We start from the raw sequence: 57,671 nt of genomic DNA, 5'->3' as shown, positions 1-57,671 counted from the left end.
AGAACGGCTGGAGAAACGTTTTCGGGCCCTGCAGCGCAGTGTTCGCCGGGAATCGTTGCCCGACCTGGCCCAGCAGGTCGCCGAGACCTTGCAGTCCGAGCACGGCCGGGCCCAATCTGCCTCCAGCCACGCGGCGCAATCGGTGACACGACTGGCCGTCGAGTTCAAGGCCACCTGGGCCTCCGTGGCCTCCGAACTCACTGCCGGTGTCGAGGACCGCGGCGAATATCTGCGCATCCTGGATGAGATCCAAGCGCATGGCCTTCCTGAGCACGAAGAGCGGTTCAAGGAACTCTTGCAGCAGCGCTCCCGAGATCTCATCGGCGAGCTGCTGAACGAAATCCTGGCCACGCCTCGAGAAGTGGAAGACCGTGTCGCCCCGATCAATGCCTCACTGCAGCGCTCGCAGTTCGACCAGGATCGATACTTGCGTCTCAAGGTCAAGACGCGGCGCAGCGAAACGGTCAACGCATTCATGGCGAATCTGCGAGACATCGCCAGCGGAAACTGGGGTGATGAGGACCTGGAGACCTCGGAGCAGAAGTACCGGATTCTGGCCGAGGTGATGCGACGGTTCGCCTCCTCCGAACACGTTGACCGCGTGTGGAAGAACCAGTGTCTGGACACCCGACTGCACGTGAGCTTCCTGGCCGAGGAAATCGACGACAACGGCCGCGCGCACGCCACTTATGATTCGGGCGCCGCCATGTCGGGAGGTCAGCAACAGAAACTGGTGATCTTCTGCCTAGCCGCCGCACTGAGGTACCAGCTGGCCGACCCGGATGAGGCGATCTCCCGCTACGGGACCATCATTTTGGATGAGGCCTTCGACAAGGCCGACACCCGCTACACCCGGATGGCGCTGGACATCTTCGTCGAGTTCGGTTTCCACATGGTGCTGGCCACTCCGCAGAAGCTGTTGCAAACGATCGAACCCTATGTGGGTGGGGCGACGTCGATTGAGAACCCTAGCCGCCAAAAGTCCTTGTCGTCCACGATCATGTGGGCGGACCGCGGCGACGATGACTCTTCGGACGAAAATCAGGAGCGTGCGGAGTGATCACGGTCGAGGCCGCGCGTGACCGCGCACGAACCAAACTCGGCAGGTCGATGCCGGAGTGGGTGGCGGAGCCGCAGATGGAGCCGGTGCTGACGATCGCGCTCAAACCGCCAACCGAGCGGCAGGTGCTGCTCGATCAAAATGTGTCGGTCGAATGGGCGACCGGGTGGCGCTTGCTGGAGCAGAAGGATCAGGTTAGCGGTATCCACGTCGAATGGGAATCTCGCTCGTGGTCTCGGGTGGGACAACAGCGAGTGCCGGTGCGCGTTCATTTTCGTGCTCCGGATGACGTTGCTCAGTTCGTAGGCGGCGAGGCGGCACATCGCTGGCGCCGGATGAGTGATCGGGCTCAGAAAATCCGCATTGCCTTAGATATTGGAACGGTACTGAGGCCTCTCCTAAGTCAGCGGGGCAATCGTATCTTGGCGCTAAGCGACGCTGCGTTCACGCAGGTGTTGGGCGCAACAATGTGGCTGCGCGACCACCCACAGAACTTGATGAGGCCGCGGCAGCTTCCCATTCGTGGAGTCGACTCGAAATGGTTCACGGAACACCGCGTTCTAGTGCAATCGTTGCTGAATGCCGCCGGATTCTCTGAAGCGATCACGGTTCTTGACGCCGAGACGAGGATCCGGTTCAGAATCCTCGATCCGAGCCTGAGACCGGGTGGTCTGGGAGACGTGACGGCACCGGCCTCGGAAGTCAGGGGATTCACGGTGAGCCCGAGCGTGGTCTTCGTAGTGGAGAACCTGGAGACATTGCTGTCGCTGCCGGATTTTCCGGGTGCGGTGGCGATCCATGGTTCGGGATACGCCGTCGACCTTGTTTCGCACATCACCTGGGTGAAACAAGCGCGTGTGATCTATTGGGGCGACTTGGATTCGCACGGTTTCGCGATCCTGTCGAAGTTGCGATCTCACTTGTTCGATGTCACGTCCGTCTTGATGGATGAGAAAACATTGCTGGATCACCGCGACATGTGGGTCGGTGAACCGAAGCCCCACCGAGGCAGATTTTCGAAGCTCACCCTCCCGGAGGAAACAACGTTGGCGCGAATTCGCGACGAAGGCGACGTGCGCCTGGAGCAAGAGCGCATTCCGTGGGAGGCCGCGCTCACCCAACTAATGCGCAGTTATGACCATGCAATGGAACACAGCTCGGTTCGTGACCGGCCTCGTGAAGGGCGGGAGGCCTGACACGCGATGACGCCGACCGACCGGTCGACGTCATCTGAAGAAGTGGTGCGGCGTTGAACCTGGGTGGCGGGGCCGTGCGGTCAACTGTGCCCCTTGCCATCGTGGTAAGTGATGTAGGACGAGTACTTGTAGTAATGTCCGCCGCCCGACAGCGGCATCTTGACCTTCTTGCACCAGTACTTCACATCGACGACCTGCCTCTGCCATGTGAGCTGGGCGACCTTCGCGGTCGTTGCGGCGTAGCAGGTGTCGGGACCTGTGACCGTGACGAAGGTCGACTTGATGGGGCCTGCTTGGGCGGGCGCGGCCACGGCCACCCCTCCGGCAACGAGTGCGACGGATGCGGCGGCGCCGGCCAGAGTTTTCTTCAGTGCTGAGGTCGTGCGTGACATGGAGTATGCCTCTCGGGCGAGAGGGCGCCGGTGCGGCACCCTCGGAAGAGGCCCCCAGGGTAAGCAGATCGCAACGTTGTCTGACCAGAGTCTGAACGACGGATGGGCACGATTGCCAGCGAGTTTTGCCCTCGTGTTCAGGCGGTGTTGAGGTGCAGATCGACGAGACGACGTCGGGGTGCGTCAGTGATTGAGTTCGGGCTCGTGGCCCTGATGCTCCGGGGGTTCGAGCTGAATGGTGGCGTGGTCCACCGGGATACCCCAGTGCTCGGTGAGGCACTCTTGCAGATCGTCGAGAATCTGCGGGGCAGTGCCGTCGTGGAAGCGCTGCGGCTCGACCACCACATGGGCGGTGACCACCACGGTGCGCGTGTCGATGCGGGTGGCATGCAGGTCGTGCACGTCGAGGACACCGTCCTTGCGCTCCATGTGCCCGCGCACCGCCTCGACGTCGAGCCCCTTCGGCGCGGTTTCCAGCAGTACGGAGCCAGCTTCTTTCAGGATGACGAAGGCGCGCGGGATGATCAGCAGGGCGATCACGATGCCCGCTACGGCGTCGGCCCGCATCCAGTCGGTGGTGGTGATGACGACGGCGGAGACGATCACCGCCACGGATCCCAGGGCATCGTTGAGCACCTCGAGAAAAGCCGCGCGCATGTTCAGTGAGGCGTTGCGCCCGGAGAGCAAGACCAGGAGCGAGACCAGGTTGCCGGCCAGGCCAATGGCGCCGAAAATCAGCAGCTCCGGGCCCGCGATCTCGGGCGGATCCTGCCAACGGCGCACACCCTCCACCAGGGCGAAGCCGCCGACCCCGAGCAACACCGTGGCCTGGGCGCCCGCGGCCAGCACCTCGGCGCGCAGCCAGCCCCAGGTGCGCTGGCCCGAGGCCGGGCGCAGGGTGAGGGTGGCGGCGATCAGCGCGACGAGCAACCCACTGGCGTCCGTGAGCATGTGGGCGGCATCGACGAGCAGGGCCAGCGAACCGGTGATCCAGGCACCGATCACCCCGATGATCAGCACCACGGTGGTCACGACAAAGGCGATGGCGAGGCGGCCGCGTGTGCTCCCGGCGCTATGTGAGTGCCCGTGGCCGTGGCTGTGGCTCATCGTCTCGCCTCCTGAATCATAGGTACCCCCATGGGGTATCGTGCCGGGCGGGGGAGGGAAAATCAAGGATTCTGCGCGCAAAGCCAAGTCCCTGTGAGGCAGCTCACTCTACAGTGGAGGCACGTCAACTGACCGATCGGTCACCTCTCGGGAAACAGGAGTGCTGCCATGTCGACTACGGACTATCTGCTCATCGGTGCCGGATCCGCTGGCTGCGTGCTCGCGCGGCGGCTGGTGGACGCCGGACACCGGGTCACCCTGGTGGAAGCCGGAGGCGCGGACACCAACCCGGACATCGACGATGTCTCCCGGCTGGGCTTCTTGTGGGGCGCTGCCGAGGATTGGAACTACTTCACCACCGAGCAGACCGAACTCAACGGCCGGAGCATCCACCTGCCACGCGGCAAGGTGATGGGCGGATCCCACGCGCTGAACGCCACCATCTGGGTGCGCGGCGACCGTTGGGACTACGACACCTGGGCGGAGCAGGGCTGCACCGGTTGGGGCTGGGACGACGTCCTGCCCTACTTCGAGACGGCCGAATCCCACCTGGACATCACTGAGGACGGCTACCCGCACCATGCGATCCAGCAAAGCCTCTACGATGCCGTGGTGGCTGAGGGGGTACCCGAAAACCCGAACTACAACTCCGGCGATGTCGAAGGCGTGGGCTGGATGCAACTCACCATGCGCGACCAGAAGCGGCTCAACACCTGGCGTGCATATCTCAAGCCGCTGGCCGACCACGAGAACCTGACCCTGGTGACGGGTGCGACGGCGCGGCGGCTGCTGCTCGATGGCGACACCGTGACCGGAGCGGAATTTACTGACGCCGACGGCGAGACCCTCACAGTCACCGCGGACGAGGTGGTGCTCACCGCGGGGGCGCTGGGGTCCCCGGAGATCCTGTTGCGCTCCGGGATTGGCCCGAGTGCGCATCTGAACGAGGTCGGCGTCGAGGTGACTCACGATCTGCCCGGAGTCGGCCAGAACCTGCATGATCACCTGCTGGTGCCCGTGATCTGCACCACCGAAAAGCCCCAAGGGCCACCCGAGGTGGCGGCCGCGCAGGTGCACTTCTGGTCGAAATCGGACCCCGAGCTGCCCGTGCCCGACACCCAGCCGATCCTGTTCTCGGTGCCGATGTACACCAACACAGCGGGCATGCTGATGGAAGGACCGGAGGAAGGGTTCTCGCTGCTGGCCGGGATCGTGCGTCCGGATTCGCGCGGCTCACTGACGCTGTCCGGGCCCGCTCCAGAGGACCCGGTGCGCGTGGATCTCAACGCCTACGCCGAGCGTACCGACCTGGACTCCATGCTGTTCTCGTTGCGCCAATGCCGCTCCATCGCCGCACAGGCTCCGCTGACCGAGGAATGGGGTGCCACCGAACTGTTCCCCGGCCCCGAGGTGGGCGACGACGAGGAATCGCTCGTCGAGTACATTCGCAACACCACGACGACGTACCACCACCAGGTGGGCACCTGTCGGATGGGGCGCGACGCCGACGCCGTGGTGGATCCCGAGAGTTTCCGGGTGCATGGGCTGGCGGGGCTGCGGGTGGCCGATGCCTCGATCATGCCGCAGGTGATCACCGGCAACACCAACGCCCCCTCGGTGCTGATCGGCGAAAAAGCTGCCGCCGCCATGACCGGCGTCACCCCGTTCTGAGCCGAACATCCCACCTACAGGCGTCAGTAGTGTTCGCGGCCGGTGGCCAGGCGCCAAATGCGCCGGCTGACATCGATGAGCAACGCCGCGCCGATGACGAGGATGATGATTCCGAGCACGGTGGACTGATCAGGAGCCATCACGGTGAGCACGCCGGCGCTGGTCGCGGCCACCACGCCGAGTAATTCGACCGGCACGGCGAAAAAGCCTAAGCGGCCGGGAGTCTCTTCGGGTTCTTCTGGCGAACTCTGCGGTGCCATGACAGTCACTCCTTTGGTTGCCGTTTCCGATGCGAGACGCAATGCGGGCATCAAGTGCTGTCCCTTCCACGGTAGGCGCCTGACGCTCACAACTCCATACCTGACCCTGCCGTCGGCGAATTTGCGCGGCTGTGGGACAATGGAGGGGCCATGTCTGAGCACCGCATCCCTGAGAATTCTGCTCCGTCGAAGGTCATCGCCCGGGACACCCCCGAGCACGACGTCGACGTCGAAGCCCGCCCCCTGACCGAACTGGCCGAAGACCGCGACCGGTTGAAGAAGCACGGCTACGGTTCGCCCGCCGAATCCCGGAACATGACCGGCTCGGCGGCTTCCGCGCGCCCGCAGGTGCGCCCCAAGGCCGAAGGCTGGACCCAGCGCACCAACTCCGAGGGCCGGCCCCTGCTGCAGTTCAAGCAGCCCCGCGTGAAGCAGCCGCCGACGCACCTGGCCGACCTCACCCTCGCCGAACGTCAGGAGAAGGTGAAAGAGCTGGGCCTGCCCGGCTTCCGTGCCAAGCAGCTCTCCACGCACTACTTCGTGCACCACACCTCCGATCCGGAGCAGATGACGGATCTGCCGCAGTCGGGTCGCGCCGAGCTGGTCGAGCAGATGCTGCCGCCGCTGCTCACCGAGGTGCGCCGATTCTCCACCGATTCCGGTGACACCATCAAATTCCTGTGGCGGCTCTTTGACGGCGCGCTCGTTGAGTCCGTGCTGATGCGCTACCCCGGCCGCATCACCCTGTGCGTGTCCTCGCAGGCCGGCTGCGGCATGAACTGCCCCTTCTGCGCCACCGGCCAGAACGGGCTCACCCGCAATATGTCGACAGCGGAGATCGTCGAGCAGATGGTCCGCGCCAATCAGGCCATCGCCGACGGCGAGCTGGGCGGTCGCCGCGGTGACCGCGATCCGAGTGCCCCGGCCGAACGTGTCTCCAACATCGTGTTCATGGGGATGGGTGAACCGCTGGCCAACTACAAGCGGGTCATCTCCTCGGTGCGCCGCATGGTGGATCCGGCGCCCGAGGGCCTGGGCATGTCGGCCCGCAACATCACCGTCTCCACGGTGGGACTGGTGCCGGCCATCAACAAGCTGGCCGATGAGGGCATCCCGGTGACGTTCGCTCTCTCGCTGCACGCCCCGGACGACGAACTGCGCGACGAGCTGATCCCGGTGAACTCCCGCTGGAAAGCAGACGAAGCTATCGACGCGGCGTACAACTACTACCGCACCACCGGGCGCCGGGTGTCCATCGAGTACGCGCTCATCAAGGACATGAACGACCACGCCTGGCGTGCCGACCTGCTGGCGAAGAAGCTCAACGCCCGCGGCCGCGGCTGGGTGCACGTCAACCCGATTCCGCTGAACCCGACGCCCGGCTCCATCTGGACGTCTTCGGAGCCGGACGTCACCGCAGAATTCGTGCGCAGACTCAACGACGCCGGAGTGCCTACCACCCTGCGCGACACTCGCGGCAAGGAGATCGACGGCGCCTGCGGTCAGCTCGCCGCCGAAGAGGTCTGATCCTCCCCGAGCCGGAGTTTGTCTCTCCGAGGGCAGTTGTACCCTCGCCTGCTGAACTCCATGCGGCGAGGACCCCGCAAGAGGGCCGCACGGAGCGCGGGAACTCGATGTTGTGTTTCGTGAAAATAGTGCATTGAATGGTAACTCAGGACGCTCAAGTAACGCATGAAGTTCGCGGCTCATCTTGAGTCTTATGAGTTTTTCGTGGCGACAGAAGGTTGTTTTCACCGTCATGCGCACCTAGCGTGATCCGGACAGCTTGTCTCGTGGGATCGAGACAACGCATTGTGAAGGAGAGCGCCATGCCGAAAACCACCTCGACTGGGCATGCCAAGAAATCCGAGCTGCCCTCGACCCTCAAGAAATCCAGCCAGAAGGCGCAACGCACCTTCGCCAAAGCCTACGACTCCGCCATGGACGAGTATGACGACGAAGAGCGAGCACATCGAGTCGCCTATGCGGCGCTGAAGCACACACATGAGAAAGTCGGTGACCGCTGGCAGGCGAAAAAGCAAGCGGGCCCCTCGGACTCGCGTAGCGAGAGCGGCTCGTCAGCGGCGGATAGCGAGACCGCCGGAGGTGTGAATGCTCGCGCGTCTAAAGCCCACCTCTACAAACAAGCCCAGAAGCTGGATATCAAAGGGCGCTCGTCGATGACGAAAGCCGAACTGGTTGATGCTCTCGACAAGGAGAGCCAGCGCCAATCGAAGAAGAAATCGTAACGTGCCGACCTCTGAGCGCTCGCTCTATCCCGCAGGTAAGGAAAGGACAGTACCGCCATGACTCAGCAGAATCAATTGACCTTCCAGGACCCAGTCCATCGCTTCCCGAAGATTAGCCCACCTAAACAGGACCAGCCTGAGCCCGGGCTGGATGCCGATCTCGAGCCGACACCGGACCGCGGGGAGGAATCGTATGTTGGCACGGGGAGGCTAGTGGGTCGTCACGCGCTGATCACGGGCGCTGATTCCGGTATTGGGGCTGCGGTCGCGATCGCCTTTGCGCGTGAAGGTGCGGACGTTGCGCTGAACTATCTGCCCTCAGAGGAAGAGGACGCTGAGCACGTCTGCGCTGTCATTCGTGACGCGGGTCAGAGGGCAGTTCTCCTACCCGGTGACCTGTCGGATCCGTCCTTTTGTCGACAGCTTGTCCACGATGCCGTTGCAGAATTGGGGCAGTTGGATATTCTCGTCAATAACGCGGGCCGACAGATTGCCGTCGAAAATTTCGAAGACCTTTCTGATGACCAGTGGTCATCAACATTCGAAACGAATATTCACGGAATCTATCGTGTGACGCGAGCGGCTGTGCCTCACCTTCCGCCAGGTTCATCTATTATCAACTCCACCTCGATTCAGGCCTACGACCCTTCACCTGTGCTCCTCGACTACGCTGCGACCAAAGGTGCTATCAACAACTTCACCAAGGGTCTTGGGCAGCACCTGGCTCCGCGTGGCATTCGCGTCAACGCGGTAGCACCGGGACCGATCTGGACCGTTCTCCAGGTGTCCGACGGCCAACCCAAGGAGAAGCTGCCTGTTTTCGGACATGACACGCCCCTGGGCCGCGCGGGACAGCCGACCGAAATAGCACCAGCATTTGTGTTCCTCGCCTCCTCCGAATCAAGCTACGTGATCGGAGAGACACTCAACGTCAACGGCGGTCGTCCCACGCCTTGACCGCCCCTGCGTAGGAGGACCTCAGTCCTCGTAGGGGAGTAGTAGACCCTTCACGGCCGGATCCTCGGCGAGGAACTCCTGGACGCGCGGATCCTGGAATGCTTTGACCAGGTTCTGGATGTTCTCGGTGTCCTTGTAGTCGGATCCGATGGTGAGCTGGCCGGCAAACTCATCCGGGGTCGGCGCGGCGAAGTCCAGCAGCAGGAACTCCAGGTTCTTCGGGTTGGCGACGATATCGTCCTGGGTGGCCTGCCATGTGTTGATGCTGTCGTCCAACTCGATCAGCCCGGCCTCCTCCAGCAGCCACAGCCCCTGAGCCTCGTTCGCCGGATCGTTGTAGAGCGAGATGGTGGCGCCGTCGGGAATCTCCTCGATGGACCCGTACTTTTCGGAGTAGACGCCGAAGCCCCAGCGGAACACGGGAGTAGCCGCTTCGAGGCTGAAGTCCGGGTTGGCTTCGAGCACCTGGGCCAGCCACAGCTCGTGCTGGTAGACCGTGGCTGCGACCTCGCCGGTGGAAACCGCGCGTCCAGCGACGCTGTCTGCGGCGCCTGTTCGGCCTGCACCTCTGCTGAGCGCTCGACGGCGCGCTGAGCTGCTGCAGCCAATCGCCACGCACGTTCGAGGCGGCGAAGATGACCTTCCAGACCTGTTCGTCCGTCGTCGTCGACGTGGCCGGAAGGTGCGGCTGGAGGGCACGGCCGAGGGTGGATGACGGGTCGCGGAGCAAGTCCACCAGCCGACCCTGTTCGGCGATGCGGCCATGGTTGAGCAGCGCGGCGCTGTCGGCGGCGTGCAACACCGTGTCCATCTCGTGAGTGACGAAGACGATCGCCAGCCCCAGATCGTCGCGCAGCTCACGCAGCAGTTCCACCACCGAACGGGTGGTCTGCGGGTCGAGACCGCTGGCCGCCGGAGAGCTGCTCGCCGTTCACCGTGATGGTGCCAGACGTGGGTCGCTCCAGCAGGCTGATGCAGTGGGCCAACGTGGTCTTCCCAGATCCGGAGGGGCCGACGATCGCGCGGATCTCGCCGCTGGCGACCTTCACGTTCAGCCGGTCCAAGACGGTGACGGCGTCGGGGCCGTCACCGTAGACCTTCGTCAGGTTCTCGAGTGTGATCATGGTGCAACAGCAGGCGCCAACCCCGGCCTGGTGAACTCCGTCGTCACGCTTGGTCGCCCCGCGACAGCGCGCCCCGAATACCCGAATTCGGGCCTATTCGCCCGATTTATGACCCTGCGCGACAAATGTACGTGCCGATGTTGCGCCGGTGGGCACGAATCTTCGTGAGAAACCACGGGGCGGTGCGTCATAGAGGGGTGCAAGGGTGGGGGCGTAGCATGATCTGCAGACCTCTCACCGATTCCCGTCTTGAGGAGCATTCATGTCTTTACGCCGTCGTGCCGAATCTTCTGGCCCTGTGAAGGGGACCGGCGCCGTCGTCGCGTCGTCGGAGACGAAGACGGAGCGGCCCAGCTTCACGGTCAGCGGCCTCTGGACCGACACCATGGGACGCATGGGCATCCGCGCCCTGCAGCTGCTCATCATCGGCACCGTGGTCGGGATGATGGTGATCGCGGCCCTGCGGCTGACGGTGATCGTGATCCCTACGCTGATCGCCCTGATTCTGGCCTGTGCCCTGTGGCCGCTGGTGATGCAGGCGCGGAAGGTCATGTCGCCGATGCTGGCGGCGTGGAGCGTGTTCCTGGGCTCGCTGCTGGTGCTCGGAGGTATCGGCACCGGGCTCGTGTTCTCGGTGATCCGCGAATGGTCCACGCTGGTGGAACAGGCGGTGGAAGGCTTCAATGAGCTGCGTGAACTGGTCGAGGGTCTGGTGGGTGATCTGGGCATCACCATCGATCAGTCACAGATCGACTCGGCCATTGATACGGTGACCTCGTTTGCGACCAGTTCCCAGTTCGGCACTGGCGCGCTCAATACGATCAGCGCGGCCGGCAGCTTTGTGACGGGCCTGGTGCTGCTGCTGGTGATCCTGTTCTTCATGCTCAAAGACGGCGACCGGATCTGGGCGTTCTTCGTCTCCTGGACCCCGCTGCACTTCCGCGACAAGTGGATCATGTCCGGTGACCGCGCCCTGCACACCTTCGGCGGATACATCCGCGGCACCGCCATCATTGCGGCGGTGGACGCCATCGGCATCACCGTGGCGCTGTTCATCCTGCAGGTGCCGCTCGCGCTGCCGTTGGGCGTCGTCGTCTTCCTGGGGTCGTTCATTCCGCTGGTGGGTGCGACCATCGCCGGTATTCTCGCCACGCTGATTGCCCTGGTGGCCAACGGGCCGATTGTGGCGCTGATCGTGCTGGGCGCGGTGATTCTGGTGAACCAGCTCGAGGGCAACTTCCTGCAGCCGGTGGTGATGGCACAGACCCTGAACCTGCACGCCCTGGTGATCTTGATGGCCCTAACCGGCGGCACCGTGCTCGGCGGCATCGTGGGTGCGGTGCTGGCGGTCCCGCTGGCCGCGGTGGCCTGGAGCGTGGTCAAGGTGTGGACCGACCGCGAGGGTGCCGAAGAACTGGAGCACGCGCGAGAAGACATCGACGAGGAGATGGCCCGGTACGAAGCCGAGCAGGAGGACTCTGACGGCGAGGATGAATCCGATGAGGATGCGGGCCGCAACGACCTAGATGAGGAGTCCTCGCGGCGCGAAGGCGTCTAGGATCGGGGCATGACTGGTTCATCGTTTCGACCCTCGCGGCGCTCGCAGGTGCCCCCGTTTCAGGTGATGGATATTCTCGGACGGGTGGCCGAGCTGCGAGCGGAGGGCCACGACTTGGTCTCGCTGTGTGCGGGTGAGCCGGGCGGTGGCGCGCCGACCCCGGTAAACGAACGCGCTGCGGCTGTGCACGGTGCCGGAGGGGCGCTGAACTACACCCCGGTGCTGGGCGTGCAGGGTCTGCGCGAGGCGATCGCCGGACACTACCGCGGCTGGTACGGATTCGATGACTCGGGTGCCGGGGTGCGGGCCGAGCACGTGGCGGTGACGACCGGCTCTTCCGGCGCCTTCGTCGCGGCGTTCCTGGCTGCGTTCGATGTGGGTGATCGCGTGGCGGTGGCGCGCCCGGGATACGCCGCGTACCGGAACATCCTCACCGCGCTGGGCTGTGACGTGGTGGAAGTCGACGCGGGCGCGGAGACCGGATTCCAGCTGACCGGTGCGATGCTGGATCGCGCCGTCGAAGAGCATGGAGAACTGGCGGGCGTGGTGGTGGCCTCGCCGAACAATCCGACCGGCACCATGATCACGGCCGAGAACCTGCGCGAGCTCACCGACTGGACCTCCGCACGCGGGGTGCGGTTGGTGTCGGATGAGATCTACCACGGCATCACCTACACCGGGGACGGGCGCGGCCACAGCGCCTGGGAATTCGGCCGCGACGCCATCGTGATCAGTTCCTTCTCCAAATACTGGGGCATGCCGGGCTGGAGGGTCGGATGGATGCTGATGCCCGATGATCTGGCCCCAGCCGTCAACGCGTTGAGCGGGTCGGTCTCACTGTGTCCTCCCGCCGCAGCACAGTATGCGGCGATTGAGGCGTTCAGCCCTGAGGCCTACGCCGAATGCGACGCGCAGGTGCAGGAATTCGCGCGCACCCGCTCGCTGATGCTGGAGCATCAGGGGTCTCTGGGCTGGACCGACGCGGCACCGGCGGACGGGGCGTTCTACTTCTACGCGCGGATCCCGCAGGACATGCTGGACCGGTTCGGTAGCTCGGGTGCCTACTGCCGGGCGCTGCTCGAAGAAGCCCACGTGGCGCTGACCCCTGGCGATGATTTCGACACCGCACGCGGCAACGAATACGTGCGGATCTCCTTCGCGGCAGGCTATGACGCCGTGGCCGCCGGAATTGAGCGGATCATCGCGTTCCAAAAATAAGAGGTGGCTGCTCAGCCATACTGGTAGCGGGAGCGGGTGGCCGCGGCGACGACGGTGAGCGCCAGCGCGACGACGGCGGCCACACCGAACAGCAGGCCCCAGTGCCCGGCCTCGGCCAGCGGGCCGGCCAGCCCGGATCCGGCCGCACTGCCAGCGAAAAGGCACCCGGCGAAGAACGCGACCGACAGCCCGCGCGCTGACGGGACCACCTCGGTGACCCAGGCCTGCAGCGAGGTGTGCATCAGCGCCCAGGTGGCACCCAACAGCAGGGCGGCCACGATCACGGTGGGCACCGCCTGATGCAGCGCCACGATGCCCAGCCCCAGGGTCAGACACGTGCCGCCCAGGGCGATGATGCGCGACGGCGACCACCGTGCGGTCAGCGGGCGCACCCCGCGGCTGACCAGGATGGTGGCCACACCGTAGGCCGCCACCGACAGCCCGGCCGCGCCGGGGGAGACCCCCTGATGCTCCAGCGCGGGGGCAAGTAGGGTCAGCAGTCCCAGCACCAGGGCGCCCTCCACGAACGCCAGGCCCACGACCAGCAGCGCCCACCGCTCGCGGAAGAACAGGACCATGCCGCGGAGGATGGACACCCCGGTTTCGCGCTCGGGTTCGGGCAGGCGGAAGAGGGGAATCAGGCTGACCAGGGCCAGACCTGCGGAGACGGCGAACATCACGCGCCAGTCCAGCCACTGGCCCACCAGTCCGGCTGCGGCGGTGGCCAGTGCGGTGCCCACGGCAATGGCGGCCATCAGATCCGACAGCGCGGACTGCCGGTGCCGCGGCGTCGACGTGTCGCCCACGTAGGTGATCGAGGCGGGCACGACGGCACCGAAGAACGCCCCGGTGACAGCGCGGGCCAGGGTGAGGCTGAGCAGCCCCGGTGCGGGCAGGGACGCCAGCGAGCCAAGCACGGCCCCGATCAGGGCGATCCGCATGACGGGAAGTCGGCCGAGTGCGTCCGAAAGGATGCCCCACACCGGCTGGCTGACCCCGTAGCAGAGGAAATAGACCGAGGCGACGGCGACGGAACCGGCCAGCGACACCCCGAAATCGACGGCGATGAACATCAGCAGCGGAGAGATGCCGAACCGGTCCACGCTCGAGGTGAGCGCGGCCAGAGAAATCGCCAGCGGTGGGCGGCGGTGCGCGGAGGCGTCGTCGTGAGTCGTCACCCGCTCAGCCTAGATGACCGTGTATCTCTCCTTGTGGGCTTTGCGACGGCGCTACTAGGGTGGGGGTCCATGGCAAATTCGACCGATTCGGTGAGCCTCCACGTGTTGATGGTGGCCGACCCGGGCCTGCCCACCCGACGGGCGCGAGCCGTGCGCGAGCGGTTTGAAACGGATCTGACGAAGTTACTGCAGCGCACCGTGCGGGTCTCGTTGCATACGGAGATGATCCGGATCGACCCCGACAATGTCCTGGAGTACCGTGATGCCCGCGCCATCGCCGAGGAGTACGAGCATGTCGACGTCATCCTGCTGCTCACCGAGATTCCGCGGCACAGTGAGGGCAAACCGCTGATGGCCGAGATCTTCCCTGATCAGCAGCTTGCGGTGCTGTCGTGCCCGACTTTCGGCGCCTGGATGACCAAGAGGCGGCTGCTGCGGGTGATGGTCGACGCCGTGCTGCGGGTGGCCCCGGGGGTGACTGTGCCGACGCCGAAGCGATACACCTTGCGCTGGAGCCAGTGGTCGCAGCGCGACGGCAGCTACGCCCTGCATGCGCACACGTTCACGGGCGCCCCACGCACCGTGGCCGGGATGACCATGGCCAACGACCCTTGGCGCACTGTGCCGAAGCTGTCTCACGCGTTGGCTGCCGCTTCCGCCACCGGAGCTTTCGGTATCTTCTACCACTCGATCTGGCAGATGTCGGACGCACTGACCACCACCCGGCTGCTGCTCATCGGGGTGACCGCCATGACGGCGATGGGTGCCTGGCTGATTCTGAGTAACGGGCTGTGGGATCGACCGAAGCATGAGAGCCTCTCGCGGGTGGTGCTCTACTACAACCTCTCCACCGTGCTGACTCTGGCACTATGCATGCTCGCGCTCTACGCGGTGCTGGTGGTGCTGATTCTGGGTGGCGCGCTGATTGTGATCGACCCCGGGTTCATGTCCGACATCCTCGGCGAGGAGGCCCACTTCAGCAACTATCTCGACATTGCCTGGTTGTCTGCTGCGATGGGCACCGTGGCCGGCGCACTCGGCTCAGGGTTCGACTCCGAGCCCGATCTGCGCCGGATCACCCACGGCCAACGGGAACGACAGCGGCAGTGGAGCCGCGACGATCAGAACGGATAGGGCGCGATCTCCGAGCGCATAGTGAGCCATTGGATCTCGGTGAACGCCTCGATGTTCGCGCTGTACCCGCCGAAGCGGGAGCCATTGCCGGAATCCCCGAACCCGCCGAAGGGCGCGTTGGACTCATCGGAGACGGTCTGCTCGTTGATGTGCACCTTGCCCGAGCGCACCAGATCCGCCAGCTTCATGGCCTCGCCGACGTCGCCGAGAATTCCCACCGAAAGACCGTACTCCGAAGAGTTCACGATCTCCGCCGCCTCCTCCACGGTGGCGAAGGTGCGCACCGGGGCGACGGGCCCGAAGATCTCCTCCGACCAGGCCGGGTTGTCCTCAGTCAAGTCCGTGATCACGGTGGGCGCGTAGAACAGGTTCTCGTAGGTGCCGCCGGCCACGATGTTCGCCCCGGCGTCTTTGGCCTCGCGGACGATGCGGTCGATGTTGTCGCGTTGCTTCTCGTCGATGATCGGTCCGAGCGCGGTGTTTTCGTGCGTCGGATCGCCCACGGGCAGGTGCTCGGCCTTCTCTTTCAGCGCGCTGACGTACTCATCTGCCAGGGATTCGTGCACCAGGTGGCGCCCGGTGGTCATGCACACCTGGCCCTGGTGCAGAAACGAACCGAAGGCGCCGGCAGAAGCGGCTTTCGCGACGTCGGCCCCGGGCAGCACCACGGTGGCGTTGTTGCCGCCGAGCTCCAGGTGCACCCGCTTCAGGTTCCGACCTGCGGCCTCGCCGACCTTGCGGCCCGCCGCCGTCGAGCCCGTGAAGGAGACGACAGAAATTTCCGGTGCTTCCGTCAGCACGGCACCGGCCTCGGCGCCGCCGGGCAGCATCTGGAACACCCCGGCCGGCAGTCCGGCCTCTTCCAGGGCACGGGCGATCATCACGCCGCCGGAGACCGGGGTACGTGGATCTGGCTTCAGCACCACCGCGTTGCCCAGCGCGAGGGCGGGCACCACGGAACGGATCGAGAGGATCAGCGGAAAGTTGAACGGCGAGATCACGCCGACGACGCCGACGGGTAGCCGGCGGGCGAACGACCAGTGGTCCTCGTCCGAGGTCAGCACCTCGCCCATCGCATGGTGGGGGAGGGCTGCGGCGTCAAAGCACTCGTTGGCGGCCACATGGATCTCCAGGCCGGCCTTCGCGGGGATCGCGCCGGTTTCGCGCTGTACCCAGTCGATGAGTTCGGCCTGATGGTCTTCGAAGATCTGACCGGCCCGGCGCAGCACTGCGGCGCGCTCGGCGGGCTTGGTGCGCGCCCAGTCCTTCTGGGCGGCTGCAGCCGTCCGGGCGGCGTCGCGCATGTCGTCGGCGGAGGCCATGCCGCTGCGCCCCAGCACGGTGCCATCAGCAGGGTTGAGGATGTCGATCGAGTCGGCCGAGCCAGCCGTCCAGCTGCCGGTGAAGATCTTGTCGGACCAGAGGGAGGAATCAAGAAGAGTCATGCTCCCAGTGTGCCCCATCACACCCCACTCACTCTAGAGTGAGTAATTCAGCTCTGAGATGAGGCGGTCAGCTGTCCTGATGCAGGTGTCTGCGGCGGCGGGCACGGGGCGCGTGGCATGCAACTTGATGGCAACGGAACGCCGGTTCGTCCTCTTGGCACGGAGGTTACCGGGACGTAGAGTATGAGGTATGACTCAGAACACTGCCTCCGGCCTGCCCGGCCACCTCGAACCCGCATACCGCGTCACCGATGCCCTCGACATCGACTACTACGAGGTGTTCGCCGACATCCCGGCGGCCGACCGTGAGGTCTGGCAGCGCGCCCGCGCGTACGGGGAATCGGTGCAGGCGGAGCTCACCCAGGCTTGGGACGAGTACCGCTACCCGCTGCAGGTGGTGGAGGGGCTCGGCGCGGCCGGGCTGTTGGGCGACGGCGTCGAGCATCCCGACGTCGAGCTGCTCTCGCCGCTGGCGGCCGGATTGGTGAACATGGAGCTCTCCCGGATCGACGGTTCGCTGGGCACCGTGCTGGCCGTGCAGGGCGGGCTGGCGCTGCGCACCGTGGCCCTGTTCGGCTCTGAGGAGCAGCAAAACCGTTACGTGAAACCGTTGGCCGCGGGAACGATGCCGGGTGCCTTCGCGCTCACCGAACCCGACCACGGCTCCGATTCGGCAGGGCTGGAAACCCAGGCCACCCGTCAGACGGACGGCTCCTGGGTGCTCAACGGGACCAAGAAGTGGATCGGCAATGGTGCGGCCGGCGGGGTTACCTTCGTGTGGGCGCGCGTGGACTCGGAAGGGGCCGAGGACCACGGTGGTGTGCGCTGCTTCGCCGTCCCGCAGGAGACCGCCGGCTACCACGGTGAGGTCATCCCCGGAAAAGCCTCGTTGCGTGCTATCGACCAGGCCTACATCACCTTGACCGACGTCACTCTGCCCGCCGACGCCGTGCTGCCGGGCACCCACACCTTCAAGGACGCCTCCACGGTGCTTTACGCCACGCGGCTCGGCGTCGCCTGGTCCGCCCTGGGCCACGCCACCGGGTGTTTCGAGGCCGCTCTGAGCTATGCGAACCAGCGCAAGCAGTTCGGTAAGTACCTGTCGCAGCACCAGCTGGTGCAGGAACGGCTCACCCGGATGCTCTCCGAATTGACCACCATGCAGCTCTACTGCGCGCAGCTGGCGGAACTGGAAGCCGCCGGAAAGCTGCGCCCGACGCAAGCCTCGCTGGCGAAGTACAACAACACCCGGCTGGCCCGTCGCATCGCCGTTGAGGCCCGTGACCTGATGGGCGGCAACGGCATCCTCCTCGAGCACGGGGTTATCCGCCACATGGCCGATATCGAGGCGATCACCACCTACGAGGGCACCGAATCGGTGCAGGCGCTGCTCATCGGCCGCGATCTGACCGGTAAGTCCGCCTTCGCCTAATGCTGACACCGACGACGGCGCGGCACTGGTTCTGAGTCCTGCTCTGTGATGGGATGCCGGAGTGCGCGGCGTCTTATGATGTGAGGCATGGCTGACCCTGCTGCTCCACCGAGACGCAAACAGCTGCGCGCCCTCTGGCGCTCGGCCTGGGGCGCACTGGCGCTGGCGGGGCTCGCGGTGGGCTTCGGCGTCGTCGGGTATGGACAGGTCACCGCGGAACCCGAGCACCGCGTCGAGTTCGTCGTCGATGACGGTCTGCCGTACGGAATCACTCAGGAATCGGTGGAGTACGCTGCCGAACAGCGGGGACTGCGCGTGTACGAGCCCTTCACCCTGCACGTGGTGGAGCGCGATCTGGACTGGGCCGAGCACTATCGCGGCGAGATCGGCGAAGCGGATGTGCTGCTGTCGATGGGCGACGACGTCGACGATCCGGATCTGAGTCTCAGCGACTTCACCCGGGTGGCGTTCGACGGCGAAGATTCCGGCGATCACTACCGGGCTGCCACCGAGATTAGGGCCACGTTCATCAACAACCGCACTCTGGGGCACGGGCCGAGCGCGGTGGTGGGGGCGGCCACCACCGCGGCGGATATGTACGTCGACGGCGGGAACCGGTCAGCACTGTTTTGGGGATCGCTCACCGCGCTGCCGCTGTTCGCCGCCTGCGGAGTGATGTACCTGTGGTTGCGCGATCGTCGGGCCGAACGGGAGCGCAAGCGCCGTTTCGACGCGGGTCGGCTGAGGTTGGCGCGCTCCGTGTTGGAGGTGGATGCGCTCGAGGCGCGGGTGAGTGCGACGGCCGACCGCCGCCTGCGGAACCAGTGGCGCGGGGTGCGGCGTCGCAGTATGGAGTTGGCCCGGGTTGAGCGCGACCTGGCGCAGTGGGCCGTGCTGAAACCCGAGGACGAGGAGGCGCTGGCGGAGTTTGAGGCGGACACGCTGGAGTTGCACCGGCGGGCGGATGCGGTGGCTGCGGCGGCTGAACTGCACGCGGGCCACGCCGGATCGCGTACCGTGCTGGATCAGCTGGCGGCACCCGTGGTGCAGGCGGTGGATGACGTGCTGGGCCACGCCGATGTGTCTGAATCGCGTGAGCTGCGCGAGCTACGCGGCGAGCTGCTGGGTTTGCTGGGGGAGGCCGCGACTGCGAATGACGAAGGCACTGAGCCAAACGACGCAGAACGAGACGACGACGCCGAAGCCGCCGGACTCGTGGAGCGCCACGCCGAGCTGCTGAGCCGGTGGAACGATGTTGAGGCCCGGCTGATTGACACGGCCAGGCGCCTGGAGCGTGCGGGCGGAACAACCGGTCAGAACATTCCCACCGAAGAAGAACTGCGCGCGGCCGCCGAGGAACGCAGCGCAGAACGACTGCGCGCGATGACGGTGGGCGAAACCGAGTCGCTCACCCGGTTGCGCACGCTGCTCGGCCTGGCCACCCCGGGCCCGCTGAAGGCGCTGGAGCGGGTGATGACGGTGCGCGAAACCGGATTCGGGGCGCTGCGTGCGGACGCCACCACCGCGCGCGCCCGCGTGAGCGAACCGGTCAGCCCCACGGCGAAAGTCGGCATCGGGTTGGGCATCGTGGCGCCGCTGGCGGTGGGGCTCATCGCCGGGTGGATCGCCGTCGCCGATGCCGATACCAACACCCGCTACGGGCGCACCCTGGTGGGCGACCAGCCCCTGCACAGCCTGAGTATCTACGGCGATCTAGATCTGGTGCCGGCCGCCGACGAGGAGCCCGAGGGCAGTCCGTTGCGCACCCCCGAGATCACGCTGGACTACGTGCGCTACGCGATGGACCGCTCGCTGCGCTACTCCGACGATCGCGCCCTGCTGCCCGACCGGCTGGACCTGATCGTGGCGGTGCTGCCCATCGACGACTACGCCGACTACACCGACATCGAGGAGAACCCCGAGCGCCGGGCCGCCGGGGAGGGCCGCGTGGAGATCGACTACTGGGACATGCTGGAGGCCTACCAGCAGATCAAGACCGACGTCGCCGTCGAGTATCCCGAGCTGCTGGATCCGGTGACCGGCGAGGTGGTGCAGGGCCAGGCGGTGATGCCGATCTGGATCTTCCCCGACGGCGCCTGGGCGATCGGCGGCACACTGACCGGGGAGATCAGCGCCGGGGTGGATTCCCGGCTGGGCACCTACTCCTTCAGCTACACCGAGCCCTTCCGGCGTGCGGTGCCTGCCGAACGCGCGGACCTCACCGCTGCTGATGTGGTGCCCTACGAGCTGCAGAACCTGGGGCGGATCATGGAGTACAACCACCAGGAGACCGGCCCCGAGAACACCTCCGGGATCTTCTGGACGGTGGCGCTGGCGTTCTGGGCTGGGGCGCAGACGCTGGTGCTGGCGGGCGTCGCCGTCGTCGAGAGTGGACGACGGCGTGCCGGAACCCGCGCCTCCCGGGCGCAGCTGAAGGACCTGCGCGCCCAGCTGGACCAGCTGCCCTGGGGCTGGACCTGTCCCGGCTCGATATGGTCGCCGTGCTGGGCGGGGAGTCTGGCGACGCCGCGGTAGCTGACCAGCGGCTTTACGAATCCTCCCTGGTCACCGCGTGGCGCGAGGTGCAGCACCTGGAGGATCTGCCGCGCGCCGAACAAAGCGGCGAGGACTGGGAATCTCGGGTGCGGTACGTGCAGCGACTGGTGGACACCCTGGCCCAGCGCGATCGCGACGTAGCCGACCGGGCCAACGAGCTGCTGCGCGCGCAACGGGCACACCCGGCCAGTCATTCACCTAACGTCTGACTCACCCGGCGGCTGACTCTTCCGGCGGGTAGCTCACCCCCACAAGGTGTAGGCGGAGTTGACCGCGAGCACCACCCCGAACGCGGCCAGCAACCACCGGCTGGCCGACCGCGCCGTACTCGAACCGGCCTGCTCTTCGATCCAGCGCAGCGGCTCATCGAATTCGGTGCCCCATCGCGCGCGGGCGCCCACGAGTGCGGCGGCCGGCAGCACCATCACCACGCAGTAGCCGGCCAGCAGCAGCACCGTCGCCGGGAACCCGGGGCCATGCTGGGTCATCAGCCCGATCGCGCCCAGGTACGGGAACATCGTCGCTACCTCCAGGGCCACCGCGGCCAGGGCGAGGGAGAGCATCGTCGTCGTCGAACCCTCAGCAATGCGCGCGCGTACGCGGACGATCCGGGTGCCCAGCCAGCCCGGCTGCTCTGGTGCGGCGGGTTGCCCCGTTCGCCGTCGTGCGCGCAACCACAACACCAGTGCGGTGAGCACCAGCAGCACGCCCAGGACCAGCTGCACCTGGTAGGAGAGGGCGGACGTCAGCGCATCGCGATACGCCTCGAGCACCGCACCGAAGCCCAGCTGCAGCGCCAGTCCGATGAGGAAATACGCGCCCGCCACCGCGCCCAGGTACCCCAGAATCCGGCGCGGAGCCACTGCGGCGATCAGCAGCCACAGCGGGATGAGCAGGGTGCCGACCGTCGTCGAGTCCAGCAGCGCCAGCCCGAGCAGCGAGACGAGGAGCATCATCGCCTCAGCGTATCGGTTCTGCACGAGAATCCAGCCGCTGACATTGCCCGTCCGTGGCGCTACGCTGGGACAAAGCTCCGGTGGCGATGGGGCGGCCGGGGCCGACCAGAAGGGGGCCACCGATGACGACCGGAGACGAGCGAGAGCCCTGGGAGGCCGAGCTGGACGACGAGCTGCTCCCGGAACCAGTGCCCGCCGAAACGGTGCGCACGGTGCAACTGGCCACCACCGGCATGGAGCGACCGCTCACCGTGCGCGTGCGCTTGGACGTCTCGCTGCCCGCCGAGCACGTGATGTACGTGCTGTGGGCCGCCGCCGGTCTTGAGCCCCAGCCCGCCGCGCTGCTCACCCGCGAAGGCAAGGATCCGGTGTGTTTCGGGGTGGCTGCCGCCTGGCGCGAGACCTCCAACGAGGACGCCGTCCACGACCTGAACGGCCTGCAGTTCGCCCAGCTGTTCCGCCGAGACACGGAGCTCTACGCCGAAATCGACCCGGCCCGCGGCTGGCGGGCGCGGATCACCCTTGATACCCACCTCGACGACGACGCCGACGGCGAACCCGGCTCCCCAGTGCGGGTGCGGGTGGAGCCCTTCGGCATCCCCCTGTTTCACAGTGCCGCCGAGATCGACGTGCTGCTCAAGGCGTCCGACGGCGAGCAGCTCACCCCGCTGGAACAGCAGGTGCTGCTGCACCTGGAGGAGCCGCTGCGGCTGCCCTTCGCCCAGATCGCCCAGTCCCGCGCCCTGGGCACCCTGGCCGCCGTGACCCACGGGCTGGTGCCGGGTGCCGCCGACCTGCTGCCGGTGCTGCACGCGGAGTATCCGCTCACCACGGTCGCCCTCGAGGTGTTCTGCTTCGTCTCCGAGCAGCCGGTTTCCGCAACGGCCACCGGGCGGCTCCCCGTGGCCGAGCTGCGCCGTCTCGCCGCCGAATCGCCCTGGATCCGAGAGCTCCAAGGGGAGCCGGACAACGTTGACGACGTCGGACGCGACCCGGACGACGACGACGCTCCCGTGCTGCGCGCCGGCGACCTGCCGCTGGTGGACGAAGCCTGGGCCGCACTGCGGGACACCGGACTGGTCCGGATCCCCGAACGGCGCGCCGTGGTCGCCGATCACTGCGAGCACCTGGTGGGCGCCAGCCACGAATGGCGCCGCTTCTGGGTGGAGACCGCCGTGCTGGCGTGGATGCTGCGCTCCGGATACGTTGCCGGATACGCCCCCGACGGCTCCCCGGTGGACCGCGTCAGTCCCACCATCGCCTACGAGTCCGCCCAGGACTACGCGGATAGCCTGATCAGCGCAGCCGCCACCTCGCCGGAGGAGGTGCTGCGCCAGCTGATGGAAGAGAACACCGTGGATGAGGAAGAGCGCGACGACGTCGAGCACATCGAGTTCACCATCGAGCTGGAGGGGCTTCACGAAACGGTGAGCCGGCGGATGTCGGTGCCACTGGAGGCGAACCTGCACTCCGCCGTCGAAACCATCCTGGTGATGTTCGGCTGGGAGCTCACCCACCTGTGGCAGCTCGACGTCGCCGATCGCAGTCAGTTGGTAGCGCACTCCTCCGAGGGGATCGCTGAGGACTCCGATGGTCCCCTGGCTGCGGAGATGCACGTCGGGGACGTGCTGCGTGCCGATGGTCCGGCGCTGCTGCTGACCTACGACTACGGCGACAATTGGGAGATGCGCATCAGCCCGGTGGGGACGCGTGTGGCCGGCGAGGAGGCCGAGCTGCTCAGCGTCGACGGCGACTGCCCGCCCGAGGACGCAGGCGGTCCAGGCGGATACCAGCAGAAGGTGCTGGCGCTGGAGGACCCGGAGCAGTTCGCACAGGACTACCCGGATTACGAGTCGGAGGAGATCCACCACCTGGCCGGTTGGCTACGCACCATGCGCGAGCAACTCACCACCCCGGAACCGGGCTACTACGAACTGGTCGACCACCCGCTGCCCTACCCGTAAACGAACGAGAGCTGAAGGCGATCTGACGGGGCGAGGATTCGGATCTAGACTGGATGTTTGGCTCCGGGCGTTATCGTGTCCATGGGCGACGTTAGTGTCGAGTGACGAACCAGGGAGAACACGTACTCCGGAAAGGTAGGCATGGTGAACCAGAATTCATCGCTGAGTGTTTTGGAGATCTGCGCAGGCGCTGGGGGGCAGTCTTCGGGACTCGAAATGGCCGGATTTGATCATTCCTTGGCCGTCGAGATCGACCATGATGCCGCCGAGACTTTGCGCCTCAATCGTCCGGAGTGGGCCGTTCAGGAGGGGGACGTCCGAGACATTGATGGTCGGGAATACAAAGGAATCGATCTTCTCGCGGGCGGAGTTCCCTGCCCACCCTTCAGCATCGCAGGGAAACAACTGGGAGCCGACGACGAGAGAGACCTGTTCCCGGAGGCATTGAGGCTGGTCGCTGAAGCGCAGCCACGAGCGGTGATGCTCGAAAACGTTCGGGGGCTGGCGTCCAATAGATTTGCCCCATACCGCAAGTCCATCATCGAGGCTCTTGACGGGCTGGGATACGAGTCCGATTGGCAACTGTTGTATTCCAGTGAGTACGGGGTCCCGCAGCTTCGACCTCGATTCATTCTCGTCGCCTTCCAGCGAAAGTACGCGTCGAAATTTGAGTGGCCAAAACCCGTTGGAACGCCTCCCACCGTAGGCGAAGTCCTCGGTTCATATATGGCTGCTGATGGATGGCCTGGAGCAGAAGAGTGGGCAAAGAAAGCTAACGGAATTGCACCGACCCTGGTGGGTGGTTCGAAAAAGCACGGAGGAGCAGATCTCGGTCCAACGCGGGCGAAACAAGCGTGGGCACAACTTGGTGTGGACGGGCGCGGTATTGCGAACGAGGTACCGGGTGAAGATACTCCAGCAGATTTCGTCCCGCGGCTGACGAATCAGATGGCAGCGCTAGTTCAGGGCTTCGACCCTTCATGGAAATTCGCTGGTCGGAAGACATCTGTCTATCGACAGATCGGAAACGCTTTTCCGCCACCAGTCGCCCGCGCCATCGGCGCTTCAATCGCCACAGCCCTAGGAACCAAAGTCGCTCGGCGTACGCCAACCGGTGTGCAGATCGAGGTCGCTAGCTAGTCTGGTCTTTCTTGGCATTTTTCTTGTGCTTCTCGGCACGAGAAATGGCGGCCTTGATATTCCCCTCTGGCCATTCAGCGTATTTGGTGAGGGTGTAATAGGTGCGGACACGACCGTCTTCCTTTTGCTTACGGAAAGTGAAGTCCCACCCGATCGAACGAAGTTCACGCAACCGCTTTTGCCAGTCCTCCTGGTATTGGTGCATGGAAGCGACAACGCCGATGACTTCGGAAGGTGCTTCCTGACCAGCATGCATAAATGCTTTGAGAAGTTCACCAATACGTTTATGTGGCTCTAGGTATGAAGCAGCTTTCTTAATCTCGTCCTCGTAACCACTCATCGACGAGTAAAAGGCTTGCTTGCCATGGTTGCATTCTTTGCATAGCGGCTGCAGATTCTCGATATCGTTTGTGCCACCCCACGATTGCGGGATCTTGTGATCGACCTCGAGTTTGACGCCATCTTCAACAGGCGTCTTGCCACATTGCTCACACCTCTTAGAGCTCAGGACTTCGGCTCTGACCCGCCCGGAAATCGCTTTCTCAGCTTCCGACTTGGCGGGTTTCATGGGGCCAAGGACATAAACGTGCTTGGAGTTTACCCGAGGGGTGCTGATGTGGAACCACTTTCGCAGCTCTCGTACGCGCCGATCCTGCTGGGCGTGATTTTGTCCATGAACCGTAGACATATGATCGCGGATCTCGAGCATCGTTGGCGGACTGTCTCGTCGTTCAAAGAGGAACTCATACAGTCGTCTCTGTTCGTCTCGAAGACGTAGATCACGAAAGACAGCACTATCCGGGCGAGGAAATAGCTCCTGGCCTTCGGGGCCTTCGATGTCCATAAATTGCCTTGTCTTCAGGTGGGTGATGTGACGTCACCAGCAACGCACGAGGTGAGATTTCCCTTGATCATACTCAAACGAAAGTACCGGTCCAAAGAGATCGTCGGTCCCCTGTGGACAACGGATGGCTTGGCAATTCTACTCAGCTCAGGGGTGTCAGGCGTTCGTCTATGAAGTTGCAGACAACGCGGGTCAGTTGTTCTCCGGCCAGGACTCGCGGATCTGCGTTGTTGGCTCGAATCTTGAGTACGCGATCGATCGGGCGCATACAGTTCCACGGCCGACCGGCCTCGGTGGACGTATTTCGTTGCTCTCGCATGCCCGCTATCCCCGCGAAGAGATTCTGGCACCCCTGGCGATTTCCTCGTGGGACCGCGCGTTCCAATCACATGTCGAGGGCGTCGCCTTCTCGGAGACTTTCCAGACTGATGCGCTGCTGATCAACCTCAAGAAGTCCGAACGTGACTTCAGCCCGGCGACCATGTACCGGGACTACGCGATCAGCCCGACAGAGTTTCACTGGGAGTCGCGGGGCAAGACACGACGCGACAGCGAAACCGGACAGCGGTATCTCACAAAGAACAGCAATGGCACCTCGACCCTGCTGTTCGTGCGGCACTCGAAGAACGACGAGATCGGCACCGAGCCGTTCCTCTGCCTGGGCACCGCTGACCTGGTCTCCGCAACGGGGGAACGGCCGATCCAGATCGTGTGGAAGCTGGACCGGCCGATGCCCGCTGACTGGTTCCGTGCGGCCAACGCCGTCGCCTAGTTCGGTTGACCCATGGGCAGTCAGGACTCGGCGTTCGGCAGACGGGTGGGCATCCGGTCGCGGTCGTAGGTGATGTCGGTGTAGCCGTGGGGGACCGGCTTGCCGTCGGCGTCGAGGGAGACGAACACGATCTTCTCGATGGTCAGGATCAGCTGGCGGGTGATCATGTTGCGGACCTCGGCGCGCATGGTGACCGAGGTGCGGCCGAAGCGGGTCGCCTTCAGGCCCATCTCGATCATGTCGCCCTGCATTGCGGAGGAGACGAAGTTGATTTCCGACATCATTTTGGTGACCGCCCGGTGGTTGCCCATCTGCAGGATGGCGTAGATGGCGGCCTCTTCGTCGATCCAGCGGAGCAGGGCGCCGCCGAAGAGGGTGCCGTTAGCGTTGAGATCCTCGGGCTTCACCCACTTGCGGGTGTGGAAGTTCATGCCGTCGTCGAGCACGGACAAACGTTGGGTGCGCGGTGATATGTCAGCCATGCTGTCAGCTTAGTGGCATCGGGTGCGTCTCGGATGAGCCAGTGTCGGAAGGATCTGCGTTGGACAGGTCTATGTCGGCTGGGGCCGCGTCTGCTGGGTCTACGTCGTCTGGCGGCGGTGGGGATTCTCGGTCCGGGCGCCAATAGTTGTTGCGCCGCGGGGAACGATCGGTGGTGAACAGATTCAGCTTCGCCGTCGGGGTGAACCAGGGCGAACCCCGGTACACGCGGATGGACCAGGCGCCCTCATGCACAGCGTGATGATGGTGGCTGCACAGCAGGACCCCGTTATCCACGGAGGTTTTGCCGCCCTGAGACCACGGTTGAATGTGATGGGACTCGCACCAGGCAGCGGGGAACGTGCATCCCGGTGCGGCGCATCCGCCGTCTCGGGCGATCAGTGCCTTGCGCTGGGCCGGGGTGAAGAGCCGGTGTTTCTTGCCGACGTCGAGAATCTCACTGTCGGTGCCGAGCACCACCGGGGTGATGTCGGCGGTGCAGAGCATACGACGCACGATTCCGGCACCGGCGGACACGGAATAGCCAGCGGAGACCATCAGGTCCTCGGTGGATCCGGCGGTGAGCAGCTGCGGGTCGAAGGTGTCCGCCAAGAGTCCATCCTGGTGTGCCATCTTCAACAGTGTGGTGATGCCGGCCGCAACGATGAGCTGGGGCCGACTGCCGCCCTGATCGGGGAGGCTGTTCTCGGTGACGCGCATTCCGGCTTCGACGACGCCGAAGAACCCGTCGTGGGATCGCTGCACGGGGGTGCGGTCGTCGAGTTCTTCCTCCGCGGACGCAGTTGTTTCGGCCTCGTCGGTCGCGCAGGAGGGGCGCCGTCGGGGGTTGGAGCTGGCGGACTTGATGGTCATCAGGGTTTCGTGGCCCTCGCGCGTGGTGCGGACCAGCCAGTCGAAGAGTTCGCCGGACTGCCCCATGTAGACGAGGCTGCGATTTTCGCGGGCCTGATGCTCGGCGGAGGTGACGGCGTCGTCGGCGATCAGGCGCAGCACGCTGTCACGCCAATGGTTCACAAAGGAGCGGAATTCATCGTGCGACTCGACGCTGGCACGGTGAGCCATGCGTTCGTCGACGTCGCGCAGCTGATCATGAAGGGTGGCTACCGGCAGCCCCGCCGTCGCGAGGGCTTTCTCGAGTTTGTCGATTGCGGCCGTGATGATGGACAGGCGCGCCGGGGCAATCAAGGAGCGGGCGAATGCGGAGGCGACGTGGGGTAACAGCCCTGCGAGGCGGCCGGAACCGGGCGGAGGCGTGTCCTTGCTGCCGGGCTTGCTGGCGTGGGGACGGAAATCCTGTGCCTGTTGGGTGCGGCGCTTCGCCTCGTGGCGTGAGATGTTCGTGGCGCCCTGGATGAGTTCGCTGGCGTCGCGGTAGGCAAGCTTGCCCTTCTTGGGGAGTCCGAGCAGATCGGCGCGGTCCTGCGGGCGGGCAAACATGTCGTGAGTGAAGCCATCGAGGCGGGCCTGCACACCGGCGATGAGCTGCGCGGTGCTTTGCGCAGACTGGAGCAGGGACGGCAGGGTGTTGCGTACGTCCCCACGAACCCGGTCGGCTGGGTCCTGGTTGGTCGGTACTCGGTCGCTCGGCGCGTCGTCGGGCGAGGATTCTGGGGCGATGAACTCGGCAAATTCGCGGCGGGCGTCGGGCGTCGACATCCGCTGGGAGAGGTGGCGCAGACCGTCCTGGACCAGGTCGAATACGTCTCCGAGGGAGAGCTGATCGAAGGCGGGCGCGGAGGTGGGGGTGTGGTCGATCGCTGCCAGTGCCATGGTCCCCACCGTCCTTACCGCTCCGTCAGGCCATGCCCCGAACAGTCAGGATGTCCTGCACGGGTGATGGCGATATATCCACCATGGCAGGGCTCGCAAACAACTTCGGGGGTGTATCCACAGGAGTGCGTGAATCGGTCAGAATCGACGTCTGTGAAGCACTCTGTGGAGGAGCCGGACCGTGGGAACGATGGGTGTTAACGCGTCTGTCGCGGCGCGCGGGGGAAACTCGAGGCGGCGCTTACGCTTCGTCGCCCAATCGCGCTGACACCGCTTTGGCTGTGTCACGGACTGAACTGATCAGAAGATCCTTGAGTTTCAGGTGTTGAACGCGTGAGCGCGGTGCGGAGACGGTGATGCATCCCGCGATCCGACCCCTGTAGTCGCGGATTGCTGTGGAGACGCCGAACTCTTCATAAGTGGTCTGTCCGTCATTGATGGCCAGTTCGTCGTTCTGGACCTGGCGTAGGTGCTCTTCGGGGGAGTCGAAACCGCCATCTTGACGGTCTTGCTCGGAGACGATGATGTGCCCAGACTCGACCAGGCTGTGGACGTGATCGAGATCCATGCTGGAGAGAAAGAGGCGCACCGATGAGGAGGCCCAGCGGTTGTACCGGGTACCGATGTGGGCGGAGTGCTTGACCTGATGCGGACTGTCGACCTGCTCGACCACCACGGCCTCGGTCCCGTTCCACAGGGACAGGCCTGAAGTTTCACCGGTCACCTCGGTGAGGTGTTCCAGATGCGGCAGCGCGGCGCGGCGGACATCGAGGTCGGCGAGCAAGGGCGCAGCAAGCCCCAGCAGTCCCAGCCCGAGGCGGTAGCGTCCCGTCGTCTCGTCCCGCTGGACGTATCCGGCTTCGGCGAACCCCTGGAGCATGCGCGACACCGTGGACTTGTGGAGACCGACACGGTCGGAGATCTCTGTGACGCCGAGAACGGGATGGGCCGGCGTGAATGCTTCGAGGACATTCAGGCCATTCAGCAGTGACGCCGCAGCACCTTGTGGTGCGGGGGCGGAGCGTTCGGTCATGAGCGTCCTCCAGTCAATCTGTGTGCAATCGTCGGGGGCGAATGCTTCCACCATGCTACTGGTTTGTTTCCGTCGTGATACGAATCACGAATTTCGCAGAAGGGGCTTGTGTGTTGCTGGTAAAGAAACTACATTGATAGGACAGCAACAGACAGGCGGATCGTTTCCGCGGCTCAAGGAGGAAAGAACCATGGTTGAAGAAACCCGGGAAGAACTCGAAGCCCAGCTCGAGGTACTGCTAGAGAAGGTGTTCAAGGTTGGCGCCGAGGAGTATTACAAGCGTGGTTTCAAGCGCCGTGTCGGCTACGGCAACCGTCCTGCGATCGTGCACATCGACATGGCCAACGCCTGGACGCGTGAGGGTCACCCGTTCACCTGCCGTGGTGTCGACGGGTTGATCGATGCGATCCAGCAGGTCAACACCGCAGCCCGCGCCAAAGGGGTGCCGATCTTCTACACCACCAATGTGTACGAGATCACCGACTCTTCCGTCCCGAACGACATGGGCCTGTGGCACTCCAAGATTCCCGTTGAATCACTGCCCGCCGATTCTTACTGGGCACAGATCGACGATCGAATTGCGCCGGAAGGCAATGACATCGTTCTCGAGAAGCGCCGCGCCTCGGCCTTCCCTGGGACGGATCTGCAGCTGTTCCTTGCGGCAAACCACATCGACACGTTGATCATCACCGGCTGCACCGCCGCTGGCTGTGTGCGCCACACTGCCGAGGATGCCCTGGCCTACGGGTACCGTCCGATTCTGGTCAAGGAGGCCATCGGCGACCGTGTGCCCGGCGTGGTGCAGTGGAACTTGTTTGACATCGACTCCAAATTCGGTGACGTTGAGCCGCTGGCAGACGTGTTGAACTACCTGAACACCATGCCGCCTTTCGGTGAGACCGTTCCGAAGCCCAGTCCTGATCGTCAGATCGAGGTCGACTTCGACGCGAAGAACACGGTTCCGGTCGACGCCTGAGCATCAGGCCATCTGGTGAAACTTTCACACCCACTGGCGGGTTGCCGGTGCCGATCTGCGAGATCGGCGCCGGTGACCCGCCATTTTTCGTCGATCCCAGGTTTTGAACCCCGCGCGGTCACCCTTCAGATCGGATAGCAATGCCATGGAACAACCGCACGACCTTCATCAAAGGCAGCACACCGGGCAGGATCAAGGCGATCCGTCCGGCGGAGCCGCCCCCGCTACCTCGCCCGCCACTCTGAAGCGGGTGACCTTCGCTGGATTCGCTGGAACCGTCGTCGAGTGGTTCGATTTCGCGATCTACGGGTTTATGGCCCCTATTATCGCCACGACCTTCTTCCAGTCCGAGTCTGCGGTGGTCGGTTTGCTGCAGACGTTCGCCGTGTTTGCGGTCGCCTTTGCGCTGCGGCCGCTGGGCGGTGCCTTCTTCGGCATGCTCGGCGACAAGATCGGGCGCAAGCGGGTGCTCATCATTACCGTGATCATCATGTCTGCTTCCACAGCAGCCATCGGCCTGTTGCCCGGGTACGAGGCCATCGGGATTTGGGCGGCGCTGTTGCTGACTGTTGCGCGCTGCGCCCAAGGCTTCTCGGCCGGCGGTGAGTATGCCGGGGCCGTGACCTATGTGATCGAACATGCGCCTGCACATCAGCGTGCTCGCTGGGGCTCCGCCATGCCGACCGCGACCTTCTTCGCCTTCGCCATGGCGGCGCTGCTGAGCTACCTGCTCGCTGCCGGGCTCAGTGAGCAGGCGATGAACGACTGGGGATGGCGCATTCCTTTCCTGCTGGCGGCGCCTCTGGGGCTGATCGCGTTCTGGATCCGTCGCCGTCTGGCCGAGTCTCCCATGTTCCAGGAGGTCTCAGAAGCCGGAACCGAAGCTGCTGAACACGCGCCGCTGCGGCGCACGCTGAGCGAGCAGGGGCGGCCGATGTTCATTCTGGGCGGCTACATCTCGCTGACGGCACTGTCGTTCTACATCTTCTCCACGTACATGACGACCTTCCTGCGCGAGGTGGTGGGCCTTGATGCCGCCTCGGTGCTGTTCTCCAACGTCATCGCCCTGGTGTGTGCTGCCGTGATGGCGCCGATTATGGGAGTGATCTGTGACCGGATCGGTCGGCGCAACACGATGCTCATCTCGGCGATCCTGCTGATCCTCACGGCAGTGCCCGGTTATCTGATTGCCGCTAACGAGACCTTTGCGGGGGCGTTGGTGGGCCAGTTGATGATCATGCTCGGTGCGGTGATGGCGAACGTCGTCACCGCGGTGCTGCTGACCGAGGTGTTCCCGACCAAGGTGCGGTATACGGCCTCCGCCGTCACCTACAACCTCAGCTACGCGATCTTCGGCGGTACGGCGCCCTTCGTGGCCACCTGGTTGATCGACGCGACGGGTCTTCCCTATGCGCCCGCCATCTATCTGTCGGTGATCGCCATTGGCTCCTTCTGTGCCGCGCTGCTTCTTCCGGAGACCCGAGGCAGGGCGCTGGGAATCGGCACAGATGAGGGGGTGATTACGGCAGGTGGAAAGACCCGGAGCGTCTAGTCTCTGACGCCGACGACGGCACCTCTTCTGGCGCGCTGATCCGCCCGTGGGAAGGGGTGCCCTCGGCGTGCCGGAGCCCGTTTCCGGCCTTATGTTTCCTGCTTGCTACAAGCTCGTTCCGGTCGTGAAACGAGTCACGAAAACGACGAAAAATCGCTTGTGTGTTGCTTTGCCAGCAACTAGATTGACTGGAAAGCAACGCGATGGGTGCTCGAATAAGGCCGATCCAGCTTTTCGCCAGCCTCGCGCTGACAACCAGCCCCCCGTTCGTACTCGAGACTGCAGCCGCTTCAGCAGGCGGGTCAGGGTGCAACGCTACGGAAGGAAGCATCTCATGAAACGCATTGGTGTCGACGTCGGTGGAACCTTCACCGACCTCTATTATTCGGACGACGAGCGCCGTGAAGCGGTGGTCGAGAAGGTCCCCTCCACCCCGCACGACCCTTCAGAAGCCGTGATCGATGGGCTGAAGCGACTCAGCCAGAAGGCCGGCATCTCCCTGTCGGAGGTCGATCAGATCGTCCACGGCACCACGGTGGCCACCAACACGGCGCTCACGCATCGCGGTGCCGAAGTCGGCATGATCACCACCGAGGGATTTCGGGACATCCTGCACATTGCCCGGCACAAGAAGCCCCACAACTTCTCACTGCAGCAGGACTTGCCGTGGCAGACCCATCCCCTGGTGAAGCGCCGTCACCGTTTGACCGTTAAAGAGCGCATCACGGCCCCGGACGGCGATGTGTTGATTCCGCTGGACGAGGACGAGGTGCGGGAGAAGGTCTGTCAGCTTAAGGCTGCTGGGGTTGAAGCGATCGCGGTCTGCCTGCTGCACTCGTACCTGAACCCGGACCATGAGCGCCGCATCGGTGCCATCGTGAAGGAAGAGTTCCCCGAGGCCTATCTTTCACTGTCCCACGACATCGTTCCCCTCTATCGCGAGTATGAGCGGTTCTCTACGACAGCACTCAACGCTTTCGTCGGCCCGACCGTCTCGCGCTATCTGTACCGCCTCCAGGCCGAAGTGGAGACGATGGGCTATCAGCGCGAGATCCTGCTGATGCAGTCCTCCGGCGGAATGGTGCCGATCAAGGAGGCGGCGATCCGCCCGGTGACCCTGATGATGTCGGGTCCGGTCGGTGGACTGGTCGGCGGCATATGGGCGGGACAGCAGTCCGGCTTCGAGAACGTGATCACCCTGGATATCGGCGGCACCTCGGCGGATATCGGCGTCGCCTATCAAGGCGAGCTGCGGATGCGCCATCTGCTCGACACGAAGATCGGCGACTACCAGGCGATGGTGCCGATGGTCGATATCGACACCATCGGCGCTGGCGGTGGATCCATCGCCTACGTCGATGAGGGCGGTGTGTTCCGGGTCGGACCCCAGTCCGCCGGGGCGACCCCCGGTCCGGTCTGCTACGGCAAGGGCGGTACACAGCCGGCCTCGACCGATGCCCAGGCCGTGCTGGGCCGGATGCGGCCGGCACGTATGCTCGCCGGGTCCGGCATGGACCTGGACCTCGACTCGGCACGGAAGGCTGTCGGCGAACTGGCCGACAGGATGGACATGAGTGTCGAAGAGGCGGCTCTCGGGGCGCTGCAGATCCAGAAGTTCGGTATGACTCAGGCCATCGAGCAGAACTCGGTGCGTCGAGGATACGACCCGCGCGACTTCACGCTGGTCGCTGCCGGAGGCGCCGGCGCACTGTTCGCCTGCGAGATCGCCGCGGAGCTCGAAGTGCCCCACGTGCTGATCCCGGCGCACCCGGGCATCATTGCGGCCACGGGCCTGCTGGCTACCGACGAGTCTTACGAGTTCGTCGCTACCTCCCGGTTCAAGATCGCCGACGCCAAGCCGGCCGAGATCCAGGGACACTTCGATCGGCTTGAAGCCCAGGCGACGGCGCAACTCGACGCCGAAAACGTTCCGCAGGATCGACGCCGTATCCAGTGGCTCGCCGACGCCCGTTACGAGGGCCAGGGTTACGAGATCCGTTTCGACGTCCCCGAAGGCCCCGTGGATGAACACTGGGTCTCCCAGGTGGAAGCCGCGTTCCATGAGGCCCACTTCGAGGAGTACGGCCACCGCTTCGACCACGGCGTGGTGGAAGTGATCAACATCCGCGTCGAGGCCATCGCCGTGATGGACGAGCTCCCCACACCGAAGCCCACCGCCGCTGGCGGTCTGAAGGACGCCCGGGTGGAGACGCGTCCGGTGACCTTCGACAGCGACGGCACCGCCGTCACCGTGGAAACCCCGTTCTATGACCGGGAGAAGCTGGGCGTCGGCACGACGTTCGTCGGTCCCGCCATCGTCGAGCAGTACGACTCCACCACGGTCGTGCCTCCCGGCTTCACCGTGACCGTGGATGAGGCTGGAAACCTGGTCATCGACTGCCCGGCCAGCAAGGCGTCGGACGAGACCCTGGCAACGCCGATCCTGATGCGCGTCATTGGCGGGGCGCTCAACTCCGCGGCCAAGGAAATGGCCTCGGTGCTGTTCCGCATGGCGTACTCCTCGATCATCCGCGAGTCCGAGGACCTGGGAGCGGGCCTCTTCGACCGTGAGGGCAACGTGCTGGCCGAGTCCGATTCCACACCGATGTTCATGGGATCCATGCCGAAGATCGTCAAGGGCGTGATCTCCGTGCTCGGCGACGACATCCACGAGGGCGACGTCATCCTGCACAACGACCCCTATCTGGGGGCGACCCACTCTCCGGACGTGGCGATCATCGAGCCGATCTTCCATGATGGCACCCTGGTCGGATTCGCCGGCGCCTCGGGCCAGCTGATCGACAACGGCGGCGCCTTCTCCGGGCTGATGGTGGACATCCAGGACGTGCAGTCCGAAGGAACTATCTTCCGGGCGGTCAAGATCTATGAGAAGGGGGTCCGGCAGGATTCGCTGATCCGTCACATCCTGAACAACTCTCGGACGCCCACCTCGAACGAGGGGGATTTCCAGGCCATGATCGCCGCGTGCGAGCTGGCGAAGTCTCGCTACATTTCGCTCATCGAACGCTACGGCGTCAACGCGGTCCAGGAATCGGGGCAGGCCTGGATCGACTACTCGGAGAAGATGCTGCGTCAGGAGATCGCCAAGATCCCGGATGGCACCTACGAGACCGAGGTCGGTTATCTGGACGACGACGGCCGCAACTACGGCAAGAAGCTGCCGATCAAGGTGAAGGTCATCGTGGAAGGAGATGAAATCACCTACGACCTGACCGGATCCTCCGAACAGGTGCCGACGGCCTACAACTGCGCGTTCGAAGGAACCACGGTATCGGCCTTCACCTTCATCACGCGCATGATGTTCCTGGACGAGGTAGCCTTCCCGGTGTTCGTCCCTCAGAACGAGGGGATGCTCAAGCCGTTGAAGGTGATCGCGCCGGAGGGCACGATCTTCAATCCCACCTACCCGGCGGCGACCTTCTCCCGGTTCTCGCAGGTGCAGCGTGCGGTGGACCTGGCGCTGCGGGCGCTGACCCCGGTCATCCCCGAGCGGGTGACAGCCGGAAACTCAGCACACATTCACTTCATGTCCTACTCCGGATGGGATGTCCGCGCCGGTGAGTACTGGGTCTATCTCGAAGTCAACGAGGGTTCCTATGGTGCCCGCAAGACCTCCGATGGTCCTGACTCCGTGGACAACCTCATCGCGAACACGCGCAACAACCCGATCGAGGAGCTGGAATGGCGTTTCCCGATGCGCACCGACCGCTATGAGCTGCGTTCGGAGCCGGCGGCGGCGGGTGAGTTCCGTGGTGGCATCGGCATCGTCCGTGAGAACACGTTCCTCACGGACACGGTGGTGACCTGTGAGGGTGAGCGCCACGACTCCGACGTCCCCTGGGGAGCGTTCGGCGGTCACGATGGGCTGAACGCATCGCTGGTGAAGAACCCTGGTCGCGACGGTGAAGAGTACTGGCCTTCGAAGGTGACAGGACGCCAGCTGTTGGCCGGAGATTCTGTCCAGATCACGGTTCCTTCGGGCGGTGGTTTCGGCGATCCCCGGAAACGTGACCCGGAGAAAGTGCTGGCCGACGTGCTCGATGGCTTCACCACACGCGAAGCTGCAGAACGCGATTACGGTGTGGTGCTGCACGACGGTGACGGCGGTGTTCTGACCGTCGACGTCGAGGCAACGCTGCGAGCTCGCAGCAATCAGGTCGCGCCCGCTCCGGCCGCGACCCGCTGAATCAGACCGGTGACGGTCGACTGTCCCTATCCCTGCGACACCATCTGATCGGACCGCGATGAGGCGGCGCTGGGTGAACGATCCCCAAGATCTTCGCTCCGGCGTCGCCTCGTCGCATATCCAAAGGAACTTTCATCATGACTGACACACTGACCCGTTCATCGACGGAAGAGATCACACCCAGGGACGTGAAGATCGCCTCCTGGATCTGCTTCTTCGCCTGGACCAGCGCCGTCTACGACTTCGTTCTCTTCGGCAACCTGCTCCCCGAGCTGGCAGCCGATCTGGGCTGGAGCGAGCCGCAGTCCACGCAGATCAACACCTGGGTCACCCTGGGCACCGCTCTCGTGGCGTTCTCCATCGGTCCGATTGCCGACCGCATGGGCCGACGCAAGGGTATCCTCATCGCGGTGACCGGGGCCGCCATGGCCTCGCTGCTCACAGCGACGGTCGGCTGGGTCAGCGGCATCGCGGCAGGGCTGGGGATCGTCTTCCTCGTGCTGGTGCGCTCGCTGGCCGGGCTGGGCTACGCCGAGCAGGCGATCAACGCCGCCTACCTCAACGAGATGTACGCGACCCAGGCCGATGATCCGGTGCGGGCGCGTCGCCGTGGCCTCATCTACTCGCTGGTGCAGTCGGGGTGGCCCGTCGGCTCCGTGCTCGCCGCCGGATCGGTGTATCTGCTGATGCCCATCGGTGGCTGGCAGCTCTGCTTCGTCGTCGCCGCCCTGCCCGTGGTGTTCATCCTCTGGGCCGGCCGCTATCTGAAAGAGAGCCCCCAGTTCTCCGGACAGTCGCAGGACGAGACGGGCTCGACGTCGCTGGTGGACGTCTTCCGCGGAGAATCGCTGCGTGCCACCGTCTTTATCGGGCTGCCGTTCATGCTCACCTGGTTCGGTGTGCTCGCTTTCTCGATCCTGGGGACCTCGTTTTTGACGTCGGGTAAGAACATCAGCTTTGACAGCGCCCTGACCGTGCTGGTGATCTCGAACGCGACCGCCTTCGTGGGGTACCTGTTCCACGGCTGGCTGGGTGACCGGATCGGACGCCGCAACACCATCGGCCTGGCCTGGATCGCATGCTCCGTGTGCTTCACCGCGATGCTCTTCGCCCCCGACGGCAACTTCCCGCTGATTGTGGCGCTGTACAGCGCCGGGCTGTTCTTCCTGATCGGGCCGTTCTCCGCGCTGCTGTTCTTCACAGGGGAGAGCTTCCCGGTGGAGACCCGCGCCACCGGTGCCGCCCTGGTCAACGCCATGGGTCAGGTGGGGGCGATCTTCGCCGGGATCCTGGTGACCGGGATACTCGCGGCCGGTCAGGGGTGGATCACCGCCGGTATGATCGCAGGTTGCCTGCCGATCCTGCTGGCCGGGCTGCTGGTGTTCGGGGCGCGTAACGTCAGCCCGGAGACGGTGCGGGCGGACTGAGATCCCCGCCCAGAGCGCTTGGTGGCCTGCGGCTTCAGTCCCGGAGCACGGCGGAGAGGAACTGCTGGGTGCGTTCGTGCTCCGGGTGGCTGAAGATCTTCTCGGGCGGGCCGTCCTCGATCACGCGGCCGCCGTCGAACATCATCACCCGGTGGGAGACATCCCGGGCGAAGCCCATCTCGTGGGTGACGATCAACATGGTCACGTTGGTGGTTTCGGCGACCTCGCGCAGGATCTCGAGCACGTCGCCGACGACTTCGGGGTCCAAGGCGGAGGTGACCTCGTCGAGCAGCAGGATCTCCGGGTCCATGGCCAGGGCGCGGGCGATGGCCACGCGCTGTTGCTGCCCGCCGGAGAGCGACGTCGGGTGCGCGTTGGCCTTGTCGGGCAGCCCCACTTGCTCGAGGAGTCGGTGAGCCTTGTCGGTGGCGTCTCGTTTCGACATTCCCAGCACGTGCACGGGTGCCTCGATGATGTTCTCGAGCACCGTCATATTGGGGAACAGGTTGAACTGCTGGAACACCATGCCGATGCGGGTGCGCAGTCGCTTCTGCTGGCTCTTCGACACCGGGACGCGCTTGCCGTCGCGGTCTTCGTGGCTCAGGGGTTCGCCGTCGACGTAGATATAGCCGCCGGTGAGTTCCTCCAGGGTCATCACCAGGCGCAAGATGGTGGTCTTGCCGGAGCCCGAGGGCCCGATCAGGGTGACGCGCTCGCCGCGGGCGACCGTGAAGTTCAGGTCTTTGAGCACCACGTTGTCGCCGAAGCGCTTCTCGACGTCGCGGAACTCGATGACGGGCGTCTGGTCCCCGCCGGTGCGGGCTTCGGTGGGCACCACGGCGGGATCAGTGGGCGTAGGCAAGACGCTTCTCCAATCGGTTAACGAGGATGGCGGTGACGTAGCTGGCCACCAGGAAGATGACGCCGGCGATGGTGATCGCCTCGATGTAGCGGTAGGTGAACCCGCCGACCTCGAGCGCGGTGTTGACCATCTCCATCAGGCTGATCGAGATCAAGAACGGGGTGTCCTTGAACATGGAGATCGCGTAGTTACCCAGTGAGGGCACGGTGGAGCGCAGCGCCTGCGGGATGATGACCCGGCGCCAGGTGCGGCCCGGTGCCATCGACAGCGCCGTCGTCGCCTCCCACTGGCCGCGCGGAACGGACTCAATGCCGGCGCGGTACACCTCCGACATGTAGGTCGAATAGTGCACGCCGTAGACGATGAGCGCGATGGTCAGGGGATCCATCCACACGAACCCGTAGAACAGGATGAGCAGCTGCACCACAATCGGCGTCATCCGGATGAAGTTGGCGATCCAGGTGAGCAGGACGGCGAAGGGTTTGGGTAGCACCCGCTGCAGGATGGCGATGATCAGTCCGAGCACGGCGGCGATGAGGGTGCCGACGGCGGTGACCAGCAGGGTGACCTGCAGGAAGGAGGTGAGCATCTGCGGGAAGATCTCGATGGCGAAGTCCCAGCGCCAGAAGCTGGTGCGGTCCTGGATGTCGGGGGTGTCGACGGTGCCGAGCAGGCTGAGCGTCGTCGGGTTCATCGGGCACCTCCTGCGGGGACGTCGTCGGCGGGGGTGACCGAGATCTTCGGGGCGGGCGAGAGAATCTCCTTCAGACTGGGCCCCTGGCCAAGCCGGTGCTTGGCGCGGGCTTCGATCAGCCGCATCAGCTGGGTGAGCAGCAGGGCGAACAAGAAGTAGCCGATCAGCCCCACCACGGCCAGGGCGAAGAACCAGTCGGTGGTGCGGTTGAGTTGGATGAGTTCGAAGGTGAACTCGCTGAGCCCGATGATGTACACGATGGAGGAGCCCTTGAGCAGGTGCACCCACAGGTTCGTCAGCGACGGGATCATCAGCGCCCACGCCTGCGGGAAGATGATGCGGCGGATCTTATGCGGCCACGACATGGACAGCGCCACGGTGGCCTCCCACTGGCCCTTCGGCACCGAGGTCAGCGACGCGCGCACCGCCTCAGCACCATACGCCCCATAGTTGATGGTGAGGGCGAAGATGCCGACGGCGAAGGCGTCCAGACTCGGCCCGAACAGCGGCAGCACATAGTAGAGCCACACCAGCTGCACGATCAGGGAGGTGCCGCGGAAGAACTCGATGATGATCCGGGCCGGGATGCGCAGCAGCTTGCGGGGGCTGCCGGCCATCAGGCCCAGAACGACCGAGACCACGAACGCCAGCACGCCGCTGATCAGGGTGAGCTGGATGGTGACCAGCATGCCCTCCCACAGGCGGGGTGCGTGAACGGAGAGCGCGTCGAGATAACTCACAGCGAGATGCGGGGCGTGCGGATCACTGTTCGATGTCCTGGAGGGACTCCAGATCGCCGGCGCAGAGGGCCTCGGCGGTCAGATCCTCCGGCGGGACCTCGGCGTCGGTGAACCCGAACTCGCCGATGATGGTGCCCAGCTCGTCGTTGGCCTTCAACTCGGCCAGATGTTCGTTGTATTCGTCGAGCAGTTCGGTGTCGTCCTGACGGAACACGGTGGAACCGGCGCCGTACTGCATCACGCCGTCGACCTCCTGCACGAAGCCCTCGGTGACCTCGAGGCCCTCGACGTCGCCGGCCATCTCGGTCAGAGAAATCGCCGTCAGCGCGAAGACGTCGGCGCGGCCGCCCTGGACCATCTCGACACCTTCATCGGCGCTGCCGACCCCGTTGTACTCCAGGCCCATTCGGGTGGAGTAGTCCGCTTCGATGCCGGCGGTGAGGGTGGTCAGGGTGATGTTTTCGCCGTTCTCCTGCAGCTCCAGGACGTCGTCGAGGGTGTGCACGTCGTGTGGGTTGCCCTCTTCGACGAGCAGTGCGGTGGTGTACATGATCTCGGGTTCGGCGAAGGCGGCCTCCTCGCAACGTTCCGGGGTGATGGACATGCCGGCGGAGATCGCATCGTAGCGTCCGGCGTTGAGCCCGGGGATGAGGTTGTCCCAGTTGACCAGTTCGGCCTCGACGTCGTACCCCATATCGCCGAAGATCCGTTCGGCCAGGGCCACCGTGGCGCCCTCGGGGTCACCGGAATCGTTGAGGTAGGAGTAGGGGACTTCGCCCGCGATGCCGACCGTGATGGTGTCACCGCTCTCGCCGTCGCCACCGCCGTCGTCGCCGCCACACCCGGTGAGTGCCAGGAGGGCAATGGAGCCGAATGCTGCGGTTTTCAGGGTTGTCGCTGTGCGGGTCATGGGATAACCATCCTTCGCCACGCCGCACCCGCCACGAGCCCTGTCGATGAGCGCCGCAGCCGGAGACCGGCGCGTTGTTCCTCTTCATTGGGTGATGTGTGTCACCTGCTGGGCAGGCTGATAGATACCCTACGGAGATGCTGGGAGGGGTTCAACCGGTCATGAACGGCGCCGGCTAATTGTTACCGATGCGTGATGTTGGCGGGTCACGCGCGCTCGTAGGCCACGGATCCTTCGGAAGAGGTGCGCAGCACAGTGGTCTCCTGGAGGTGCGCGGGGTCTGCTTCGGGGGGCTTTTGTCTGGAAAGCGATGAATCTGCCGAAGAGCGAATCCGGCGGTGAGGGCGACGGCGAGTTCGACGGCGATGAGTGCCAGCATCGCGGAGGCGTGACCGGTCGACGGCGCCAGGGACAATGCGCCCGGGGAGCCACCGGCGTGGTGGGTGTGCCCGCTGGTTCCGCCGATCCCACCGATGAAGCCGACCCCCGGCACCCCGGCCACGAGTACCGCGTGGGTGATGACCATGGCCAGCGACATCAGGCACAGCCGGCGCAGGCAGTGCAGCGACGGGCGGACCCAGACCTCCACGGTGCAGACGGCGCACCACAGGGCCATCGCCGCCATCACCACCGTGAGCCCAGTCCCGTGCGCGTGCGCGAGGAGCATCCACACGTGGCCGGCGGTACTCACCGCGCCCGCAAGGACGACACCTGCGAGGAGCGCCGTGGGCATCGGCGGCGTCATCGCCCGCTCAGTGGCAGCTGCCACCGGTCTCGCCCGCATCACCCGCGCCGTCGGCCCCACCGGCAGCGCAGTGTCCCGACGCCGGGGCTGGCACATCGAGTACCGGCGAGCGGTCGAAAAATCCTTCCGGGCGCAGCTTGAAGCCCACTCGGTCCACCGGCATGATCGGCCAGTCCTCCACCCGTGGGAAGTGGGTGAGGCCGAAGCTGTGCCAGACCACCAGGTCGGTGCCATCCAGGGGCCGGTCCTGCGCGATCCACGCCGGAATTCCCGCCCCGCCGGCGTGCTGGTTCGGGTGATCGCCCGTCGGGTACTTTTCGTCCTCGTGGTACTGGGTCACCCACAGCGACTTCGAGGCGAACGTGGCGCGCCGGTGGATGGAGGAATCCTCGGCGGCGAGCAGGGTGGGCAGGCCCTCCGGGTGCAGCTTGTAGCCCACCGGGTGTCCCAGCCGATTCCGGTGCTCGGTCGAGGTCACCACCCAGGCACGGCCGCGCTCCTGCGCCGAATCCCGGGCCGCCTGCTGCTCGGTCGCCAGCACGGTGCGCCGGCGAGAGAACGCGTTGCCGCGCGGATTCGTCTCGGAGAATGGCAGCCGCACCGCCTCTTCCTCTTCCACCCGGCAGGCGCCGTCGTCGAGCGCAAAATCCAGCCGGGCCGAGAACAGGTGCTGATGGAATGGCGCACCCAACCCCGGAGCCAACTCGGACGCGAAATCGGTGGGCCCCTCGGGCAGCGCAGAGGTGAACACGACGCCGGTGGCCTTCGCCTCGAACTCAATCGTCCCGTCGAGGTAGAGGTACCAGTAGAACCCGTAGTCGTAGTTGCCCACGGTGGTGAAGAAGCTGATCACCAGGCGCCGATTCCGGCGGGTGTAGGCCACCCCGGACCACAGATCCGAGTGCTTGGCGAGAATGGACGCGTCCTCCTCGTGCATGCAGATCCCGTTGGTGATCTGACGAAGGGCGCCGCGGTTATCGGCGATCCAGGGGGAGAGATAGGTGATGTCACCCAGGCAGTCGCAGCCCAGCTCGAGCGAGTTCGCCCACTGGCCCACCAGGTACTCCCCGGTGTCGAAGTAGTTCTGCCAGGACCGCACAGGTGAGGGATCCCCGTAGGGCACCACCATCTCCGCGATGGCGGCCCGGTCGAGGATGGTGCGGGTGCGCTCGCCGTCAGTGAAGGCGATGTTGCGCAGGACCAGCCCCTCGCGCATGTCGAACCCGACGTCGAGGGACCACTTCTCCCATTCCACGTGGTTGCCGTCGGTCACTGTGAAGGAGGGGCCCTCCGGCTGGGTGATCTCGATCGGTTTCTGCGTGGTGCGCAGCGGGCCGGTGAGCTCCGGGTCGGTGTAGTTACCGTGTTCTTGCGGCACCGGCACGTCGGCGAGGTCGAGAATCTGGTCGACCACCCGGTTCGTCACATCCACGTAGGCCACCAGCCCGTCGATGGGGTGCGCCCAGGCGGAGTCGGCGTCGTGAAACTGCTGGAACGCCAGCCCGCGCAGAATTCGGCGCCCCTTCTCCTCCGGGTACTCGAATACCCCGGCCGACAGCGGGGCGACGCGCACCTGCTCCACCGGCAGCCCGCGCCGGGCGAGAATCTCCAGCCACTGCTCGTTTTCGGCCAGCACGGCCTCGACCACCTCGAACTCCTCCTCCAGCACGGGGAACTCGCCGTCCACCGCGGTATCGAGCACGACGGCGCTCAGCACGCGCGCGTGCGTCACGGACACGACGACGTCGGTGGAGACGCCCTCGTTCAGCACGCTCACCCGGAACCGGCGGTCCACCTGGTATTCAGGGTCGCGCCCGGCGCCGCGGGGCGGGTCGATGAGGCCGAGGTAAGCCATGCGGGCGGTGTCGGGGAACAGATCGGCGTCCTGCAGAATCTCGCGCACCCGGTCGATTTCCTCGGGGGTCTGCAGGGTGAAGGCGGTGGTGGTCATGGGGAAACCCTCTCGTTCGTGATCTGAATCACGCTTAAATCTACGCACGTAGAGAAATGAGTCAAGGGTACGGGGTGAGAAGATAGGCGAATGCCGAAGATCGTGGATCATGAGCACCGCCGCACCGAATTGGTGCAGGCCGCGCTACGCATCGTCGTCCGTTCGGGCCTCAGCGGCGCCACGATGCGCGACATCGCCCACGAGGCCGGCTTCGCCAACGGCGCCATCAAGCCCTACTTTCAGACCAAAGCGGACCTGTTGCTGGCTACCTATGAGCACATCTACCGGGCCACTAATGCGCGGATGCGCGCGCGCACGCGGGGGAAGCGCGGCTTGGCGGCACTGGAGGGCTTCGCCGAGGAAGTGCTGCCCGTGAATCCGGCGCTGCAGGAGGAGGCGATGGTCTTTCTGGCGTTTCTCGGAAAGGCGGCGCAGAACCCTGAGCACCTGCGGGTGTCCCGGAACTCCATGGAGGAATGGCGGACTTGGATCCGTGACTGGCTCGCGGAGGCGATCGACGACGGCGAGGTTGGAGCCGGTCTCGACGTGGACATTCACGCCGACCTGCTGCTCACCCTGGCGATCGGCGCCCAACCGATGAGCATTCTGGATCGACAGCGCTTCACCTCCGAGAACCTGCGGCGGATGGTGCGCCGACACCTGGACCGGCTGCGCGGCGAGCAGGACGCTTGAACGGCGGTCCCGCTGGCGATGCGCCTCGCGCGATGGCGTGCACCCTGAAGCGTCGTGACTTTGGTTGAGCCCGGGACTACAGTAGGGTCAGTGAGATCGGTCACACGGGCGCCGGAGGTGGGGATGTATCAGCGCAGCGAGACCGCGGATTTCGATCAGTGGCGGCATACCGTCTCCCAGTCGTTCGTTCCGCTCGAGGCCGAGCGGGTCGCCCCCGGGGCCTTCACCGGGCGCATCGACGTCCAGGACTGCGGGGCCGTCGTGATGACCTGTGTCCAGGCCCGCTCCCACGCCGTCGTGCGCACTGAAGCCCTTGCTGCCTCGGCGCCGGAACGCTTCTTCAAGGTCAGCCTGCAGCTGGAGGGGCACGGACTGCTGATCCAGGACGGTCGAGAGGTGGTGCTGGAACCCGGGACCCTGTCGATCTACGACACCTCCCGGCCCTACACGCTGAGCTTCGACGAGCGGTTCTCCAGCTGCGTGTTGATGTTCCCGCATGAACAGATCAGCCTGGATCCGCGGCTGGTCGGGCAGCTGACCGCCACCCGGCTGGGTGCCGAGCATCAGCTGGCCGACGTCGTGGGGCGGCTCATCGCCCGCACGGAGCAGGTGCTGCCTGAGCTCAACGACGGCGTCGGCCGCCGACTGGCCGGCAACGTGGTGGACCTGCTCACCACCGTGATGGCGGATGAGCTGGCCGGGCGCGAGGGCCAGGAGCCCACCGAGCAGCAGCGGCTGCGCGCCACGGTGACCGACTACATCGAGGCCCGGCTGGCCGACCCGCAGCTCACCCCGGCGTCCATCGCTGCGGCCCACTTCATGTCCGTGCGCTCCCTGCACGGGGTGTTCGAGGGCTCCGGAGAGACCGTCTCCGGGCTGATCCGCCGCCGTCGCGTGGAGGGCAGCCGCCGCGATCTCGCCGACCCGCTGCAGCATGACGTGCCGGTGGCCCAGATCGGGGCGCGCTGGGGACTGGCCGATCCGGCCCACTTCTCCCGGCTGTTCCGCGCCGTCGTCGGGCTCTCCCCGGCGCAGTACCGGCAGCAGGTGCGCCGGGCGTGAGACTCTGCGCGGGACGGCAACCCGGCCTGCGCGCAGATGCAAGACACCGCCGCCCGCTCCGGGGGATCCTGGCTGACAAGCTCACGCACAATGTCAGGTGGATCACATGAACGCCCACACCCAGCCCGCCCAGCCCGTCGCCGACGACCGGCAGAGCCTCGACGCACGCCGCATTGGCACCCCGGCCCTGGTGTTTATGATCATCGCCGCCTCCGCCCCGCTCACCGTGGCCGCGGGCGGGGTGCCCTCGAATTTCGCCGTGACCGGGCTCGTCGGGATCCCGCTGTCCTTCATCGTGCTCGGCATCGTCCTGGTGCTGTTCTCCATCGGCTACGCCGCCATGAGCCGGCACGTGCACAACGCGGGCGCCTTCTTCGCCTACATCGCCAAGGGCCTGGGCAAGCCGGCCGGAGTGGGGGCCTCGCTGACCGCCCTGGTGGCGTACAACTCGATGCAGATCGGCATCGCCGGGATGTTCGGCTTCGTGCTCTCCTCCTTCCTGGGCGGGCAGTTCGGCCTCGAGATCTCCTGGTGGCTGTGCGCGCTGGCCGGCTGGGTGATCGTCGGACTGCTGGGCGTGAACCGCATCGACCTGAACGCGAAGGTCCTCGGCGTCATCGTGCTCGCGGAGTTCCTCATCGTGGTGATCTACGACGTCGTCGGACTCAGCCACGCCCCCGAGGGGATCTCCGCGGACGGGATGGTGCCCACCCAGCTGTTCGCCGGCGGCGTCGGTGCGGCGCTGGCCTTCTCCATCGCCGCGTTCATGGGGTTCGAATCCGGGGCGATCTACAACGAGGAGGTCAAGGACCCACGGCGCACCGCCGGCCGGGCCACCATCATCGCGGTCAGCCTCATCGCCGTGTTCTACGCGTTCTCCGCCTGGGCCATGGTGATGGCGGAGGGCCCTAACGGTGTGGTCCCGCGCTCGCAGGAGTTCGGCCCCGACCTGATGTTCGTCTTCCTCGCCGAGCGCTCGCCGGGCTGGTTCGTGGAGCTGGCCAACGTGCTGTTCCTGACCTCCCTGCTGGCCGCGCTGCTCGCCTTCCACAATATCGTCGCCCGCTACATCTTCGCCCTGGGTCGCGAGCAGGTGCTCCCGCAGGCACTGGCCCGCACCTCGCGCCGCACCGGAGCCCCGGTGGCCGGATCGCTCACCCAGTCCGCCCTGGCCCTGGTGATCATCCTGGTGTTCGCCGTCGTCGGCGCAGGCTCCGAGGACCCGCTGTTCCCCGTGGTCACCCTCTTCACCTGGCTGACCAATATGGGCGCATTCGGGCTGGTGCTGCTCATGGCGCTCACCGCGCTCGCCGTCGTCGGGTTCCTGCGCGCCCACGCCGCCGAATACTCGCTGTGGACCCGCGTGATCGCCCCCGGAGTCGCGGCCCTAGGCCTGATCGCCCTGTTCATCACCATCGTGGTGAACTTCAACGTGCTCATCGGCACCGAAGAGCCGACCACCCTGTCCTGGCTGCTACCCGCGCTTGTGCTGGTGCCCGGCATCCTCGGCACCGCCTGGGCCTGGCGGCTGCGCGCCCGGCGCCCCCAGATCTACGCCGGCATCGGCTCCGGAGGCGCACTGGGCTGAACCCATAGGCCCTACACGCCCTGCAGACCTGTACGAAACCATCCCGATCGAAAGGAAGATCATGACCGACCTGACCACCTTTGAAGGACTCCTGGACGCCATCAACGACGACGGCGGCCGCGAGGTGCTCAACCCGGCCACCGGGCAACTCGTGGGCAAAACCCCCGTGCACACCGAGGCCGACCTGGATCGCGCCGTGGCCACGGCCCGCCAGGCCCAGCGCGACTGGGCGGCCCGCAGTCACGCCGAGCGCAGCGAGGCGCTGAACCGTGCGGCCGACGCGATCGAGGCCTCCGCCGAAGCCCTGGCCGGGCTGCTCTCCCGCGAACAGGGCAAACCCCTGAACGGTCCGAACGCCCGCTTCGAGGTGGGTGCCTGCTCCGCCTGGACCCGTGCCAACGCCGCGTTCCCGCTGGAGCCGGAAGTGCTGGTCGACGACGAGTCCGGCCACGCGGAGCTGACCTACGAGCCCATCGGCGTCGTCGGCGGTATCGGGCCCTGGAACTGGCCGATGATGATCTCCATCTGGCAGATCGCCCCCGCCTTGCGCATGGGCAATACCATCGTGCTGAAGCCCTCCGAATACACCCCGCTGTCGGTGCTCGGCCTCGTTGCCGTCATGAACCAGGTGCTACCCGCCGGCGTGCTGCAGGTGGTGGCCGGTGAGGGTGAGCTCGGCCGCGCGCTGACCACCCACGACGGGATCGACAAGATCACCTTCACCGGCTCGGTCGAAACCGGCAAGGCGATCATGCGCACCGTGGCCGACGATCTGAAGCGCATCACCCTCGAACTTGGTGGCAACGACGCGGGCATCGTACTGGAGGATTTCGACGTCGCCGCCCATGCCGAGGACCTGTTCTGGGGCGCGTTCATCAACACCGGCCAAACATGTGCCGCTCTCAAGCGGCTCTACGTGCCCGATTCGAAGTACGACGAGGTCTGCCAGGCCCTCACCGACCTGGCGCAGAAGATGCCGATGGGCGAGGGGCTGGACGAGAACAACGTGCTGGGGCCGCTGCAGAACCAGGCGCAGTACGACATCGTCGCCCGACTGGTCGACGCCGCCCGCGACTCAGGTGCCACCATCCTCACCGGTGGCAACCCGGACGCCTCCGGTGCCGGCTACTTCTACCCGACCACTCTGGTGTCTGACATCGACAACGCGAACCCGCTGGTGGCCGAGGAGCAGTTCGGACCTGCCTTGCCGATCATCCGCTACTCGGACCTGGATCAGGCGATCGAGTGGGCCAACGGCCTCGACGTCGGGCTCGGCTCCTCGGTGTGGTCGGATGATCTCGACGCCGCCAAGCAGGTCGCCGCCCGACTTCAGGCCGGCACCACCTGGATCAACAAGCACGGCGCCATCGACCCGCGCGTGCCGTTTGGCGGCATGAAAGAATCCGGATTCGGTCTCGAGTTCGGCGTCGAAGGGCTCAAGCACATGGGCCTGCCGAAGGTCACCTCGTGGTGACTGCGGTGATCGCGCACGCGCCCGCGCGCCGGAGATACGGAGATTCCATACGAAACATCGTCGACACATGGCGAGCATGACGGCGAAACATCCGCTGAGTAGCGTGTGGTGATGAGGCGCGGAGCGCACAAGCCGCACCTCCGATCACATTGATCACAGCAGACGGCGTCCGCCACCGGGTTGTCCTGGCGGGCGCCGTTGTGTGTCTGCGAGCGATTCCTTTCATGTGATCTACCTCTCGACATAACTATGGACTTAGTTATATGCTCGGTCGTGAACAACGTGGCGCGCATCACGAGGACGCGTGTCACACACCCTCACGAAAGGAACCGCAGATGGCACAGTCACTGCAGGACGTTCTGGACTCCTCCGGCAACGTCGTCGAGCGTCTCCGTAACTCGAAGATCGGCGCCTACATCTACCCCGTGGTCGCCCCGGAATTCAGCAACTGGCGTTCGGAGCAGCGCGCCTGGCGTGAGACCGCCGTGCTCTTCGACCAGTCCCACCACATGGACAACCTGATCCTGCGCGGTGCTGATGCGATCAACCTCATCTCGGACACCGCTATCAACTCGGTGGCCAACTTCTCCGTGAACAAAGCGAAGCAGTACGTGCCGACCACCCCGGCCGGTCACGTCATCGGCGACGGCATCATCTTCCGCCAGGAAGAAGACGAGATTGTCTACGTGGGCCGCGCCCCCTCGACCAACTGGCTGTTGTTCAACGCCGAGCGCAACGGCTACAAGAATCTCGAGATCATCGAGGACCGCCGCTCGCCGTCGCGCCCCATGGGCAAGCCGGTCAAGCGTGAGTACTACCGCTTCCAGATCCAGGGCCCGCGTGCCTGGGAGATCATCGAGAAACTGCACGGCGGCGAGCTCGAGCAGCTGAAGTTCTTCAACATGTCCTGGATGAACATCGACGGCACCCAGGTCCGCACCCTGCGCCACGGCATGTCCGGCGCGCCGGGTCTGGAGATCTGGGGTCCCTACGCCGACTACGATCGCATCCGCGACGTCATCCTCGCCGCCGGCGAAGAATTCGGCATGCTGGCTGTCGGCTCCCGCGCCTACCCCTCCAACACCCTGGAGTCCGGCTGGATTCCCTCGCCCCTGCCCGCCATCTACACCGGTGACGGGATCATGGCCGAGTACCGTGCCTGGCTCGGCGCTGACTCCTACGAGGCCAACAACGCGGTGGCCGGCTCTTTCGTTTCGGACAACATCGAGGACTACTACCTCACCCCGTGGGAGCTGGGCTACGGCTCGTTCGTGAAGTTCGACCATGACTTCATCGGCCGCGAGGCCCTGGAGAAGATCGACCCGGCCACCCAGCGCAAGAAGGTCACCTTGGCCTGGGACAACGCTGACATCCAGCGCATCCAGTCCTCGCTGTACACCGACGGTGAGGAGCTGCCCTTCAAGTACTTCGACCTGCCGCTGGCCAACTATGGTTCGTCGAACTACGACAAGGTCATCGACGCCGACGGCAATGTGGTCGGCTTCTCCATGTTCACCGGTTACTCCGCGAACGAGAAGCGCGCCCTGTCCCTGGCCATCATCAACCATGACGTGCCCGAGGGTGCACAGCTCAAGGTCGTCTGGGGCGAGGAGGACGGCGGCACCGCCAAGACCACCGTCGAGCCGCACCAGCAGACCGAAGTCACCGTGACCGTCTCCCCGGTTCCGTACTCCGCGGTGGCCCGCGAGCAGTACCAGACCGGCTGGCGCACCAACTACGAGAGCTGATCTAACTCAGTAACGACGACGGCGCCTCACCTATCCGGTGGGGCGCCGTTGTGGTTAACGCGCAACGGTAGGTTCTCTGGTCGTGAGGATGACATATAAAAGGTGTCGCGCGGCTCGTTGGAAGTGTGTGGAGAAATCTCACCGGTGGGCCCGTGAGCCTCTTCACCTTCGGATGGATCAGTCCAACATTCTTGGCGCTTCTCCTGTACGCGGTCTCACCTCATGACGTGCATTCTTTGATGTCTCGGGTTCCACGCGGATGATCTTGAGTGGCGGAAGGCCACTTCCCGGCGCTGGGGTGAGTAGAAACGCAAGAACCCCCGGTCATGCCGGGGGTTCGCGGTCTGCAGGACCTCACGAGCATCCCCCTCAGGATGCATGGGGCCCTGCGTGACAGACTCTAACAGTCGAAATGCTGCGCGTCAGTGCTTCGCTTGGAAGTCCTGGATCCAGTCGGCGGTGGTCTTCATACCGCCGAAGGTGTAGAAGTGCAGCTTCACGTCGCCGTGGGCCGGGGTGAGGCCGGCGTCGAGTTGGTTGATCATCTTGTCTGGGCCGGCGGTGCCCAGCAGGTTGGTCAACGAGAATCCGTACTTCTTGGCGATGCCAGCCGAGGTGGAGACGCCGAAGCGCTTGGCGTAGTTCAGCAGGCGCTTGATGCCGGCTGGGCCGGGGACACCGATACGGATCGGCAGGTCGATGCCGCGGGAGCGAACCTCTTCGATCCAGGTGAACACCGGGTCGACGTCGAAGCCGAACTGGGTGAGGATCGTGCCGTTGAGCCCCTGTTCTTTAAGGGAGGCGTCCTTCTGCTCCAGTGCCTCCCAGAGCTGGGCGTCGCTGATATCGGGATGGCCCTCGGGGTAGCCGGCGATGGAGATCTGCGTGAATCCATACTGCTTCGGCAACCCCGAGGAGATCAGGTCGGCGGAGGACGCGTACGGGCCCATGGGCTCGGACGGGTCGCCGCCGACGGCAAACATGTGCTCGCCACCCACACGGTCGCGCAGAGCACCCAGGAATTCCTCCAGCTCGGCCTGTGAACTCAGGCGCCGCGCGGAGACGTGGGGGACCGGGATGAATCCGGCGTCCCGCACCGCGGTGGCCGCAGTCACGCGCATCTCCAGGTCTTCGTTGCCCAGGAAGGTGACATTGATGCGGGTGCCGGGGCGGATGGAGTCGCGCGCCTCGGCGAGGGCGTCGACGTCCTTCCCGGTCATCTCCAGGGAGGGGTCGGTCATCACGGAATCGGACATGCCGGACGTTTCGGTCATGGGAGCCTCATTTCTTATGTGCGTACGACGTGGTCTGCGTCACTCTCCTCGAGCCTACAATAACTATCTCTTTAGGTATAGGGGTTCGGCGTGGTTCGTTGGACGGCAATTTACCGGGCTTTTACACGGGCACAGTGCGACGGAAACACGGGCTTGCCAGGATGGACGCGTGCCTGGAACACCGGGTACGACGTGAATAACTCTGATCCCTCATTCGAGGAAAGGTGAACTCCATGATTTCTGGACTTCTTAACGACGTGTTGGCACTGGCTGGCGGAATTACTGGCGATCTCGGCGCATTCCTGGTCGATCTCGTCTCTTCGCTGGGCCTCTAGGCTGCACGTTCCCGTCAAGAACGCACCAGAGCAGGAATGCACCTATTGCGGCAGACAGCACCGGGGCGCCATATCTGGATAGATATGGCGCCCCGGTGCTGAGGTCGTTGGCTCGGGGTGATCCGAGTCGGCGGGGTTACTTCTTGGAGCCGTGGTGCAGCCCGGCCGCGATCTCCTCGTCAGAGACGGGGTTGCCGAGTTCCTTCAGCGGCGTCTTAAAGGTCTCGCGGGCCGTGATGGCGCCGATGAACGCCAGGGCCGAGCAGATCACCACGAGCCAAGCGGCCGGGTGCCAATTGGCGATCACGGTGATGCTCTCCATCTGGCCGAACTCGTTGACGACTTCCTCCGTGCGCTCTCCGGCGAGGGCCGAGGCGATCATCGGGGTGAAGCCGGAGAGCATGATGCCGACCTGCAGGCTGACCGCCATGCCCGAGTAGCGCACCTTGCGGTTGTACAGCTCGGAGAACCAGGACGGGTAGACGCCGTTGGACATCACGTAGGTGCCGGCCAGCAGGGCGATGGTAGCGACGAAGATACCGGGGACATTGCCGGTCTCCAGGACCGAGAAGTAGATCCAGATCATGATTGCCGAACCCACGATGCCAATGATGAAGGTCGGCTTGCGGCCGATCTTGTCCGAGAGGAAGGCGGCGGCAGGGGTGGTAAAGATGGCGATGACGTTGGCGACCACGGTCACCCACAGCATCGTCGTCGGGGACACACCCTGGGAGACTCCGTAGGCCAACCCGAACGCCTGGACCAGCGTGTTGGTTACGGCCTGCAGGCCCATCACGGACACCTGGAAGAACTGGGCCGGGTGGGTTTTGATCATGACCAGGAAGGGAGCCTGTTCTTTCTTGCCGGCCTTTTCCTGCTCTTCGCGCTCGGCCTGAACTTCCTGGAAGTCCTCGGGCTCTTCGAGGTGGGTGCGGACCCACAGGGCGGCGGCGAGCACCAGGATGGAGAGCAGGAACGGAATGCGCCAGCCCCAGGAGTGCAGCGCCTCGTCGTCGAGAGCGGAGACGGGGATGAAGGCCAGTGAGGCCAGGGTGATGCCCGCGGCGATGCCGGACATGGACAGCGAGGGGAAGAATCCGCGCAGTCCGACCGGGGATTCCTCGGTGGTCAGGGTGGACGCGCCGGCGATTTCCGCGCCGGCGGACATGCCCTGAGCCAGGCGCATGAGCACCAGGATGATCGGGGCCCAGATTCCGATGGTCTCGTAGCTGGGGATCAGGCCGATAATGAAGGTGGCGGCACCCATCAAGACGAGGGTGATGACCAGGACGTTCTTACGGCCCACGCGGTCGCCGAGGTGGCCGAAGAAGATGGCGCCGAAGGGGCGGGCGACGTAGGCGACGCCGAGGGTGGCGAAGGAGGCCACCAATGCGACGGGACCTTCGGCCTCCGGGAAGAAGACCTGCCCGAAGACCAGCGACGCGGCGGTGGCGTAGATGAAGAAGTCGTAGTACTCGAGCGCGGCGCCGAGGAAGGCGGAGAAGCCAGCCTTCTTGGCGCGGCGCATGCGCTCAGCCTGCTCGGCTTCGCTGATGTTGTCCGTGGCCATCAGGTTGGCCTCGGTGGTGCTCGGCTGCCCGTTGAGACCGGTTGCAGTCGACGAGGTGTTCTCGTTCATGATCTGTCGTGACTTTCCGTGCGGCTGCATGCGCAGCGGTCCGCAATCCTCATGCATAGGCGGTGGCGCTGCAGTATGCAAGCGTTTGCAATTGCTTGCAGAGGACGGTGTGATTGCCCTCACTGGAGAAGTACTTTAGCCGACGTGACCTGGGTGACGTCAATTCGTCTCGCGGTGAAAATCTCGAGATTCCGCGGGAATCCGCCGTGATTTGCGCCTCGATCAGACTGTGAGTTTGCCCACGTCAGCTGCGACGCTGGTCACCTTCGGGGGTTGATGATCGGAACCGGCTGGGTGAGCGGTTCGGTGCGGCGCTGCCCGAGCGCGGCACCGGGAACGCGCCAGCGAAACTTCAGCGCCAGCAGGCGGGTGGTGAAGACCAGGACCACGATGGTGAGTCCGGACCAGGTGCTATACCAGCCCAGGGAATCGAGTGCGGCCACGAGCGCGGCACCGAACAGGGCGGGGACGGCATAGACGCCGCGGGGGTCGAAAAGGTCGGGAACCTGGTTGGCGACGACGTCGCGCAGTAGACCCCCGACGACACCGGTCGTGGTGCCCAGCAGTGCGGCGGAGGCGGGGTGGGCGCCGGCTTCCAAAGCAATCTGGGTGCCGGTGACGCAGAAGAGCGCCAGTCCGGCGGCGTCGAAGACCAGCAGGGTGCGGCGCAGCCGGTCAGGTTGTACCGCACGCAGGTAGACCGCGAGCACGGCTATGACCACCGGGACGAGGTAGATCGGCTGGGCGAAGGCGTTCGGGACGCCGTCGTTGAGAATCACATCCCGCACCACGCCACCGCCGAGCCCGGCCAGGGACGCCAGCAGCAGGGAGCCCACCACATCGAAACGCCGGCGCGCGGCGAGCAGGGCCCCGGAGACGGCGAAGAACAGCACGCCGATCAGGTCAGCGAGCTGCAGAGCGCTGGGCAGATACGACGCGATCAGTTCGACGTCCACCGGTTGAGGGTCCGCTCAGCGCGTCAGCCGTCGGCGTGCTCGTGTGCGAGCCGCGCTGCCAGGCCGGTGTAGGTGTCCGGGGTGAGTGCGAGCAGACGCTGTTCGGCAGCTTCGGACAGTCCCAGGGAGCCGACGAATTCGCGCATTCGCTCGGCGTCGACGCGGTGTCCGCGGGTGAGTTCCTTGAGCCGCTCGTAGGGGTTGTCCATGCCGGGCACGCCGTTGAGAGCCTCGGCGCGCATGACCGTCTGGATGGCCTCGCCGAGCACCTCCCAGTTGGTGTTGAGGTCTTCGGCGAGCACGCCGGCGGCCACCTGGAGCTGGCCCATGCCCTTGGTCACGTTGGACAGTGCGAGCGCGGAGTGCCCCAGAGCCACGCCGATATTGCGCTGCGAGGTGGAGTCGGTGAGGTCACGCTGCCAGCGGGATTCCACCAGGGTGGCGCCCAGCGAGTTCAGCAGCGCGGTAGAGAGCTCCAGGTTCGCCTCGGCGTTTTCGAAGCGGATCGGGTTCACCTTGTGCGGCATGGTGGAAGATCCGGTGGCGCCAGCCACGGGGATCTGCGCGAAGTAGCCGATGGAGATGTAAGACCAGACGTCCACGCAATAGCCGTGCAGGATGGTGTTGAAGCGGGCGATGTCGGCGTAGAGCTCGCCCTGCCAGTCGTGGGATTCGATCTGGGTGGTCAGCGGGTTGAAGGTCAACCCCAGGTGCTCGACGAAGGTGCGGGCGACCTCGGGCCAGTCGGCGTCGGGGGCGGCCACGGTGTGGGCGGCGTAGGTGCCGGTGGCGCCGTTGATCTTGCCCAGGTACTGCTGGGATTCCACGCGGGCGAGCTGGCGGTTCAGCCGGTGCACGAACACGGCGAGTTCCTTGCCCAGGGTGGAGGGTGTGGCGGGCTGGCCGTGGGTGCGCGAGAGCATGGGGGTGTCAGCCGCGGCGCGGGCTGCGGCGGCGATGGCCCCCACGGCCTTGCGGGCGGCGGGCAGCCAGACCTGCTGAACGGCGTCGCGAATGCCGACGGCGTAGGAGAGGTTGTTGATGTCTTCGGAGGTGCAGGCGAAGTGCACCAGCGGCTTCAGCGCGCCCAGGCCCAGTCCTTCGAGGCGGTTGCCGATGAAGTACTCGACCGCCTTGACGTCGTGCACGGTGACTGCTTCGATCTCGGCGAGTTCTGTGACTTCTGCCGGACCGAAATCGGTGACGATGGCGCGCAGTCCGGCGCGCTGCTCGTCAGTGAGCGGGGACAGCCCGGGGAGCACCTGGTGGTCGGCGAGGTGGATGAACCACTCGATTTCGACGTGGATGCGGTTGCGGTTCAGCGCGGCCTCGGAAAGGTGGTCGCTGAGATCGGCGACGGCGGCGCGGTAGCGGCCATCCAGCGGACCGAGCGGGATGTTCGCGTCAGCGAGGCGGACACGACCGGTGGAAGCAACAGAAGCATCAGAGACAGATTCAGGCATAGCCATATTGTTCCATCATGGGCGGTCCTGCGTGAACACATCCCCCAGGCGGGCCCATTCATTGCGGCCCAGGCGCGTCACCGGGTCTAACAGAGCGGGATCCGGCAGCGCTCGGCCGCGGTCGTCGGCGCGCAGGGCGGTCTCGTCGATGCGCACGTGCAGCACCTGCCCGAAGAACACGGTGGCATCACCCACGTCTTCGGCGCGGTGCAGCTGGCATTCCAGTATGGCCGGGGACTCAGCGACGCCCGGCGCGCTGACGGAGTGCGAGGGCAGCGGGGTGAGTTCGGCGTCGTCGAATTCTGACGATTCCGGGCCTAACCGGGCTGAAGTGCGGTTCGCCTGAGTGCGCAAGGGCCACGACACCAGTGACACCGTGAATTCCCCGGTGGCCAACACATTGGTGGCGGTGTCTTTGAGGGTGCCGACAAGGCGGGTGGCGGAGAACAGGATGATCGGCGGGTCCGCGGAGACCATGGTGAAGTACGAGTGCGGGGCCAGGTTGGTCACCCCGTCGCTGGACACGGTGCCCACCCAGGCGATGGGGCGCGGAATCACCACAGATTTCAGCAGCAATCCCGCCTCACGGGGGTCCATCTCGGAGAGTCGGTGGTCGCGGTGTTCAGGCAAGGTCATGGTTCTCAGTGTGCGCGACTCCTCCACCGCGGCGCCAGTGACGCATGTTGTCCACATTCTCGGCGACCGTGAGACCGGGCGATGGTGGTGGTGACGAAGGCTGGGAGGCGAGCAACGCAAGGGGCGGACGTGGAGGAGGAGATCATGATCGGAGCGTCATTCGGAGAGGTGGAGCAGCAGGTGGCGCAGGTCCCGTTGCAGGCGTGGGCGATGGCGGGCCGGGCCATGTGTGAGCCGTTGGCGCCGTGGGTGGCACTGCCGAGCACTCAGGCGGAGCGAAGCTTGGTCCAGTTGGAGGCCGGGCTGGCCGAGCTGGGGGTGCTGGCCGATCGGCTGCGCGCGGTGCAGACCGGCATCGAGCAGATGTGCCAGCGGATCCTGGCCGTCTCACAGTTGGACTGGCGTTCGCCGGCGGGGCAGGCTTTCGCCGAAAAGGCGCTGCGGGTGCGGGGACGGGCTGACGAATTGGCGCAGCAGGCGGAAGAATCGGCCGCACTGGCCCGGGTGGGGCTCGAGGAAATCCAGCAGCGGATGATCCGGATGCGTCAGTTGATCACGGCGGCGAAGGCAGCGGTGGCATCGGTGGCGACGATGGGGCAGTGCTGATGACCACGGTGCTGGGCGGGCACACCAGTCTGCACGCGAATTTTGAGGAACTGCAGCGCGGGGCGGTGCTGCTGGATGCCTGCGTTTCCGACGCCGAGGCGATGGGAGCGCGGGTGGCCGGCTGGGGTGCTGCCTCATCCCTGATTACCTGGTCGGCACCCTCGGGCAGCTTGCTCTTGGCGCGCGTGGCGAGCGTGTCGACCGGGTTGGTGACGTTGGGAACGCAGTTGGCGGGGCTGCATCGGGGCGTGGTGGCCTCGATTGAGGCGTACCGGACGGTGGAGTCCGCCGTGACCAAGAGCATCGACGCGCTGATGTTGCCTGCCTCGGCGGGGCAGCTCGCACTGGATCTGGCGCGGGGCGCCCCGCTGCGTACGGCGGATCTGGAGCGAGTGCTCTCCCACGGCCCCCGTGCCCTGGCCGGAGTGCTCAACGGAGTGTTCCCGGGGGCCAGTCATCTGCTCGGGGTGGCCACGGTCACCGCGGTGGGGATGGGCCGGATCGATGCCTGGGCACAAAGTTCCGGGCCGCTGGAGTCGACCGACCCGCGGACCCGGAATGAGCGCATGTGGCAGACCCTTTCCGGGGCGGTGTCTGCGGCAGGCGTATTGCAGCT

The 57,671-nt window shown here is 65.2% G+C and carries 49 protein-coding genes (2 of these 49 cut by a window edge); 26 read left to right on the top strand and 23 right to left on the bottom strand.

Annotated elements, in window-relative coordinates:
• Both P8192_RS13495 and P8192_RS13490 read left to right on the top strand, forming a co-directional pair.
• Positions 1-1,060, top strand: partial view of an ATP-binding protein gene (locus P8192_RS13495; RefSeq protein ID WP_278157519.1) — the 3' portion only. It extends 2,342 nt beyond the left edge of the window; 1,060 of the gene's 3,402 nt are visible here — the last part of the coding sequence; its start codon lies beyond the left edge, outside the window; it ends in the stop codon at positions 1,058-1,060.
• Complete coding sequence (locus tag P8192_RS13490) at positions 1,057-2,256, top strand: Wadjet anti-phage system protein JetD domain-containing protein (RefSeq protein WP_278157518.1); 1,200 nt, start codon at positions 1,057-1,059, stop codon at positions 2,254-2,256. The genes P8192_RS13495 and P8192_RS13490 overlap by 4 nt, the downstream gene beginning before the upstream one ends.
• Positions 2,257-2,336: 80 nt before the next feature.
• On the opposite strand, the gene P8192_RS13485 is transcribed toward P8192_RS13490, so the two are convergent.
• On the bottom strand, positions 2,337-2,648 hold the full coding sequence (locus P8192_RS13485) for a hypothetical protein (RefSeq protein ID WP_278157517.1): 312 nt from the start codon (positions 2,646-2,648) through the stop codon (positions 2,337-2,339).
• Between the two features lie 183 nt (positions 2,649-2,831).
• On the bottom strand, positions 2,832-3,755 hold the full coding sequence (locus P8192_RS13480; protein WP_278157516.1) for a cation diffusion facilitator family transporter: 924 nt from the start codon (positions 3,753-3,755) through the stop codon (positions 2,832-2,834).
• 168 nt (positions 3,756-3,923) lie between these two features.
• On the opposite strand from P8192_RS13480, the gene P8192_RS13475 reads away from it, so the two are divergent.
• Positions 3,924-5,426, top strand: coding sequence for a GMC family oxidoreductase (locus tag P8192_RS13475; protein ID WP_278157515.1), 1,503 nt, complete (start codon positions 3,924-3,926; stop codon positions 5,424-5,426).
• Positions 5,427-5,449: 23 nt separating this feature from the next.
• Here P8192_RS13475 and P8192_RS13470 read toward each other — a convergent pair whose 3' ends face one another.
• On the bottom strand, positions 5,450-5,686 hold the full coding sequence (locus tag P8192_RS13470; protein ID WP_270107017.1) for a hypothetical protein: 237 nt from the start codon (positions 5,684-5,686) through the stop codon (positions 5,450-5,452).
• A gap of 315 nt (positions 5,687-6,001) precedes the next feature.
• Here P8192_RS13470 and rlmN point away from each other — a divergent pair, with 315 nt between their 5' ends.
• The 3 genes from rlmN to P8192_RS13455 all read left to right on the top strand — a co-directional run bounded on the left by rlmN (position 6,002) and on the right by P8192_RS13455 (position 8,892).
• Positions 6,002-7,213 (top strand): 23S rRNA (adenine(2503)-C(2))-methyltransferase RlmN, encoded by a 1,212-nt coding sequence (gene rlmN, locus P8192_RS13465; protein ID WP_278159840.1) that lies wholly within the window; start codon positions 6,002-6,004, stop codon positions 7,211-7,213.
• 302 nt (positions 7,214-7,515) lie between these two features.
• The gene (locus tag P8192_RS13460) at positions 7,516-7,935 is read left to right on the top strand and encodes a ChaB family protein (protein WP_278157514.1); all 420 of its coding nucleotides are present in this window, start codon (positions 7,516-7,518) and stop codon (positions 7,933-7,935) included.
• A 57-nt stretch (positions 7,936-7,992) separates the two neighbouring features.
• Positions 7,993-8,892 carry an SDR family oxidoreductase gene (locus tag P8192_RS13455; protein ID WP_278157513.1) on the top strand — a complete coding sequence of 300 codons (900 nt, stop codon included), beginning with the start codon at positions 7,993-7,995 and terminating at the stop codon, positions 8,890-8,892.
• A gap of 21 nt (positions 8,893-8,913) precedes the next feature.
• Here P8192_RS13455 and P8192_RS13450 read toward each other — a convergent pair whose 3' ends face one another.
• Together P8192_RS13450 and P8192_RS13445 are read right to left on the bottom strand one after the other, a co-directional pair.
• Positions 8,914-9,507, bottom strand: coding sequence for a MetQ/NlpA family ABC transporter substrate-binding protein (locus P8192_RS13450; RefSeq protein WP_278157512.1), 594 nt, complete (start codon positions 9,505-9,507; stop codon positions 8,914-8,916).
• Between the two features lie 242 nt (positions 9,508-9,749).
• Entirely contained in the window at positions 9,750-10,016 is a 267-nt protein-coding gene (locus tag P8192_RS13445; protein WP_278157511.1) for an ATP-binding cassette domain-containing protein, read from the bottom strand.
• Positions 10,017-10,278: 262 nt separating this feature from the next.
• On the opposite strand from P8192_RS13445, the gene P8192_RS13440 reads away from it, so the two are divergent.
• Both P8192_RS13440 and P8192_RS13435 read left to right on the top strand, forming a co-directional pair.
• Positions 10,279-11,574 (top strand): AI-2E family transporter, encoded by a 1,296-nt coding sequence (locus P8192_RS13440; RefSeq protein ID WP_278157510.1) that lies wholly within the window; start codon positions 10,279-10,281, stop codon positions 11,572-11,574.
• A gap of 9 nt (positions 11,575-11,583) precedes the next feature.
• On the top strand, positions 11,584-12,792 hold the full coding sequence (locus P8192_RS13435) for an aminotransferase class I/II-fold pyridoxal phosphate-dependent enzyme (RefSeq protein WP_278157509.1): 1,209 nt from the start codon (positions 11,584-11,586) through the stop codon (positions 12,790-12,792).
• 11 nt (positions 12,793-12,803) lie between these two features.
• On the opposite strand, the gene P8192_RS13430 is transcribed toward P8192_RS13435, so the two are convergent.
• Positions 12,804-13,970 carry an MFS transporter gene (locus P8192_RS13430; protein WP_278157508.1) on the bottom strand — a complete coding sequence of 389 codons (1,167 nt, stop codon included), beginning with the start codon at positions 13,968-13,970 and terminating at the stop codon, positions 12,804-12,806.
• Positions 13,971-14,039: 69 nt separating this feature from the next.
• Between P8192_RS13430 and P8192_RS13425 the strand changes: the two genes are divergently transcribed.
• Entirely contained in the window at positions 14,040-15,104 is a 1,065-nt protein-coding gene (locus P8192_RS13425; protein WP_278157507.1) for a hypothetical protein, read from the top strand.
• On the opposite strand, the gene P8192_RS13420 is transcribed toward P8192_RS13425, so the two are convergent.
• Positions 15,092-16,549 carry a benzaldehyde dehydrogenase gene (locus P8192_RS13420; RefSeq protein ID WP_278157506.1) on the bottom strand — a complete coding sequence of 486 codons (1,458 nt, stop codon included), beginning with the start codon at positions 16,547-16,549 and terminating at the stop codon, positions 15,092-15,094. The genes P8192_RS13425 and P8192_RS13420 overlap by 13 nt on opposite strands.
• 190 nt (positions 16,550-16,739) lie before the next feature.
• Between P8192_RS13420 and P8192_RS13415 the strand changes: the two genes are divergently transcribed.
• The 3 genes from P8192_RS13415 (at position 16,740) to P8192_RS13405 (ending at position 20,746) form a co-directional block, all read left to right on the top strand.
• Positions 16,740-17,981 (top strand): acyl-CoA dehydrogenase family protein, encoded by a 1,242-nt coding sequence (locus P8192_RS13415; protein ID WP_278157505.1) that lies wholly within the window; start codon positions 16,740-16,742, stop codon positions 17,979-17,981.
• Between the two features lie 87 nt (positions 17,982-18,068).
• On the top strand, positions 18,069-20,516 hold the full coding sequence (locus P8192_RS13410; RefSeq protein WP_278157504.1) for a hypothetical protein: 2,448 nt from the start codon (positions 18,069-18,071) through the stop codon (positions 20,514-20,516).
• Positions 20,474-20,746, top strand: a complete 273-nt coding sequence (locus tag P8192_RS13405) for a hypothetical protein (protein ID WP_278157503.1) — start codon at positions 20,474-20,476, stop codon at positions 20,744-20,746. Before P8192_RS13410 ends, P8192_RS13405 begins: the two co-directional genes overlap by 43 nt.
• Positions 20,747-20,779: 33 nt before the next feature.
• Here the strand turns inward: P8192_RS13405 and P8192_RS13400 are convergent, their stop codons facing one another.
• A complete protein-coding gene (locus P8192_RS13400) occupies positions 20,780-21,493 on the bottom strand; it encodes a GAP family protein (RefSeq protein ID WP_278157502.1) in 714 nt (237 codons plus the stop codon).
• Between the two features lie 122 nt (positions 21,494-21,615).
• Between P8192_RS13400 and P8192_RS13395 the strand changes: the two genes are divergently transcribed.
• On the top strand, positions 21,616-23,457 hold the full coding sequence (locus P8192_RS13395; RefSeq protein WP_278157501.1) for an IS1096 element passenger TnpR family protein: 1,842 nt from the start codon (positions 21,616-21,618) through the stop codon (positions 23,455-23,457).
• A 141-nt stretch (positions 23,458-23,598) separates the two neighbouring features.
• Complete coding sequence (locus P8192_RS13390; RefSeq protein WP_278157500.1) at positions 23,599-24,597, top strand: DNA cytosine methyltransferase; 999 nt, start codon at positions 23,599-23,601, stop codon at positions 24,595-24,597.
• Here P8192_RS13390 and P8192_RS13385 read toward each other — a convergent pair.
• Positions 24,590-25,441, bottom strand: a complete 852-nt coding sequence (locus tag P8192_RS13385) for an HNH endonuclease (protein ID WP_278157499.1) — start codon at positions 25,439-25,441, stop codon at positions 24,590-24,592. The two genes, P8192_RS13390 and P8192_RS13385, sit on opposite strands and share 8 nt — an antisense overlap.
• Positions 25,442-25,565: 124 nt before the next feature.
• On the opposite strand from P8192_RS13385, the gene P8192_RS13380 reads away from it, so the two are divergent.
• Positions 25,566-26,213, top strand: coding sequence for a DUF3427 domain-containing protein (locus tag P8192_RS13380; RefSeq protein WP_278157498.1), 648 nt, complete (start codon positions 25,566-25,568; stop codon positions 26,211-26,213).
• Between the two features lie 20 nt (positions 26,214-26,233).
• Here the strand turns inward: P8192_RS13380 and P8192_RS13375 are convergent, their stop codons facing one another.
• The 3 genes from P8192_RS13375 to P8192_RS13365 all read right to left on the bottom strand — a co-directional run bounded on the left by P8192_RS13375 (position 26,234) and on the right by P8192_RS13365 (position 29,517).
• On the bottom strand, positions 26,234-26,695 hold the full coding sequence (locus P8192_RS13375; protein ID WP_431521119.1) for an acyl-CoA thioesterase: 462 nt from the start codon (positions 26,693-26,695) through the stop codon (positions 26,234-26,236).
• Between the two features lie 4 nt (positions 26,696-26,699).
• Positions 26,700-28,484 (bottom strand): HNH endonuclease signature motif containing protein, encoded by a 1,785-nt coding sequence (locus tag P8192_RS13370; RefSeq protein WP_278157497.1) that lies wholly within the window; start codon positions 28,482-28,484, stop codon positions 26,700-26,702.
• Positions 28,485-28,725: 241 nt separating this feature from the next.
• Entirely contained in the window at positions 28,726-29,517 is a 792-nt protein-coding gene (locus P8192_RS13365) for an IclR family transcriptional regulator (protein ID WP_270107037.1), read from the bottom strand.
• Positions 29,518-29,707: 190 nt separating this feature from the next.
• On the opposite strand from P8192_RS13365, the gene P8192_RS13360 reads away from it, so the two are divergent.
• The 4 genes from P8192_RS13360 (at position 29,708) to P8192_RS13345 (ending at position 37,679) form a co-directional block, all read left to right on the top strand.
• Positions 29,708-30,493 carry an isochorismatase family protein gene (locus P8192_RS13360; protein ID WP_270107038.1) on the top strand — a complete coding sequence of 262 codons (786 nt, stop codon included), beginning with the start codon at positions 29,708-29,710 and terminating at the stop codon, positions 30,491-30,493.
• Positions 30,494-30,638: 145 nt separating this feature from the next.
• On the top strand, positions 30,639-32,045 hold the full coding sequence (locus tag P8192_RS13355) for an MFS transporter (protein ID WP_278157496.1): 1,407 nt from the start codon (positions 30,639-30,641) through the stop codon (positions 32,043-32,045).
• A gap of 334 nt (positions 32,046-32,379) precedes the next feature.
• Positions 32,380-36,252 (top strand): hydantoinase B/oxoprolinase family protein, encoded by a 3,873-nt coding sequence (locus P8192_RS13350; RefSeq protein ID WP_278157495.1) that lies wholly within the window; start codon positions 32,380-32,382, stop codon positions 36,250-36,252.
• A 137-nt stretch (positions 36,253-36,389) separates the two neighbouring features.
• On the top strand, positions 36,390-37,679 hold the full coding sequence (locus tag P8192_RS13345; protein WP_278157494.1) for an MFS transporter: 1,290 nt from the start codon (positions 36,390-36,392) through the stop codon (positions 37,677-37,679).
• 34 nt (positions 37,680-37,713) lie between these two features.
• Here the strand turns inward: P8192_RS13345 and ehuA are convergent, their stop codons facing one another.
• From ehuA to P8192_RS13315, 6 genes are all read right to left on the bottom strand, one after another.
• The gene (ehuA, locus tag P8192_RS13340) at positions 37,714-38,517 is read right to left on the bottom strand and encodes an ectoine/hydroxyectoine ABC transporter ATP-binding protein EhuA (RefSeq protein WP_431521182.1); all 804 of its coding nucleotides are present in this window, start codon (positions 38,515-38,517) and stop codon (positions 37,714-37,716) included.
• Positions 38,518-38,524: 7 nt separating this feature from the next.
• Positions 38,525-39,235 carry an ectoine/hydroxyectoine ABC transporter permease subunit EhuD gene (gene ehuD / locus P8192_RS13335; protein ID WP_431521118.1) on the bottom strand — a complete coding sequence of 237 codons (711 nt, stop codon included), beginning with the start codon at positions 39,233-39,235 and terminating at the stop codon, positions 38,525-38,527.
• Positions 39,232-39,975 (bottom strand): amino acid ABC transporter permease, encoded by a 744-nt coding sequence (locus tag P8192_RS13330; protein ID WP_278157493.1) that lies wholly within the window; start codon positions 39,973-39,975, stop codon positions 39,232-39,234. The genes ehuD and P8192_RS13330 overlap by 4 nt, the downstream gene beginning before the upstream one ends.
• A gap of 22 nt (positions 39,976-39,997) precedes the next feature.
• Positions 39,998-40,885 carry a transporter substrate-binding domain-containing protein gene (locus P8192_RS13325; protein ID WP_278157492.1) on the bottom strand — a complete coding sequence of 296 codons (888 nt, stop codon included), beginning with the start codon at positions 40,883-40,885 and terminating at the stop codon, positions 39,998-40,000.
• 175 nt (positions 40,886-41,060) lie between these two features.
• The gene (locus tag P8192_RS13320; protein ID WP_278157491.1) at positions 41,061-41,654 is read right to left on the bottom strand and encodes a hypothetical protein; all 594 of its coding nucleotides are present in this window, start codon (positions 41,652-41,654) and stop codon (positions 41,061-41,063) included.
• Positions 41,638-43,581: a primary-amine oxidase gene (locus P8192_RS13315; RefSeq protein WP_278157490.1), complete on the bottom strand. Its 1,944-nt coding sequence runs from the start codon at positions 43,579-43,581 to the stop codon at positions 41,638-41,640. The genes P8192_RS13320 and P8192_RS13315 overlap by 17 nt, the downstream gene beginning before the upstream one ends.
• Positions 43,582-43,671: 90 nt before the next feature.
• Here P8192_RS13315 and P8192_RS13310 point away from each other — a divergent pair, with 90 nt between their 5' ends.
• The 5 genes from P8192_RS13310 to ligM all read left to right on the top strand — a co-directional run bounded on the left by P8192_RS13310 (position 43,672) and on the right by ligM (position 50,146).
• Positions 43,672-44,274: a TetR/AcrR family transcriptional regulator gene (locus tag P8192_RS13310; RefSeq protein ID WP_278157489.1), complete on the top strand. Its 603-nt coding sequence runs from the start codon at positions 43,672-43,674 to the stop codon at positions 44,272-44,274.
• 123 nt (positions 44,275-44,397) lie between these two features.
• The gene (locus tag P8192_RS13305) at positions 44,398-45,336 is read left to right on the top strand and encodes a helix-turn-helix domain-containing protein (RefSeq protein ID WP_278157488.1); all 939 of its coding nucleotides are present in this window, start codon (positions 44,398-44,400) and stop codon (positions 45,334-45,336) included.
• 106 nt (positions 45,337-45,442) lie between these two features.
• Complete coding sequence (locus P8192_RS13300; RefSeq protein WP_278157487.1) at positions 45,443-46,924, top strand: APC family permease; 1,482 nt, start codon at positions 45,443-45,445, stop codon at positions 46,922-46,924.
• Between the two features lie 70 nt (positions 46,925-46,994).
• Entirely contained in the window at positions 46,995-48,398 is a 1,404-nt protein-coding gene (locus P8192_RS13295; protein WP_431521181.1) for an aldehyde dehydrogenase family protein, read from the top strand.
• A 335-nt stretch (positions 48,399-48,733) separates the two neighbouring features.
• Positions 48,734-50,146, top strand: a complete 1,413-nt coding sequence (gene ligM, locus P8192_RS13290; protein ID WP_278157485.1) for a vanillate/3-O-methylgallate O-demethylase — start codon at positions 48,734-48,736, stop codon at positions 50,144-50,146.
• Between the two features lie 422 nt (positions 50,147-50,568).
• On the opposite strand, the gene P8192_RS13285 is transcribed toward ligM, so the two are convergent.
• The 5 genes from P8192_RS13285 to P8192_RS13265 form a co-directional block, all read right to left on the bottom strand.
• A complete protein-coding gene (locus P8192_RS13285; protein ID WP_278157484.1) occupies positions 50,569-51,420 on the bottom strand; it encodes a methylenetetrahydrofolate reductase in 852 nt (283 codons plus the stop codon).
• Positions 51,421-51,891: 471 nt separating this feature from the next.
• Complete coding sequence (locus P8192_RS13280; protein WP_278157483.1) at positions 51,892-53,394, bottom strand: MFS transporter; 1,503 nt, start codon at positions 53,392-53,394, stop codon at positions 51,892-51,894.
• Between the two features lie 260 nt (positions 53,395-53,654).
• The gene (locus tag P8192_RS13275) at positions 53,655-54,350 is read right to left on the bottom strand and encodes a trimeric intracellular cation channel family protein (RefSeq protein WP_278157482.1); all 696 of its coding nucleotides are present in this window, start codon (positions 54,348-54,350) and stop codon (positions 53,655-53,657) included.
• 23 nt (positions 54,351-54,373) lie between these two features.
• Positions 54,374-55,813, bottom strand: a complete 1,440-nt coding sequence (purB, locus tag P8192_RS13270; RefSeq protein ID WP_278157481.1) for an adenylosuccinate lyase — start codon at positions 55,811-55,813, stop codon at positions 54,374-54,376.
• Positions 55,814-55,828: 15 nt separating this feature from the next.
• The gene (locus P8192_RS13265) at positions 55,829-56,449 is read right to left on the bottom strand and encodes a flavin reductase family protein (protein ID WP_278157480.1); all 621 of its coding nucleotides are present in this window, start codon (positions 56,447-56,449) and stop codon (positions 55,829-55,831) included.
• A 144-nt stretch (positions 56,450-56,593) separates the two neighbouring features.
• Here P8192_RS13265 and P8192_RS13260 point away from each other — a divergent pair, with 144 nt between their 5' ends.
• The gene (locus tag P8192_RS13260) at positions 56,594-57,055 is read left to right on the top strand and encodes a hypothetical protein (protein ID WP_278157479.1); all 462 of its coding nucleotides are present in this window, start codon (positions 56,594-56,596) and stop codon (positions 57,053-57,055) included.
• Positions 57,049-57,671: the 5' end (the start) of a hypothetical protein gene (locus tag P8192_RS13255; RefSeq protein ID WP_278157478.1), read on the top strand. The gene runs 910 nt beyond the window's last position; the window shows 623 of its 1,533 coding nt (coding positions 1-623); the start codon lies at positions 57,049-57,051; its stop codon lies off the right edge, out of view. The genes P8192_RS13260 and P8192_RS13255 overlap by 7 nt, the downstream gene beginning before the upstream one ends.

It is taken from the genome of Citricoccus muralis, assembly GCF_029637705.1.
Taxonomy (GTDB): Bacteria; Actinomycetota; Actinomycetes; order Actinomycetales; family Micrococcaceae; genus CmP2.
Note: the sequence above shows the minus strand (reverse complement) of the source record. Positions and strands in the feature narration are given on the sequence as shown.

Bases quoted from the DNA above. Each gene is read 5' to 3' on its own strand.
- P8192_RS13395 (WP_278157501.1), top strand. From the start codon at position 21,616: ATGACGACCGGAGACGAGCGAGAGCCCTGGGAGGCCGAGCTGGACGAC.
- P8192_RS13405 (WP_278157503.1), top strand. From the start codon at position 20,474: ATGGTCGCCGTGCTGGGCGGGGAGTCTGGCGACGCCGCGGTAGCTGAC.
- P8192_RS13375 (WP_431521119.1), bottom strand. From the start codon at position 26,695: ATGGCTGACATATCACCGCGCACCCAACGTTTGTCCGTGCTCGACGAC.
- purB (WP_278157481.1), bottom strand. From the start codon at position 55,813: ATGCCTGAATCTGTCTCTGATGCTTCTGTTGCTTCCACCGGTCGTGTC.
- P8192_RS13435 (WP_278157509.1), top strand. From the start codon at position 11,584: ATGACTGGTTCATCGTTTCGACCCTCGCGGCGCTCGCAGGTGCCCCCG.
- P8192_RS13315 (WP_278157490.1), bottom strand. From the start codon at position 43,581: ATGACCACCACCGCCTTCACCCTGCAGACCCCCGAGGAAATCGACCGG.
- P8192_RS13440 (WP_278157510.1), top strand. From the start codon at position 10,279: ATGTCTTTACGCCGTCGTGCCGAATCTTCTGGCCCTGTGAAGGGGACC.
- P8192_RS13310 (WP_278157489.1), top strand. From the start codon at position 43,672: ATGCCGAAGATCGTGGATCATGAGCACCGCCGCACCGAATTGGTGCAG.
- P8192_RS13455 (WP_278157513.1), top strand. From the start codon at position 7,993: ATGACTCAGCAGAATCAATTGACCTTCCAGGACCCAGTCCATCGCTTC.
- ehuD (WP_431521118.1), bottom strand. From the start codon at position 39,235: ATGAACCCGACGACGCTCAGCCTGCTCGGCACCGTCGACACCCCCGAC.
- P8192_RS13475 (WP_278157515.1), top strand. From the start codon at position 3,924: ATGTCGACTACGGACTATCTGCTCATCGGTGCCGGATCCGCTGGCTGC.
- P8192_RS13350 (WP_278157495.1), top strand. From the start codon at position 32,380: ATGAAACGCATTGGTGTCGACGTCGGTGGAACCTTCACCGACCTCTAT.
- P8192_RS13365 (WP_270107037.1), bottom strand. From the start codon at position 29,517: ATGACCGAACGCTCCGCCCCCGCACCACAAGGTGCTGCGGCGTCACTG.
- P8192_RS13265 (WP_278157480.1), bottom strand. From the start codon at position 56,449: ATGACCTTGCCTGAACACCGCGACCACCGACTCTCCGAGATGGACCCC.
- P8192_RS13325 (WP_278157492.1), bottom strand. From the start codon at position 40,885: ATGACCCGCACAGCGACAACCCTGAAAACCGCAGCATTCGGCTCCATT.
- P8192_RS13370 (WP_278157497.1), bottom strand. From the start codon at position 28,484: ATGGCACTGGCAGCGATCGACCACACCCCCACCTCCGCGCCCGCCTTC.
- P8192_RS13380 (WP_278157498.1), top strand. From the start codon at position 25,566: ATGGCTTGGCAATTCTACTCAGCTCAGGGGTGTCAGGCGTTCGTCTAT.
- P8192_RS13355 (WP_278157496.1), top strand. From the start codon at position 30,639: ATGGAACAACCGCACGACCTTCATCAAAGGCAGCACACCGGGCAGGAT.
- P8192_RS13390 (WP_278157500.1), top strand. From the start codon at position 23,599: ATGGTGAACCAGAATTCATCGCTGAGTGTTTTGGAGATCTGCGCAGGC.
- P8192_RS13280 (WP_278157483.1), bottom strand. From the start codon at position 53,394: ATGAACGAGAACACCTCGTCGACTGCAACCGGTCTCAACGGGCAGCCG.
- P8192_RS13425 (WP_278157507.1), top strand. From the start codon at position 14,040: ATGGCAAATTCGACCGATTCGGTGAGCCTCCACGTGTTGATGGTGGCC.
- P8192_RS13345 (WP_278157494.1), top strand. From the start codon at position 36,390: ATGACTGACACACTGACCCGTTCATCGACGGAAGAGATCACACCCAGG.
- ligM (WP_278157485.1), top strand. From the start codon at position 48,734: ATGGCACAGTCACTGCAGGACGTTCTGGACTCCTCCGGCAACGTCGTC.
- P8192_RS13410 (WP_278157504.1), top strand. From the start codon at position 18,069: ATGGCTGACCCTGCTGCTCCACCGAGACGCAAACAGCTGCGCGCCCTC.
- P8192_RS13360 (WP_270107038.1), top strand. From the start codon at position 29,708: ATGGTTGAAGAAACCCGGGAAGAACTCGAAGCCCAGCTCGAGGTACTG.
- P8192_RS13285 (WP_278157484.1), bottom strand. From the start codon at position 51,420: ATGACCGAAACGTCCGGCATGTCCGATTCCGTGATGACCGACCCCTCC.
- P8192_RS13485 (WP_278157517.1), bottom strand. From the start codon at position 2,648: ATGTCACGCACGACCTCAGCACTGAAGAAAACTCTGGCCGGCGCCGCC.
- rlmN (WP_278159840.1), top strand. From the start codon at position 6,002: ATGACCGGCTCGGCGGCTTCCGCGCGCCCGCAGGTGCGCCCCAAGGCC.
- P8192_RS13415 (WP_278157505.1), top strand. From the start codon at position 16,740: ATGACTCAGAACACTGCCTCCGGCCTGCCCGGCCACCTCGAACCCGCA.
- P8192_RS13460 (WP_278157514.1), top strand. From the start codon at position 7,516: ATGCCGAAAACCACCTCGACTGGGCATGCCAAGAAATCCGAGCTGCCC.
- P8192_RS13300 (WP_278157487.1), top strand. From the start codon at position 45,443: ATGAACGCCCACACCCAGCCCGCCCAGCCCGTCGCCGACGACCGGCAG.
- P8192_RS13305 (WP_278157488.1), top strand. From the start codon at position 44,398: ATGTATCAGCGCAGCGAGACCGCGGATTTCGATCAGTGGCGGCATACC.
- P8192_RS13470 (WP_270107017.1), bottom strand. From the start codon at position 5,686: ATGGCACCGCAGAGTTCGCCAGAAGAACCCGAAGAGACTCCCGGCCGC.
- P8192_RS13420 (WP_278157506.1), bottom strand. From the start codon at position 16,549: ATGACTCTTCTTGATTCCTCCCTCTGGTCCGACAAGATCTTCACCGGC.
- P8192_RS13445 (WP_278157511.1), bottom strand. From the start codon at position 10,016: ATGATCACACTCGAGAACCTGACGAAGGTCTACGGTGACGGCCCCGAC.
- P8192_RS13385 (WP_278157499.1), bottom strand. From the start codon at position 25,441: ATGGACATCGAAGGCCCCGAAGGCCAGGAGCTATTTCCTCGCCCGGAT.
- P8192_RS13480 (WP_278157516.1), bottom strand. From the start codon at position 3,755: ATGAGCCACAGCCACGGCCACGGGCACTCACATAGCGCCGGGAGCACA.
- P8192_RS13400 (WP_278157502.1), bottom strand. From the start codon at position 21,493: ATGATGCTCCTCGTCTCGCTGCTCGGGCTGGCGCTGCTGGACTCGACG.
- P8192_RS13260 (WP_278157479.1), top strand. From the start codon at position 56,594: ATGATCGGAGCGTCATTCGGAGAGGTGGAGCAGCAGGTGGCGCAGGTC.